The sequence below is a fragment of the Ensifer adhaerens genome (assembly GCF_028993555.1).
GTDB classification, from domain to species: Bacteria; Pseudomonadota; Alphaproteobacteria; order Rhizobiales; family Rhizobiaceae; genus Ensifer; species Ensifer adhaerens_I.
On sequence record NZ_CP118610.1, the window covers coordinates 3,248,210 to 3,304,555 of the forward strand.

General features: G+C 63.1%; 55 protein-coding genes (2 of these 55 only partly in view). 28 read left to right on the forward strand and 27 right to left on the reverse strand.

Annotation, left to right across the window (positions count from 1 at the left end; translation table 11 throughout):
- The 9 genes from PWG15_RS15845 to nudI form a co-directional block, all read left to right on the forward strand.
- Window positions 1–1,126 carry the 3' portion of a glycogen/starch/alpha-glucan phosphorylase gene (locus PWG15_RS15845; protein WP_275024436.1) on the forward strand. 1,337 nt of this gene lie to the left of the window's left edge, so 1,126 of the gene's 2,463 nt are visible here — the last part of the coding sequence; its start codon lies off the left edge, out of view; its stop codon occupies window positions 1,124–1,126.
- Window positions 1,123–3,333 carry a 1,4-alpha-glucan branching protein GlgB gene (glgB, locus tag PWG15_RS15850; RefSeq protein ID WP_275021446.1) on the forward strand — a complete coding sequence of 737 codons (2,211 nt, stop codon included), beginning with the start codon at window positions 1,123–1,125 and terminating at the stop codon, window positions 3,331–3,333. Before PWG15_RS15845 ends, glgB begins: the two co-directional genes overlap by 4 nt.
- A 119-nt stretch (window positions 3,334–3,452) precedes the next feature.
- Window positions 3,453–4,715 carry a glucose-1-phosphate adenylyltransferase gene (gene glgC / locus PWG15_RS15855; protein WP_065778710.1) on the forward strand — a complete coding sequence of 421 codons (1,263 nt, stop codon included), beginning with the start codon at window positions 3,453–3,455 and terminating at the stop codon, window positions 4,713–4,715.
- A 7-nt stretch (window positions 4,716–4,722) separates the two neighbouring features.
- Window positions 4,723–6,165 (forward strand): glycogen synthase GlgA, encoded by a 1,443-nt coding sequence (gene glgA, locus PWG15_RS15860; protein ID WP_275021449.1) that lies wholly within the window; start codon window positions 4,723–4,725, stop codon window positions 6,163–6,165.
- Between the two features lie 6 nt (window positions 6,166–6,171).
- On the forward strand, window positions 6,172–7,800 hold the full coding sequence (locus PWG15_RS15865) for an alpha-D-glucose phosphate-specific phosphoglucomutase (protein WP_275021451.1): 1,629 nt from the start codon (window positions 6,172–6,174) through the stop codon (window positions 7,798–7,800).
- A 107-nt stretch (window positions 7,801–7,907) separates the two neighbouring features.
- Entirely contained in the window at window positions 7,908–9,872 is a 1,965-nt protein-coding gene (gene glgX / locus PWG15_RS15870) for a glycogen debranching protein GlgX (RefSeq protein WP_275021452.1), read from the forward strand.
- Between the two features lie 72 nt (window positions 9,873–9,944).
- Window positions 9,945–10,433, forward strand: coding sequence for a MaoC family dehydratase (locus tag PWG15_RS15875; protein ID WP_275021454.1), 489 nt, complete (start codon window positions 9,945–9,947; stop codon window positions 10,431–10,433).
- 25 nt (window positions 10,434–10,458) lie between these two features.
- The gene (locus PWG15_RS15880) at window positions 10,459–10,998 is read left to right on the forward strand and encodes a GNAT family N-acetyltransferase (RefSeq protein ID WP_275021456.1); all 540 of its coding nucleotides are present in this window, start codon (window positions 10,459–10,461) and stop codon (window positions 10,996–10,998) included.
- A 70-nt stretch (window positions 10,999–11,068) separates the two neighbouring features.
- Window positions 11,069–11,506, forward strand: a complete 438-nt coding sequence (gene nudI, locus PWG15_RS15885) for a nucleoside triphosphatase NudI (protein WP_275021457.1) — start codon at window positions 11,069–11,071, stop codon at window positions 11,504–11,506.
- Between the two features lie 68 nt (window positions 11,507–11,574).
- Here nudI and PWG15_RS15890 read toward each other — a convergent pair whose 3' ends face one another.
- Genes PWG15_RS15890 through PWG15_RS15905 form a run of 4 tightly spaced genes read right to left on the reverse strand, consistent with a single transcriptional unit; the run spans window position 11,575 to window position 16,693 of the window.
- The gene (locus PWG15_RS15890; protein ID WP_275021458.1) at window positions 11,575–12,126 is read right to left on the reverse strand and encodes a sarcosine oxidase subunit gamma family protein; all 552 of its coding nucleotides are present in this window, start codon (window positions 12,124–12,126) and stop codon (window positions 11,575–11,577) included.
- Entirely contained in the window at window positions 12,119–15,112 is a 2,994-nt protein-coding gene (locus PWG15_RS15895; protein ID WP_275021459.1) for a sarcosine oxidase subunit alpha, read from the reverse strand. Before PWG15_RS15895 ends, PWG15_RS15890 begins: the two co-directional genes overlap by 8 nt.
- On the reverse strand, window positions 15,109–15,429 hold the full coding sequence (locus PWG15_RS15900; protein WP_275021460.1) for a sarcosine oxidase subunit delta: 321 nt from the start codon (window positions 15,427–15,429) through the stop codon (window positions 15,109–15,111). The genes PWG15_RS15895 and PWG15_RS15900 overlap by 4 nt, the downstream gene beginning before the upstream one ends.
- Window positions 15,430–15,439: 10 nt before the next feature.
- Window positions 15,440–16,693: a sarcosine oxidase subunit beta family protein gene (locus tag PWG15_RS15905; RefSeq protein WP_275021461.1), complete on the reverse strand. Its 1,254-nt coding sequence runs from the start codon at window positions 16,691–16,693 to the stop codon at window positions 15,440–15,442.
- A gap of 326 nt (window positions 16,694–17,019) precedes the next feature.
- On the opposite strand from PWG15_RS15905, the gene rpsU reads away from it, so the two are divergent.
- The 3 genes from rpsU to PWG15_RS15920 all read left to right on the forward strand — a co-directional run bounded on the left by rpsU (window position 17,020) and on the right by PWG15_RS15920 (window position 19,108).
- On the forward strand, window positions 17,020–17,232 hold the full coding sequence (gene rpsU, locus PWG15_RS15910; protein ID WP_034786884.1) for a 30S ribosomal protein S21: 213 nt from the start codon (window positions 17,020–17,022) through the stop codon (window positions 17,230–17,232).
- A 366-nt stretch (window positions 17,233–17,598) separates the two neighbouring features.
- A complete protein-coding gene (locus PWG15_RS15915; RefSeq protein WP_275021462.1) occupies window positions 17,599–18,486 on the forward strand; it encodes a tetratricopeptide repeat protein in 888 nt (295 codons plus the stop codon).
- A 145-nt stretch (window positions 18,487–18,631) separates the two neighbouring features.
- The gene (locus tag PWG15_RS15920; protein WP_275021463.1) at window positions 18,632–19,108 is read left to right on the forward strand and encodes a DUF992 domain-containing protein; all 477 of its coding nucleotides are present in this window, start codon (window positions 18,632–18,634) and stop codon (window positions 19,106–19,108) included.
- A 117-nt stretch (window positions 19,109–19,225) separates the two neighbouring features.
- On the opposite strand, the gene PWG15_RS15925 is transcribed toward PWG15_RS15920, so the two are convergent.
- From PWG15_RS15925 to PWG15_RS15950, 6 genes are all read right to left on the reverse strand, one after another.
- Window positions 19,226–20,626 carry an NAD(P)(+) transhydrogenase (Re/Si-specific) subunit beta gene (locus PWG15_RS15925; RefSeq protein ID WP_275021464.1) on the reverse strand — a complete coding sequence of 467 codons (1,401 nt, stop codon included), beginning with the start codon at window positions 20,624–20,626 and terminating at the stop codon, window positions 19,226–19,228.
- Window positions 20,627–20,636: 10 nt separating this feature from the next.
- Window positions 20,637–21,047, reverse strand: coding sequence for an NAD(P) transhydrogenase subunit alpha part 2 (locus PWG15_RS15930; protein ID WP_034786897.1), 411 nt, complete (start codon window positions 21,045–21,047; stop codon window positions 20,637–20,639).
- Window positions 21,047–22,192: a Re/Si-specific NAD(P)(+) transhydrogenase subunit alpha gene (locus PWG15_RS15935; RefSeq protein ID WP_275021465.1), complete on the reverse strand. Its 1,146-nt coding sequence runs from the start codon at window positions 22,190–22,192 to the stop codon at window positions 21,047–21,049. Before PWG15_RS15935 ends, PWG15_RS15930 begins: the two co-directional genes overlap by 1 nt.
- Before the next feature lie 371 nt (window positions 22,193–22,563).
- On the reverse strand, window positions 22,564–22,788 hold the full coding sequence (locus PWG15_RS15940; protein WP_275021466.1) for an aa3-type cytochrome c oxidase subunit IV: 225 nt from the start codon (window positions 22,786–22,788) through the stop codon (window positions 22,564–22,566).
- 236 nt (window positions 22,789–23,024) lie between these two features.
- The gene (locus PWG15_RS15945) at window positions 23,025–23,798 is read right to left on the reverse strand and encodes an N-acyl amino acid synthase FeeM domain-containing protein (protein ID WP_275021467.1); all 774 of its coding nucleotides are present in this window, start codon (window positions 23,796–23,798) and stop codon (window positions 23,025–23,027) included.
- Window positions 23,799–24,027: 229 nt separating this feature from the next.
- The gene (locus PWG15_RS15950; RefSeq protein ID WP_275021468.1) at window positions 24,028–26,337 is read right to left on the reverse strand and encodes a putative bifunctional diguanylate cyclase/phosphodiesterase; all 2,310 of its coding nucleotides are present in this window, start codon (window positions 26,335–26,337) and stop codon (window positions 24,028–24,030) included.
- A 429-nt stretch (window positions 26,338–26,766) separates the two neighbouring features.
- Between PWG15_RS15950 and PWG15_RS15955 the strand changes: the two genes are divergently transcribed.
- The gene (locus tag PWG15_RS15955; protein ID WP_275021470.1) at window positions 26,767–27,525 is read left to right on the forward strand and encodes a gamma-glutamyl-gamma-aminobutyrate hydrolase family protein; all 759 of its coding nucleotides are present in this window, start codon (window positions 26,767–26,769) and stop codon (window positions 27,523–27,525) included.
- A gap of 45 nt (window positions 27,526–27,570) precedes the next feature.
- On the opposite strand, the gene PWG15_RS15960 is transcribed toward PWG15_RS15955, so the two are convergent.
- The 3 genes from PWG15_RS15960 to PWG15_RS15970 form a co-directional block, all read right to left on the reverse strand.
- Window positions 27,571–28,533: a 2-hydroxyacid dehydrogenase gene (locus PWG15_RS15960; protein ID WP_275024437.1), complete on the reverse strand. Its 963-nt coding sequence runs from the start codon at window positions 28,531–28,533 to the stop codon at window positions 27,571–27,573.
- Window positions 28,534–28,565: 32 nt separating this feature from the next.
- Window positions 28,566–29,588, reverse strand: coding sequence for a LacI family DNA-binding transcriptional regulator (locus PWG15_RS15965; protein WP_057254582.1), 1,023 nt, complete (start codon window positions 29,586–29,588; stop codon window positions 28,566–28,568).
- A gap of 181 nt (window positions 29,589–29,769) precedes the next feature.
- A complete protein-coding gene (locus PWG15_RS15970; RefSeq protein WP_275021473.1) occupies window positions 29,770–30,267 on the reverse strand; it encodes a MarR family winged helix-turn-helix transcriptional regulator in 498 nt (165 codons plus the stop codon).
- A gap of 114 nt (window positions 30,268–30,381) precedes the next feature.
- Between PWG15_RS15970 and PWG15_RS15975 the strand changes: the two genes are divergently transcribed.
- The 3 genes from PWG15_RS15975 to PWG15_RS15985 all read left to right on the forward strand — a co-directional run bounded on the left by PWG15_RS15975 (window position 30,382) and on the right by PWG15_RS15985 (window position 33,658).
- On the forward strand, window positions 30,382–31,173 hold the full coding sequence (locus PWG15_RS15975) for a creatininase family protein (protein WP_275021475.1): 792 nt from the start codon (window positions 30,382–30,384) through the stop codon (window positions 31,171–31,173).
- Between the two features lie 141 nt (window positions 31,174–31,314).
- A complete protein-coding gene (locus PWG15_RS15980; RefSeq protein WP_275021477.1) occupies window positions 31,315–32,718 on the forward strand; it encodes a lipopolysaccharide biosynthesis protein in 1,404 nt (467 codons plus the stop codon).
- A gap of 61 nt (window positions 32,719–32,779) precedes the next feature.
- The gene (locus PWG15_RS15985; protein ID WP_275021478.1) at window positions 32,780–33,658 is read left to right on the forward strand and encodes a glycosyltransferase family 2 protein; all 879 of its coding nucleotides are present in this window, start codon (window positions 32,780–32,782) and stop codon (window positions 33,656–33,658) included.
- Window positions 33,659–33,680: 22 nt separating this feature from the next.
- Here PWG15_RS15985 and PWG15_RS15990 read toward each other — a convergent pair whose 3' ends face one another.
- Window positions 33,681–34,772 (reverse strand): glycosyltransferase family 4 protein, encoded by a 1,092-nt coding sequence (locus tag PWG15_RS15990; RefSeq protein ID WP_275021480.1) that lies wholly within the window; start codon window positions 34,770–34,772, stop codon window positions 33,681–33,683.
- 189 nt (window positions 34,773–34,961) lie between these two features.
- On the opposite strand from PWG15_RS15990, the gene PWG15_RS15995 reads away from it, so the two are divergent.
- From PWG15_RS15995 to cysE, 3 genes are read left to right on the forward strand one after another with little or no spacing between them, the layout of a single operon-like run.
- On the forward strand, window positions 34,962–36,074 hold the full coding sequence (locus PWG15_RS15995) for a CobW family GTP-binding protein (protein ID WP_275021483.1): 1,113 nt from the start codon (window positions 34,962–34,964) through the stop codon (window positions 36,072–36,074).
- A complete protein-coding gene (locus PWG15_RS16000; protein ID WP_275021485.1) occupies window positions 36,074–37,063 on the forward strand; it encodes a WD40 repeat domain-containing protein in 990 nt (329 codons plus the stop codon). The genes PWG15_RS15995 and PWG15_RS16000 overlap by 1 nt, the downstream gene beginning before the upstream one ends.
- Window positions 37,064–37,073: 10 nt before the next feature.
- Window positions 37,074–37,901, forward strand: coding sequence for a serine O-acetyltransferase (gene cysE, locus PWG15_RS16005; RefSeq protein WP_275021486.1), 828 nt, complete (start codon window positions 37,074–37,076; stop codon window positions 37,899–37,901).
- Window positions 37,902–37,917: 16 nt separating this feature from the next.
- Here the strand turns inward: cysE and PWG15_RS16010 are convergent, their stop codons facing one another.
- The 3 genes from PWG15_RS16010 to PWG15_RS16020 all read right to left on the reverse strand — a co-directional run bounded on the left by PWG15_RS16010 (window position 37,918) and on the right by PWG15_RS16020 (window position 40,968).
- On the reverse strand, window positions 37,918–39,105 hold the full coding sequence (locus PWG15_RS16010) for a ZIP family metal transporter (protein WP_275021488.1): 1,188 nt from the start codon (window positions 39,103–39,105) through the stop codon (window positions 37,918–37,920).
- On the reverse strand, window positions 39,102–40,229 hold the full coding sequence (locus PWG15_RS16015; RefSeq protein ID WP_275021491.1) for a multicopper oxidase domain-containing protein: 1,128 nt from the start codon (window positions 40,227–40,229) through the stop codon (window positions 39,102–39,104). Before PWG15_RS16015 ends, PWG15_RS16010 begins: the two co-directional genes overlap by 4 nt.
- Window positions 40,230–40,521: 292 nt before the next feature.
- A complete protein-coding gene (locus tag PWG15_RS16020; RefSeq protein ID WP_275021493.1) occupies window positions 40,522–40,968 on the reverse strand; it encodes a glyoxalase superfamily protein in 447 nt (148 codons plus the stop codon).
- A gap of 281 nt (window positions 40,969–41,249) precedes the next feature.
- Between PWG15_RS16020 and PWG15_RS16025 the strand changes: the two genes are divergently transcribed.
- From PWG15_RS16025 to PWG15_RS16035, 3 genes are all read left to right on the forward strand, one after another.
- Entirely contained in the window at window positions 41,250–41,885 is a 636-nt protein-coding gene (locus tag PWG15_RS16025) for a LysE family translocator (protein ID WP_275021496.1), read from the forward strand.
- A 1-nt stretch (window position 41,886) separates the two neighbouring features.
- Window positions 41,887–42,468, forward strand: a complete 582-nt coding sequence (locus tag PWG15_RS16030; protein WP_275021498.1) for a hypothetical protein — start codon at window positions 41,887–41,889, stop codon at window positions 42,466–42,468.
- A gap of 86 nt (window positions 42,469–42,554) precedes the next feature.
- Entirely contained in the window at window positions 42,555–42,986 is a 432-nt protein-coding gene (locus PWG15_RS16035; RefSeq protein ID WP_275021499.1) for a VOC family protein, read from the forward strand.
- On the opposite strand, the gene PWG15_RS16040 is transcribed toward PWG15_RS16035, so the two are convergent.
- The 3 genes from PWG15_RS16040 to odc2 form a co-directional block, all read right to left on the reverse strand.
- The gene (locus PWG15_RS16040; protein ID WP_275021500.1) at window positions 42,983–43,609 is read right to left on the reverse strand and encodes a LysE family translocator; all 627 of its coding nucleotides are present in this window, start codon (window positions 43,607–43,609) and stop codon (window positions 42,983–42,985) included. The genes PWG15_RS16035 and PWG15_RS16040 overlap by 4 nt on opposite strands.
- Window positions 43,610–43,806: 197 nt before the next feature.
- Window positions 43,807–44,397, reverse strand: a complete 591-nt coding sequence (locus tag PWG15_RS16045) for a GNAT family N-acetyltransferase (RefSeq protein ID WP_275021501.1) — start codon at window positions 44,395–44,397, stop codon at window positions 43,807–43,809.
- 88 nt (window positions 44,398–44,485) lie between these two features.
- Window positions 44,486–45,625 (reverse strand): ornithine/lysine decarboxylase, encoded by a 1,140-nt coding sequence (gene odc2 / locus PWG15_RS16050; RefSeq protein ID WP_275021503.1) that lies wholly within the window; start codon window positions 45,623–45,625, stop codon window positions 44,486–44,488.
- Between the two features lie 694 nt (window positions 45,626–46,319).
- Between odc2 and PWG15_RS16055 the strand changes: the two genes are divergently transcribed.
- The 3 genes from PWG15_RS16055 (at window position 46,320) to PWG15_RS16065 (ending at window position 49,020) form a co-directional block, all read left to right on the forward strand.
- Window positions 46,320–47,213 (forward strand): LysR family transcriptional regulator, encoded by an 894-nt coding sequence (locus tag PWG15_RS16055; RefSeq protein WP_275021505.1) that lies wholly within the window; start codon window positions 46,320–46,322, stop codon window positions 47,211–47,213.
- A gap of 122 nt (window positions 47,214–47,335) precedes the next feature.
- Window positions 47,336–47,980 (forward strand): DUF1007 family protein, encoded by a 645-nt coding sequence (locus PWG15_RS16060; protein WP_275021507.1) that lies wholly within the window; start codon window positions 47,336–47,338, stop codon window positions 47,978–47,980.
- The gene (locus PWG15_RS16065) at window positions 47,974–49,020 is read left to right on the forward strand and encodes a nickel/cobalt transporter (RefSeq protein ID WP_275021509.1); all 1,047 of its coding nucleotides are present in this window, start codon (window positions 47,974–47,976) and stop codon (window positions 49,018–49,020) included. Before PWG15_RS16060 ends, PWG15_RS16065 begins: the two co-directional genes overlap by 7 nt.
- Before the next feature lie 28 nt (window positions 49,021–49,048).
- On the opposite strand, the gene PWG15_RS16070 is transcribed toward PWG15_RS16065, so the two are convergent.
- The 4 genes from PWG15_RS16070 to PWG15_RS16085 all read right to left on the reverse strand — a co-directional run bounded on the left by PWG15_RS16070 (window position 49,049) and on the right by PWG15_RS16085 (window position 51,679).
- Complete coding sequence (locus PWG15_RS16070) at window positions 49,049–49,255, reverse strand: hypothetical protein (protein WP_093233560.1); 207 nt, start codon at window positions 49,253–49,255, stop codon at window positions 49,049–49,051.
- A gap of 41 nt (window positions 49,256–49,296) precedes the next feature.
- Complete coding sequence (locus PWG15_RS16075; RefSeq protein ID WP_275021512.1) at window positions 49,297–49,992, reverse strand: GNAT family N-acetyltransferase; 696 nt, start codon at window positions 49,990–49,992, stop codon at window positions 49,297–49,299.
- Window positions 49,993–50,114: 122 nt separating this feature from the next.
- Window positions 50,115–50,828 carry a tellurite resistance TerB family protein gene (locus PWG15_RS16080; RefSeq protein WP_275021514.1) on the reverse strand — a complete coding sequence of 238 codons (714 nt, stop codon included), beginning with the start codon at window positions 50,826–50,828 and terminating at the stop codon, window positions 50,115–50,117.
- 212 nt (window positions 50,829–51,040) lie between these two features.
- A complete protein-coding gene (locus PWG15_RS16085; RefSeq protein ID WP_104664632.1) occupies window positions 51,041–51,679 on the reverse strand; it encodes a 2-dehydro-3-deoxy-phosphogluconate aldolase in 639 nt (212 codons plus the stop codon).
- A gap of 201 nt (window positions 51,680–51,880) precedes the next feature.
- Here PWG15_RS16085 and PWG15_RS16090 point away from each other — a divergent pair, with 201 nt between their 5' ends.
- The 3 genes from PWG15_RS16090 (at window position 51,881) to PWG15_RS16100 (ending at window position 54,314) form a co-directional block, all read left to right on the forward strand.
- A complete protein-coding gene (locus PWG15_RS16090; protein ID WP_275024438.1) occupies window positions 51,881–52,354 on the forward strand; it encodes a CYTH domain-containing protein in 474 nt (157 codons plus the stop codon).
- Window positions 52,351–53,259 (forward strand): CHAD domain-containing protein, encoded by a 909-nt coding sequence (locus PWG15_RS16095; protein WP_275021515.1) that lies wholly within the window; start codon window positions 52,351–52,353, stop codon window positions 53,257–53,259. Before PWG15_RS16090 ends, PWG15_RS16095 begins: the two co-directional genes overlap by 4 nt.
- 98 nt (window positions 53,260–53,357) lie before the next feature.
- The gene (locus PWG15_RS16100; protein WP_275021516.1) at window positions 53,358–54,314 is read left to right on the forward strand and encodes an oxygen-dependent tRNA uridine(34) hydroxylase TrhO; all 957 of its coding nucleotides are present in this window, start codon (window positions 53,358–53,360) and stop codon (window positions 54,312–54,314) included.
- A gap of 173 nt (window positions 54,315–54,487) precedes the next feature.
- Here the strand turns inward: PWG15_RS16100 and PWG15_RS16105 are convergent, their stop codons facing one another.
- The 3 genes from PWG15_RS16105 to PWG15_RS16115 form a co-directional block, all read right to left on the reverse strand.
- A complete protein-coding gene (locus tag PWG15_RS16105) occupies window positions 54,488–54,895 on the reverse strand; it encodes a GFA family protein (protein WP_275021517.1) in 408 nt (135 codons plus the stop codon).
- Between the two features lie 109 nt (window positions 54,896–55,004).
- Window positions 55,005–55,781 carry a MetQ/NlpA family ABC transporter substrate-binding protein gene (locus PWG15_RS16110; RefSeq protein ID WP_275021518.1) on the reverse strand — a complete coding sequence of 259 codons (777 nt, stop codon included), beginning with the start codon at window positions 55,779–55,781 and terminating at the stop codon, window positions 55,005–55,007.
- A 38-nt stretch (window positions 55,782–55,819) separates the two neighbouring features.
- Window positions 55,820–56,346, reverse strand: the 3' portion of a protein-coding gene (locus PWG15_RS16115) for a methionine ABC transporter permease (protein WP_275021519.1). 139 nt of this gene lie beyond the right edge of the window; 527 of the gene's 666 nt are visible here — the last part of the coding sequence; its start codon lies beyond the right edge, outside the window — the gene reads right to left on this strand; it ends in the stop codon at window positions 55,820–55,822.

Sequence of the window (56,346 nt, forward strand, 5' to 3'; positions counted from 1 at the left end):
CGTTTCGGCGCTGCACACCGAGCTGATGAAGGAAACGGTGTTTGCCGACCTGCACAAGCTCTACCCCGACCGCATCAACAACAAGACCAACGGCATTACCCCGCGCCGCTGGCTGATGCAGTGCAATCCCGGTCTCTTCGGCCTGATCCGCGACGCGATCGGCGACGAGTTCATGGACAATACCGAGGCGCTGCAGGCACTCGATGCCTTCGCGGACAAGCCGGACTTCCAGGAGCATTTCGCCGCCGTCAAGCGCGCCAACAAGGTGCGCCTCGCCCAGCTCATCCAGAGCCGGCTCGGCATCAGGCTCGATCCGTCGGCGATGTTCGACATCCAGATCAAGCGCATCCACGAATACAAGCGCCAGCTTCTGAACATCATCGAGGCGGTCGCGCTCTACGACCAGATCCGCTCGCATCCGGAACTCGACTGGGTGCCGCGCGTCAAGCTCTTCGCCGGCAAGGCGGCGCCGAGCTACCACAATGCCAAGCTGATCATCAAACTCGCCAACGACGTCGCCCGCGTCGTCAACAACGACCCGGCCGTGCGTGGCCTGCTCAAGATCGTCTTCGTCCCGAACTACAACGTCTCGCTCGCCGAGATCATGGTTCCGGCGGCCGACCTTTCCGAGCAGATCTCGACGGCAGGCATGGAAGCGTCAGGCACCGGCAACATGAAGTTCGCCCTGAACGGTGCGCTGACGATCGGCACGCTTGACGGCGCCAACGTCGAGATGCGCGACTGGATCGGCGAGGAAAACATCAAGATCTTCGGCATGACCGCCGAAGAGGTGACGAAGGCGCGCGCCGAGGGCCACAATCCGCGGGCGATCATCGAAGGTTCGCGCGAACTGTCGCAGGCGCTCCAGGCGATTGCCTCGGGCGTGTTCTCGCCGGACGACCGAAATCGCTTCTCCAGCCTTGTCGACGGTCTCTACAATCACGACTGGTTCATGGTCGCCGCCGATTTCGAGGCCTATGCCAAGGCCCAGCGCGAAATCGACCAGCTCTGGACGACACCGTCCGACTGGTATGCGCAAGCGATTCGCAACACCGCACGGATGGGCTGGTTCTCGTCCGATCGCACCATCCGGCAATATGCCGGGGAAATCTGGAGAGCTGGATGACGCCTTCGGCCGGCAAGGACCCGGAACCCGCAGCTTCAGGTCTGCTGTCAGCGCTGGATATCACGGCCATTCTTTCGGGTACGCACGAGGATCCCTTCGCGGTCCTCGGCGTGCACCCCGCCGGCAAGGCCATCCTTGCCCGCTGCTTCATTCCCGATGCCGAGACCGTGACGGTCGAAACGCTTGTCGGCAAGGAACTCGGCACACTCGAGCGACGTGACGACGCCGGCTTCTTCGAGGGACCGATCGCTCTCAAGAAACCCCAACCGGTGCGCTACCGCGCCCGCAATCAGGGCGGCGAATGGATCGTCGTCGATCCCTACAGCTTCGGTCCGGTGCTCGGCCCGATGGACGACTATTACATCCGTGAAGGTTCGCATCTGCGGCTCTTTGACAAGATGGGGGCGCATCCGATCGAGCACGACGGCGCGCGCGGCTACCACTTTGCCGTCTGGGCACCCAACGCCAGGCGCGTTTCTGTGGTCGGCCAGTTCAACGACTGGGACGGCCGGCGCCATGTCATGCGGCTGCGCGCCGACACCGGCATCTGGGAGATCTTCATTCCGGGAGTCGAGGGCGGCCTTGCCTACAAATACGAGATCCTCGACCGCAACGGCACGCTGCTACCCCTGAAGGCTGATCCCTTTGCGCGGCGCTCCGAGCTTCGCCCCAACACGGCCTCGATGACGACGCCGGAAATTGCCCAGACCTGGGACGACGAGGCGCACCGCAAACATTGGGCCTCGACCGACGCAAGGCGGCAACCGATCTCGATCTACGAGGTCCACGCCGGCTCATGGCAGCGCCGCGACAATGGCGAAATGCTCTCCTGGGACGAGCTCGCTGACCGGCTGATCCCCTACTGCGTCGACATGGGCTTCACCCATATCGAGTTTCTGCCGATCTCGGAATTTCCGTTCGATCCGTCCTGGGGCTACCAGACGACCGGTCTTTACGCGCCGACCGCCCGCTTCGGCGAGCCCGAAGGTTTTGCCCGCTTCGTCAACGGCTGCCACAAGGTCGGCATCGGCGTCATCCTCGACTGGGTGCCGGCGCATTTCCCGACCGACGAGCACGGCTTACGCTGGTTCGACGGCACGGCTCTTTACGAGCACGAGGACCCGCGCCAGGGCTTTCATCCCGACTGGAACACGGCGATCTACAATTTCGGCCGCCAGGAAGTGCTGTCGTTCCTCGTCAACAATGCGCTCTACTGGGCCGAGAAGTTCCATGTCGACGGCCTGCGCGTCGATGCGGTCGCCTCGATGCTTTACCTCGATTATTCGCGCAAGCACGGCGAGTGGGTGCCGAACGAGTATGGCGGCAACGAGAACCTGGAGGCTGTCCGCTTCCTGCAGACGATGAACACCGAGATCTACGGCTCCCACAAGGGCATCCTGACAATCGCCGAGGAATCGACCTCCTGGCCGAAGGTATCCCATCCGGTCCATGCCGGCGGCCTCGGCTTCGGCTTCAAGTGGAACATGGGCTTCATGCACGACACGCTGCAATATCTGTCGCGCGAGCCGGTGCACCGCAAGTTCCACCACAACGACCTGACCTTCGGCCTGCTCTATGCCTTCAGCGAGAACTTCGTGCTGCCGCTCTCCCACGACGAAGTCGTGCACGGCAAGGGTTCGCTGATCGCCAAGATGGCCGGCGACGACTGGCAGAAGTTTGCCAATCTCAGGGCCTACTACGCCTTCATGTGGGGCTATCCCGGCAAGAAGCTGCTGTTCATGGGCCAGGAATTCGCACAATGGCGCGAATGGTCCGAGGACCGCGCGCTCGACTGGAATCTGCTCGAATATCATCTGCACGAGGGCATGCGGCGCCTGGTACGTGACCTCAACGGAACCTACCGCGCCAAGCCGGCGCTGCACGCGCGCGACTGCGAGGGCGACGGTTTCGAGTGGCTGCTTGCCGACGACCGCGACAATTCGGTCTTCGCCTGGCTGCGCAAGGCACCGGGTGAAAAGCTCGTCGCTGTCATCACCAACTTCACCCCCGTCTACCGGGAAAGCTATGCCATTCCGCTGCCGGTCGAAGGTCGCTGGAAGGAGATCCTCAACACCGACGCGGAAATCTATGGAGGAAGCGGCAAAGGCAATGGCGGTGCCGTCCATGCCAAGAAGAACACCATAGGAGCAACGATTGCCAGCATCACACTGCCGCCTCTGGCGACCCTGATGCTGGAGCAGGAGTAAATTCCATCCGGCCCGCCCGCCGGTATCGGCGGCGGAACGAGACTGTAAAATTCGAGGGCCGCAAGGCGTCGCCAAGAGCCGCCGTGACGACCCCGGAAGTCAATGATTGGGGAGGACAAATGGTGGAAAAGCGTACGCAACCTCTGGCACGTGATGCCATGGCCTATGTTCTCGCTGGCGGTCGCGGCAGTCGCCTGAAGGAGCTGACCGACCGGCGCGCGAAGCCGGCGGTCTATTTCGGCGGTAAGGCCCGCATCATCGACTTCGCGCTTTCGAATGCGCTCAACTCCGGTATCCGCCGCATCGGCGTCGCCACCCAGTACAAGGCACACTCGCTGATCCGGCACCTGCAGCGCGGCTGGAATTTCTTCCGCCCGGAACGAAACGAAAGCTTCGACATCCTGCCCGCCAGCCAGCGCGTTTCCGAGACGCAATGGTACGAGGGCACCGCCGACGCGGTCTATCAGAACATCGACATCATCGAGGACCACGGCGTCGAATACATGGTCATCCTCGCCGGCGACCATATCTACAAGATGGACTATGAATTGATGCTGCAGCAGCACGTCGATTCCGGCGCCGACGTCACCATCGGTTGCCTCGAAGTGCCACGCATGGAAGCAACCGGCTTCGGCGTCATGCATGTCGACGACAAGGACCGCATCATCGCCTTCGTCGAGAAACCAGCCGATCCGCCGGGCATTCCCGGCAATCCCGACATGGCGCTTGCCTCCATGGGCATCTATGTCTTCCACACGAAGTTCCTGATGGATCTTCTGCGCCGCGACGCCGCCGATCCGAAATCGAGCCGCGACTTCGGCAAGGACATCATTCCCTACATCGTCGACAACGGCAAAGCCGTCGCCCACCGCTTTGCCCAGTCCTGCGTGCGGTCGGATTTCGAGCGCGAGGCCTATTGGCGCGATGTCGGTACGATTGACGCCTACTGGCAGGCCAATATCGACCTGACGCATGTGACGCCGGAACTCGACATCTACGACAGCACCTGGCCGATCTGGACGTTTGCCGAGATCAAGCCGCCGGCGAAATTCGTGCATGACGACGAGAACCGACGCGGCTCGGCGACGTCGTCGCTCATCTCCGGCGACTGCATCATCTCGGGCGCAGCACTCAACCGCAGCCTGTTGTTCACAGGTGTCCGGGTAAATTCATATTCCCGTCTGGAGAATGCCGTAGTTCTTCCCGATGTGAAGATCGGTCGCCATGCGACGCTACGCAACGTGGTCATCGACAGCCGTGTCGTGATCCCGGAGGGCCTCGTCGTCGGCGACGACCCGGAACTCGATGCCAAGCGTTTCCGGCGTTCGGAAAACGGCGTCTGCCTGATCACGCAAACGATGATCGACAAGCTGGGAATGTAGGCACTCCATGAACGTCCTGTCCGTTGCGTCCGAAGTCTATCCGCTGATCAAGACCGGGGGGCTCGCCGATGTCGTCGGCGCGCTCCCGACAGCGCTTTTGCCGCACGGCGTCAAGACCCGCACCCTGGTGCCCGGCTATCCGGCCGTGCTGCAGAAGCTGAAGAAGAAAAAGAAGGTCGGCACATTCGACAACCTGTTCGGCAATCCGGCGACAATTCTCGCAGCCGTAATCGACGGACTGGATCTTCTGATCCTCGACCAGCCGGCGCTCTACAACCGCGACGGCGGCCCCTATGTCGATGCGACCGGCCTCGATTATGCCGACAACTTCCGGCGTTTCGCGGCACTTTCGCTTGCAGCGGCAGAGATCGCCGGCGGCGACGTCATCCCCGGCTGGAAACCCGACATCGTCCATGCCCATGACTGGCAGACGGCACTGACACCCGTCTACATGCATTTCGGTCCTGCCGCCGCCACACCGACGGTCTTGACCATCCACAACATCGCCTTCCAGGGCCAGTTCGGGGCCGCGGTCTTTCCGGAGCTGGCGCTGCCGCCGGAAGCCTTCTCGATGCAGTTCGTCGAATATTACGGCGACGTCGGCTTCCTGAAGGGTGGCCTGCAGACCGCAGATGCGGTCACCACCGTCAGCCCATCCTACGCCCAGGAAATCCTGACACCAGAATTCGGCATGGGCCTCGAGGGCCTGTTGAAGAGCCGCGTCGCCAACCTTTCGGGCATCGTCAACGGCATTGACGCCGACATCTGGGATCCGCAGACCGACCCGCATATCGCCCAGCATTTCAGCGCGACGACCTTGAAGCAGCGCGCCGGCAACCGGCGGGCGCTCGAAGAACGCTTCGGCCTTGAAAAGGGCAATGGCCCCATTTTCTGTGTCGTCAGCCGGCTGACCTGGCAGAAGGGCATGGACCTCGTCGCGGAAGTGGCGGACGAACTCGTAGCCCTTGGCGGCAAACTGATCGTGCTCGGCTCCGGCGACGCCGCGCTCGAGGGCGCGCTGCTTGCTGCCGCCTCCCGCCATCGCGGCCATATCGGCATGGCTACCGGCTACAACGAGCCGCTGTCGCATCTGATGCAGGCGGGCTCGGACGCAATCCTCATTCCATCACGTTTCGAGCCCTGCGGCCTGACCCAGCTCTATGGCCTGCGCTACGGCTGCGTGCCCGTCGTCGCCCGCACCGGCGGGCTTGCCGACACGATCATCGACGCGAACGAGGCCGGGCTTGCGGCCAAGGTCGCCACCGGCTTCCAGTTCGCGCCTGTCAATGGCGACGGGTTGCGACTTGCGATCCGGCGCGTGCTGCGTGCATACAGCGAGCCCAAGGTCTGGGCGAAAATTCAGACCCAGGGCATGAAATCGGACGTTTCCTGGGCCACAAGTGCCGAGCGTTACGTCTCTCTATATTCCGGTCTTCTCGGGAAAGGTTAAGTCAGCATGATAAGAACGGTTACCACAACCCCCTACGGCGACCAGAAGCCTGGTACGTCAGGGCTGCGCAAGAAGGTCCCGGTCTTCCAGCAGAAGAACTATGCCGAGAACTTCATCCAGTCGATCTTCGATTCGCTTGAGGGCTTTCAGGGTGAAACCCTGGTGATCGGCGGCGACGGCCGCTACTACAACCGCGAGGTCATCCAGATCGCCCTCAAGATGGCTGCAGCCAACGGCTTTGGCCGCGTGCTCGTCGGCCGCGGCGGCATCCTGTCGACGCCGGCTGCCTCCAACGTCATCCGCAAGTACGGGGCATTCGGCGGCATCGTGCTTTCGGCCAGCCACAACCCCGGCGGTCCGACCGAAGATTTCGGCATCAAGTACAATATCGGCAATGGCGGCCCGGCACCGGAAAAGATCACGGACGCGATCTTTGCCCGCAGCAAGGTGATCGATAGCTACAAGATCTCCGACGTCGCCGATATCAACCTCGATGCCGAAGGCACGCAGGAACTCGACGGCATGACGGTCACGGTCATCGATCCGGTCGCCGACTATGCCGAACTGATGGAGAGCCTGTTCGACTTCGATGCCATCCGCAAGCTGATTGCGGGCGGCTTCCGCGTCGTCTTCGATGCGATGAGCGCTGTCACCGGGCCTTACGCCAAGGAGATCATCGAGAAGCGTCTCGGCGCGCCCAAGGGCTCGGTGATGAACTTCATTCCGCTGCCGGATTTCGGCGGCCACCATCCGGACCCGAATCTGGTGCATGCCCGCGCGCTCTACGAGACGATGATGGCGCCCGACGCGCCGGACTTCGGCGCCGCATCGGACGGCGACGGCGACCGCAACCTCGTCATCGGCCGCGGCATCTTCATCACGCCGTCCGATAGTCTCGCAATGCTTGCCGCCAACGCGCATCTGGCGCCCGGCTACGCCAAGGGCCTTGCCGGCATTGCTCGCTCGATGCCGACCAGCGGTGCTGCCGACCGTGTCGCCGAGAAGCTCGGCATCGGCATCTACGAGACTCCGACCGGCTGGAAGTTCTTCGGCAACCTGCTCGACGAGGGCATGGCGACGATCTGTGGCGAGGAAAGTGCCGGTACCGGCTCCAACCATGTGCGCGAGAAGGACGGCCTCTGGGCGGTGCTGCTCTGGCTCAACATCCTTGCCGCCCGCAAGGAAAGCGCGCTTGATATCGTCCAGAAGCACTGGGCGACCTATGGCCGCAACTACTACTCGCGCCACGACTATGAAGAGGTCGATTCCGACGCCGCCAACGGCCTGATGGCCAACTTGCGCGACCAGCTTGCGACGCTTCCGGGCACGTCCTTCGGCGCGCTCAAGGTCGAAACAGCTGACGACTTCGCCTACAACGACCCGGTCGACCACTCCGTCAGCAAGAACCAGGGCATCCGCATCCTGTTTGCAGGCGGCTCGCGCGTCGTTTTCCGCCTCTCCGGAACCGGAACCTCGGGCGCAACGCTGCGCGTCTACATCGAGCGCTTCGAGCCGGACGCCGCACGTCACGGTATCGACACCCAGGAAGCCTTGGCCGACCTCATCGCAGTTGCCGACGAGATCGCCGGCATCAAGACCCGCACCGGCCGCACCGAGCCGAGCGTCATTACCTGAGACACCGCACAAGGGCCGCTTCATGCGGCCCTTCTTCTTTCGACCGCTCCCCCATGTCCGGGCAGAGGGGGTGAGCGGCGTATACGTTGAACAAGAGGGCCGCCTTCATGCCGACAGCCGGAAATCCTCCCCTCGGTGCCACCGTCACGCCTGAGGGCACCACGTTTTCGGTCTGGTCGCGCAACGCCGCCCGCATCGACCTCTGCCTGTTCGACAAGACCGGATCCAGGCAGTTGCGGCAGCTGCCGATGGCGCGCAACGGCGACGTGCATAGCCTGACGGTCGTGGATGCCCCGAAGGGCACGCGCTATGGCTTTCGCGCCGATGGCGTCTATTCGCCCGATCACGGCCTCTGGTTTGACCCTTCCAAGCTGCTGGTCGATCCCTATGCCGTCGAACTCGACCGGCCTTTCCGGCATGATCCGCGCCTGACGATCTTTGGCGAGGACACCGCCGATCTGGTGCCAAAAGCGATCGTATCCGATGTGAAGTCGGTCAAGCCCAAGAAACCGCTGTTTCAGGCCGGCGGCCTTATCTATGAGATTGCCGTCAAGCCCTTCACCATCCTGCATCCCGATGTGCCGGAGGCCAAACGCGGCACGGTGGCGGCCCTTGCCGAGCCCGTGATCATCGAGCACCTCAAGCGCCTCGGCGTCTCGGCGATCGAACTGATGCCGATCGTCGCCTGGATCGATGAACGCCACCTTCCACCGCTCGGACTGAAGAATGGCTGGGGTTACAACCCGATCGCGCCAATGGCACTCGATCCGCGCCTGGTGCCGGGTGGCATCAAGGAATTGAGGAAGACCGTCGAAGCACTGCGCAAGGCCGGCATCGGCGTTATCCTCGATCTCGTCTTCAACCACTCCGGCGAGAGCGACCGCTTCGGCACCACGCTGTCGATGCGCGGCCTCGACAACCTGACCTACTACCGCCACGTCACCGACCGTCCGGGCGAACTGATCAACGACACCGGCTGCGGCAACACGATTGCCTGCGACCACCCGGTGGTCGAGGCACTGATCCTCGCCAGCCTGCGCCACTTCGTGCATGCGGCCGGCGTCGACGGCTTCCGCTTCGACCTCGCCTCGATCCTCGGCCGCGACATGGGCGGTTTCCACCGTGATGCCGGGCTCTTCCAGGCGATCTCAGCCGATCCGCTGCTTGCCAACCGGGTACTGATCGCCGAACCCTGGGACGTCGGTCCCGGCGGCTACCAGCTCGGCAACTTCCCCTCTCCCTTCCTCGAATGGAACGACCGCGCCCGCGACGACATCCGAATCTACTGGCGCGGCGACCGCCACGCGATCGGCGCGCTGGCAACGGCTGTTGCGGGCTCGTCCAACAGCTTTTCCCGCTGGGGCGAGAGCGGGACGCGCACCGTCAACTTCATCGCCGCCCATGACGGCTTCACGCTTGCCGACATCGTTTCCTATGCCGGTAAGCACAACGAGGCCAACGGCGAGGAGAACCGCGACGGCCACAACGAGAACCACTCCTGGAACAACGGCGCGGAAGGCCCGACAACCGATCCAGAAATCAAGATGGCCCGACGCCACGACGTGATGGCGCTGCTCGGCACGCTGTTTTCGTCACGCGGAACGATCATGCTGGCCGCCGGTGACGAAGGCGGCCGAAGCCAGAGCGGCAACAACAACGCCTATTGCCAGGACAACGCCATCACCTGGCTCGACTGGACCGCGATGGATGACGAGATCGTTGCCCATACGGGCGCACTGTTGGCAATGCGCCGACGCTTCGACGTGTTCGACCAAACCGCATTCCTGACCGGGAATGGCGATGTCGAATGGCGGCGCCTCGACGGGCAACCGATGACGACAGGCGACTGGGAGCATCCGGCGACGGACAATCTGATGATGGTACTGACCACCCGTGACCGCACCCAGAAGCGGGCGACGCGGCTTGCCGTTGTCATCAATCGCAGCCATGCGCCGCATCCTGTCCGGTTGCCCGACAGCATCGACGGAAAGTGGCAGGATGCGCTGGCGGCGTCATCCCCTGCCGATCACGTCGCACCGCGCTCGATCGGCTTCCACGTCGAGGTTTTCTAAAGCTTTTCCACCACTTGCAGGTTGCAGCGGGCGAGCCTATAGATCGCTCGGGGCTTGTTTCGAGGCGTTCACATGCTTGAGGACATTTCACTTTCTGAGATCAAGGAACTGGTCGGCAAGGAAGTCGGCGTTTCCGACTGGATCACGGTCACTCAGGAAACGATCGACAAGTTTGCCGAGGCAACCGGCGACTATCAATATATCCACGTCGACCCAATCCGCGCGGCCGCCGAGACGCCCTTTGGCGGCACCATTGCGCACGGCTTCCTGTCGCTCTCGCTGCTTTCGGCGATGAACTACAATTGCCTGCCGAAGATCCGCGAACAGACCATGGGCATCAACTACGGCTTCGAAAAGGTGCGCTTCGTAGCGCCGGTGAAGAGCGGTGCCAAGGTGCGCGGCCACTTCACGATGGCCGATGCGCGATTCCGCGGCGCCAGCATGCTGATGATCACCTATGACGTCAGCGTCGAGATCGAGGGCGAACGCAAGCCGGCGCTGACCGGCACCTGGCAGACGATCATCCAGTTCGATCCCAAGGATCGGCCCGCCGATGCGTAATCCTCCCGCCGCCGAGTGAAATCCAATGAGCGCTACCGTGACTGTCGCGCCGGTCGATGACCGCTTCGTCGCGGACTTTGCCGGCTGTGACTTCTCCTTCGAGGTGATTTCCGAGGCGCTGCCGCCCTTCACAGGTCCCGGTCTCGGTGCCGTCGCTCGCGTCGAAGCCTACACCAAGACCTATGAGGCCGATCCGAAGGAATTGACGGACGCAGCCACGGAACTGGATGCAGCCCTTTTTTGCGCACGCATAAACGGCAGGCTTGCCGGCTACATCGCGCTGTCGAAGGCTTGGAACGGCTTTGCCGAGGTCGACGACATTGCAGTCGACCGAGAAGCTCGCCGCACCGGCGTCGCCAAGGCACTCATGGACCTGGCGGTATCATGGGCGAAGGAACAGGGCCTGCCGGGGATCCGCCTAGAGACCCAATCGAACAATGTCGGGGCCTGCCGCTTCTATGAGCGCTACGGTTTCGAACTCGCCGGCTACGATCGCCATCTCTATTCCGCGCTGACGCCCGGAACCCGCGAGATCGCGCTCTACTGGTATTTCCGTTTCGTCTGAGAAAATCGAACAGAGCGTCGGCAGACCAAACCGGCTGTCGTGGTCGCCAGATCAGTTTAGGGAGAGGCAGTTGCGCCAGCGTATTATCGTGTGTCCGCTCATTCAGAACCAGGGCGCCTATTTGCTCTGCAAGATGCCGCCCGATCGCGGCGTATTTCCCGGGCAATGGGCGCTTTCCGGCGGCGGGCTTGAGCCGGGGGAACGTCTCGAGGAAGGCCTGCGCCGCGAAATACGGGAGGAGCTTGGAGACCGTCTGGCCATCGGTGCGATCCATCCCTGGACCTTTCGCGACGACATCAGGACCAAGGCCTATGCCGATGGCTCGACCGAGCAGCTCCATATGATCTATTTGATCTTTGACTGCGAGGCCGAAAATCGCGACGTCACCCTCAACGACGAGTTCGTCGAACATGCCTGGGTCGAGCCCGAGCACCTCCAGGATTACGACCTCAACGAAGCGACGCGGCGCACGCTCCTGGAAAAAGGCATCCTGCAAGCTCGGCAATGAGAGTGCGCAGACTTTAGACAGTCTTCGAAAGCCGGGAAGCGCCTGAGAGCCCTTCCCGGCTTTTTCATTCAATGGCCGGCGTCTTCGGCACCTTCGGAGAGCAGTCCGAAGACGAAGGGCGAGAACGAGCGCCAGCACTCGACGCGGAACTGGTCTTCAGCCGTGCGGAAGAGGATGATCTCCGCCTTGCCGAGAATGGTGCGCGAGCACGCGCCAACCGGAAAGATCGGTAGCGAGAGATCCTGCGGGCAGCCGCTGTTGATCGCCACGTCCGCGCCCGGACCACTGACGATCACGGCAACGTTGCGGTGCGAGATGTCGGCCGCCGAATGCAGCGTCCCGCTCGAAGCAGCCGCCGCCATCAGGTCGGCTTCGCCTTCATCGATCACCAGCCACTCGTCGGGACCGATCCAAAGCGCATGGCGCTGGCCTGAGGAGGCCGAGGTCTTCGGCCGCGTCGGCAGGGTGACGCCGAGTGCTGCGGAAAGTGCGGGAAGCGCATCGGCGCCAGCGCGCAGCGAGATGCGCGTTGCCGCCGGTGCCGGCGTCAGGATCGCTTCGGCCGAGCCGCCGCGCGCGGTGAGTGCCGCCTTGCGGCTTGCAATTGCCTGGTCAGCCATGGAGGCGGCCCCCTTCCTTGTCAAAGAACACCATGTCGCTCACTTCGACGGCGATGGTGCGATCGGTCATCGGCACGTAGAGCGTCTGTCCCAGGCGCGCGCGGCCACCGGCGACCATGGCGAGCGCAATCGAACGGCCGCAGTTTTCCGACCAGTAGGACGACGTCACATGACCGAGCATGGTCATCGGCTTCGGCTGGTTCGGATCGGCGACGATCTGCGCGCCCTCCTCCAGCACCATCTTCGGATCCTTGGTCAAAAGGCCAACGAGCTGCTTGCGGCCGTCCTTGACGAGATCCGGGCGTTTGAGGCCACGGATGCCGACGAAGTCGGGCTTCTTCTTCGAGACTGCCCACGAGAGGCCGGCATCGTCAGGCGTCAGCGTGCCATCGGTATCCTGGCCGACGATGATGTAGCCCTTTTCGGCGCGCAGCACGTGCATGGTTTCGGTGCCGTAGGCGCAGGCGCCCATCGGTTCGGCCCGTGCCCAGATCGCCTCCCAGACCGCCTGGCCATAGTCGGCCGGAACGTTGACTTCGAAGCCGAGCTCGCCGGTGAACGACATGCGGAAGAGCCGGGTCGGCACGCCGCAGATCTTGCCTTCGGCCACGCTCATGTGCGGGAAGGCCTCATTGGAAAGGTCGATGCCTTCGACGAGCGGCGCGATGATCTCGCGAGCCTTCGGCCCCTGCACGGCGATGACGGCCCACTGTTCCGTCGTCGAGGTCAGCCACACCTTCAGATGCGGAAACTCCGTCTGCAGATAGTCCTCCATGTGGTTCATGACGCGCGGCGCACCGCCGGTTGTCGTTGTCACGTGGAAGCGGTCTTCTGCCAGGCGGCCGACCACGCCGTCGTCGTAGACGAAGCCGTCGTCGCGCAGCATGATGCCGTAGCGGCAGCGGCCGGGCTTCAGGTTGTCCCAGGCGTTGGTGTACATCAGATTGAGGAACTGCGCCGCATCCGGGCCGACGACCTCGATCTTGCCGAGCGTCGAGGCATCGAAGACACCAGCGACGTCACGCACCGTCTTGCATTCGCGCGCGATCGCCTCATGCATGTCCTCGCCGGCCTTCGGATAGAACCAGGCGCGCTTCCAGTTGCCGACATCCTCGAACTCGGCGCCATGCGCCTCCTCCCAGGCATGAATGGGCGTCTTGCGCGCCGGATCGAAGAGGGCACCACGCGAGTGGTTGACGATCGTGCCGAAGGTCACCGGCGTATAGGGCTGGCGGAAGGTGGTGAGACCCACCTGCGGAATGTCCTTGCCGAGCGCTTCGGCGGCGATGGCCAGACCGTGCATGTTGGAAAGCTTGCCCTGGTCGGAGGCCATGCCGTTGGTGGTGAAGCGCTTGATATGCTCGATCGAGTGCATGCCTTCGCGCACCGCCAGGCGGATGTCCTTGGCGCAGACGTCGTGCTGGAAGTCGATGAAGGCCTTGACCGTCGTGTCCGGTCCGGCACCTTCGCCAGCACCGATCATGCCGCCGGTCCAGCCGAAGCGGTTTTCGCCCGCTAGCGTCACCTGCGCCCCGCCTTCGGCACCGGCCGCACGCGCGGTCAGTTCACCGGCGGCCAGCGCCTCGTCGATGGTTGCCTGCAGGTCGTCGGTGCCGTTGCAGGCGCCGATCGACAGGCAATCCTGCAGATAGGTGCCGGGCAGGAAGCGCTGCGTTGCCGCATCGAACTTCACCTTGCCGCGCGACTGCGAGAACAGGTGCACCGAGGGCGTCCAGCCGGCCGAGACCAGCAGCGCGTCAACGGCGAACTTGCGGGCCGAGCCGCCACCGTTGCGGGCAACGCTGATCGAATTGACCCGGAGCTTGCCGCCGGCCTTGATGACAGAATGTCCGGTCAACACTTCGATGCCGAGCTTGCGCGCTTCCGAGAGCACCGCTTCACCCGGATTTTCGCGGCAATCAACGATGACGGGAACCGAGACACCGGCGCGTTTCAGGTCGAAGGCAGCCTCATAGGCCGAGTCATGGGCGGTGTAGACGCCGACCTTCGAGCCGACGGCGACGCCAAAATGGTTGAGATAGGTGCGGCCTGCCGAAGCGAGCATGATGCCCGGCCGGTCGTTGTTGGCAAACACCATGTGCCGCTCGATCTGGCCGTTGGCGAGGATCACCTTCTTGGCCCGCACCTGCCACAGCCGCTCGCGCGGCAGGGACTTGTCGAGTGCTGCAAGGTGATCCGTCACGCGCTCGACCAGGCCGACGAAGTTGTGGTTGTAGTAGCCGAAGCCGGTGGTGCGGGTGAGCAGCGTGACGTTGTCCATCTCGGCCAGCGTCTTGGCGGTCTCCTGCGCCCACTCCCAGCCGTCCTTGCCGTCGATCGTCGTGCCGCTTTCATAGCGAAGCGCACCGCCAACTTCCGGCTGCTCGTCGCAGATGATCACCTTGGCGCCGGCCCTGGCGGCGGCAAGTGCTGCCGAAAGTCCGGCAACGCCCGCACCGATCACCAGTACGTCGCAATGGGCATAGCGGCTGGCATAGTGATCCGGATCGGCTTCCGTCGGGGCGACGCCGAGGCCGGCGGCGCGACGGATGAAGGGTTCATAGATCGCGTGCCAGGCGGCCTTCGGCCACATGAAGGTCTTGTAGTAGAAGCCGGCGGCGAAGAACGGCGACATCAGGTCGTTGATGCCACCGACGTCGAAGGCGAGCGACGGCCAGCGGTTCTGCGATTCCACCTTCATGCCGTCGAAGACTTCCTGCACCGTGGCGCGGACGTTCGGCTGGCGACGGGCGGCATCACGCGACACGTCGAGCAGCGCATTCGGCTCCTCCGCGCCGGCCGAAAGAATGCCGCGCGGGCGGTGATACTTGAACGAGCGGCCGACGAGGTGAATGCCGTTGGCAAGCAGTGCCGAGGCGACCGTATCGCCTTCGAGCGCCGTCAGCGTGCGACCGTCGAAGGTGAAGCGCGCGGTGCGGGCAGGTGTCAGGCGGCCGACGCCCGGAATGCGATTGGCACCCATCATTTCGCGGCTCCCTTATCCTGCTCGCTTTGGAGAATGGCTGATATGTCAGGCTTCGGCTCGCCGGCCTTATACGTGGTGTAGAAACGGTCGCTGACCGTGTCGCGGGCGGCGTTGAAGAAGCGGCCGCAGCCATGGATATGGCGCCAACGCTCGAAGATCAGACCCTTCGGGTTCTGACGCAGGAAGAAATACTCCTCGAACTCCTCGTCGGTGATGTCGGCGATGTTTTCCGGACGTGCGATATGGGCGTCGCCGGCGCCGCGGAATTCGAGCTCGGAGCGCTCTTCCTCGCAATAGGGGCAATAGATCAGAAGCATCTCGAAATCCTCAGTGCGCAACGGCGGCGGCAGCCGCCTCGTCGATGAGCCGGCCAGTGCGGAAGCGCTCCAGCGTCAGCCCTGCGGCGAGACGATGCGGCTCGCCCTTGGCGATCAGATGGGCGAAGAGATTGGCCGAGCCTGGCGTCGCCTTGAAGCCGCCCGTACCCCAGCCGGCATTCAGGAACAGGCCCGGAACCGGGGTCACGCCCTGGATTGGCGAGCGGTCCTGGGTGACGTCGACGATACCGCCCCACTGACGCATCATCTTGACGCGACGGAACATCGGGAAGAGCTCGCAGATCGCATCCAGCGTATGGGTGATGATCTGCAGGCCGCCGGTCTGCGAATAGGAATTGTACTGGTCGGTACCCGCGCCGATGACGAACTCACCCTTGTCGGACTGCGAGATATAGGCATGCACCGAGTTCGACATGACGACGCAGGGGAAGATCGGCTTCAGCGGTTCGGAGACCAGCGCCTGCAGCGGCTGGCTCTGCAGCGGCACGCGAACGTCCGCCATCTGCATCAGCACCGAGGTGTGGCCAGCGGCAGAGATACCGACCTTCTTGGCGCCGATGTAGCCGCGGCTGGTGTCGACGCCGACGACCCGGCCGGTCTCGTCGCGACGGATGCCGGTCACTTCGCAGTTCTGGATGATGTGCACGCCGCGGTCAGAGGCAGCGCGCGCATAACCCCAGGCAACCGCATCATGGCGGGCCGTGCCGCCGCGGCGCTGCAGCGCTGCGCCATTGATCGGGTAGCGCGCGGTCTTGGCGATATCGAGCGGCGGGCAATAGGCCTTGGCCTGCTCCGGCGTCAGCCACTCATTGTCAATGCCATAGAGCCGGTTGGCATTGATATGGCGCTTGAACGACTGCTGGTCGTGAATGTTGTGCGACAGCATCATGACGCCGCGCGGCGAATACATGACGTTGTAGTTCAGATCCTGCGACAGGTTCTCCCAGAGCTTCAGCGAATGCTCATAGATGTCCATGCTCTCTTCATAGAGATAGTTGGACCGGATGATGGTGGTGTTGCGGCCTGTATTGCCGCCGCCGATCCAGCCCTTTTCGAGCACTGCGACATTGGTGATGCCGTGTTCCTTGGCGAGGTAATAGGCTGCACCCAGGCCATGACCGCCGCCACCGATGATGATTACATCATACTCTTTGCGCGGCTCCGGCGAAGCCCAGTGCGGACCCCACCCCTTATGGCCGCGCAACGCCTCGCGCGCCACGGCGAAAACTGAATATTTGCGCATCGGCCTCTACTCCATGAACCCCGTTCTCATTGGCGTTAGAAATCGCAAATCCGAGACCTGCGCAACGTTTCTTTTGCGACGCAATTGCGTGGACTTGCGCGCAGTTGCGACATGGTCGCGGATCGGTTGCTTGCGGTGCCGCAACAGGCGCCGCCCCCGCATCCCAGGATTTTTCAGCGCTTCCTTATGTCGTCGCTGGACTTTTACGTGACGATCTGGTATCCGCTCGTCTAATCGTAAAGCTTCCAGCTTAGCGAATGTCATTCTTTTGCCTCCGGCACCTGACGGAGTCACAAACAACTCGAACCAAAGGAACGGGATTTCACGTGCAGGTACTTGTCCGCGATAACAATGTCGATCAGGCGCTCCGCGCTCTCAAGAAGAAGATGCAGCGCGAAGGCATTTTCCGCGAAATGAAGATGCGCGACTACTATGAAAAGCCGTCCCAGAAGCGCGCCCGCGAAAAGGCTGAAGCCGTTCGCCGCGTCCGCAAGCTGGCACGCAAGCGTGCACAGCGCGAAGGCCTCCTGGCCCGCTGATTTGTCGTTTTTTCGACGTTATCTGATGCAAGTCGTGGCGGGGGCGAAATATCGCCACCGCCTTTTTTTGGTATGGACATCTTTTCCGCCGCCGGGCTAGCGTGATCGACGCTGCCGGTTGACGGATGGCTGGCCGGAGCGTTTGACCGGACGGTTTGCCGAGGCCCGATGAAGCCCGGCTGCGGAGCCCGCGGGGAGTTTTAGCGGCTCTACTGCATAATTCCTTAGATCAGATTCGATTTAGGGGCAGAATTATGCAGAAACTCAACGTGTTACAGCGACCTTGGCGCGTCATGAAAGACACGCGGCGCTGTAGGAACGGAAGCCGACGGCTTTCGAGACCTTGTCGATTTGAGGGATCAACCTTTGACACTTGCTGCCATGACTGCGGACGTCTCCGGTTTTACTGTCCATGAGGCGTCTCGCCGCCACCAGCGCAAGCCGCGGCTTGCCGCCATGCTGCTCCTTGGTTCGGCCCTTCTGATTGCCGGTTGCACCACCGACGGCCCGGAGTCGATGACCAACAAGGTCGAGCGCGAGCAGGGCTCGCAGGAAAACATCGCCTCGCTGTCGAGCGTCATCGCCTCCAATCCGAGCGATCCGGAAGGCTACAACGTCCGCGGCTCGGCTTACGGTCGCGCCGGCGAATACCGCCGCGCCATTGCCGATTTCGACCAGGCGATCCAGCTGAACCCTCGCTTCTACCAGGCCTATGCCAACCGGGCGCTCGTTCACCGCAACATGGGCAACACCCAGGCGGCACTTGCCGATTACAACATGGCGCTGCAGCTCAACGGCAGCTACGACGTCGCCTATATCGGCCGCGGCAATCTCTACCGGCAGGCCGGCCAGCTCGATTCCGCCTTCAACGATTTCAACAAGGCGATCCAGCTCGACACGACCGATCCCCGCGCCTACCACAATCGCGGCCTGATCTATCAGGCACGCAACCAGCACGGCCAGGCGATCGAAGACTTCTCGACCGCGATCTCGCTGTCGCCGAGCTCGCCGGAACCCTATAATGGTCGCGGCATTTCCTATGTCGCTCAAGGGGACGACGACAACGCCTTCTCCGACTTCAACACCGCGATCAACCTCAACGGCAAGGTTGCCGAGTCGTGGGCCAACCAGGCGCTGATCTACGAGCGCAAGGGCGACAAGGCCAAGGCGTCGAAGTCCTATTCGCACGCATTGCAGCTCGACCCGAAATATGAACCGGCGCGCGCCGGTCTTGCCCGGGTCAAGGCGTCCTAAGCCTTCCTCTTCGTGTTTTTCGAAACGCCCGCGACCGCTTCGCGGGCGTTTTCGTTTGTGCAGCGCGTGACCCACCGAAACCGCTGCGGGGAACATTCCTGGCCATCGTCCGTTTGCCTGAGGCAATAGCAACGGAGACCAAGCCATGATCAAACGAAGCCTCGCCACTGCGCTGACCCTGGCCGCGCTTGCCAGCAGTCCGGCAGCCGCGCAGAACTATGTCTCGCTCGGCCGCCTCGTCTGTGGCTCGGAGGGCGGCACCGGCATGATCGTGACCTCGACCAAGAACCTGATGTGCACCTTCACGCCAGCCAACGGCGGACCGAAGGCCGTCTATGCCGGCACGATCCGCAAGATCGGCATCGACATCGGCAAGACGGGCAAGAGCACCATGGTCTGGGACGTCCTTGCCAAGACCGGAACGCCAGTCAGCGAATTCGCGCTTGCCGGCGAATATTATGGTGTCGGGGCTGATGCGAGCGTCGCTGTTGGTGGCGGCGCCAAGGTGATCGGCGGCGGCACCGACAAGGCCTTCATGCTGCAGCCGGTCAATGTTCAGGTCCAGGAAGGACTGAACCTTGCGGTCGGCATCGACGAACTGACGCTGGTGCCTGCCGGTTAGATCTGCAGCGCAGAAACATGCGCTTGCTTCCGGAATGCGTAGCGTACCGAAATGCCTTCCAACGCAAAACGCCCGCCGAAAGGCGGGCGTTTCATTGTCCATCGATGCAAGCAGCGCTTACGCGTGCAGCGCCTTGACGATGTCTTCCGTCACCTTCTTGGCATCGCCGAGCAGCATCATCGTGCCGTCCTTGTAGAACAGCGTGTTGTCGATGCCGGCATAGCCCGAGCCGAGCGAGCGCTTGACGAAGAGGCAGGTCTTGGCCTTGTCGACGTCGAGGATCGGCATGCCGTAAATCGGCGAGGACTTGTCGTCGCGCGCTGCCGGGTTGGTGACGTCGTTGGCGCCGATGACGTAGGCGACATCGGCCTGCGCGAACTCGGAGTTGATGTCCTCGAGTTCGAACACTTCGTCATAGGGCACGTTCGCCTCCGCAAGCAGCACGTTCATGTGGCCGGGCATGCGGCCCGCCACCGGATGGATCGCGTACTTGACCTCGACACCGGCGGCCTTCAGCTGGTCGCCCATTTCGCGCAGCGCATGCTGCGCCTGGGCAACCGCCATGCCGTAACCGGGAACGATGATCACCTTGGAGGCGTTCGCCATCAGGAAGGCCGCATCATCGGCCGACCCCTGCTTGACCGTGCGCTGGACACCGTCGTCGCTGCCGGCCGCCGCCGTCTCGCCGCCGAAGCCGCCGAGGATGACGGAGATGAACGAGCGGTTCATGCCCTTGCACATGATGTAGGAGAGGATCGCGCCGGAGGAGCCGACGAGCGCCCCGGTGATGATCAGCGCCAGGTTGCCGAGCGTGAAGCCGATGCCGGCCGCCGCCCAGCCCGAATAGGAGTTGAGCATCGAGACGACCACCGGCATGTCGGCGCCGCCGATCGGAATGATGATCAGCACGCCGAGCGCCAGCGACAGCACGACGATCAGCCAGAACACCGTAGTGCTCTGCGTCAGGACCAACATGATCACCAGTACGACGAGCGCCGCGGCAAGACCGGCATTGATGGCGTGGCGGCCCGAAAGCATGATCGGCTTGCCCGACATACGTCCGTCGAGCTTCAGGAAGGCGATGACCGAGCCGGTAAAGGTGATGGCGCCGATGGCGACGCCGAGCGACATTTCGACCAGCGCCTGCGCGTGGATGTCGCCGAGAGTGCCGATGCCGAAGCTCTCGGGGGCATACATGGCGGCAGCCGCCACCATGACGGCGGCAAGACCGACCAGCGAGTGGAAGGCGGCGACCAGCTGCGGCATCGAGGTCATGGCGATCCGGCGGGCAATGACGGCACCGACGCCGCCACCGATGGCAAGGCCGAGCACGATCAGCATCAAGCCGCCGAAGCTCGGCTTGGCAAGCAGCAGCGTCGTGACGATGGCAATGCCCATGCCGACCATGCCGTAGGTATTGCCCTTGCGGCTGGTGGTCGGGTGCGAGAGGCCGCGCAACGCCATGATGAACAGGACGCCGGAGACGAGATAGAGGAAGGCTGCGAAGTTCGCGTTCATCGGGCCGGCCTCACTTGTCTTTTTTCTTGTACATGGCGAGCATGCGCTGGGTGACGAGGAAGCCGCCGAAGATGTTCACGGAGGCAAGCACCAGCGCGATGAAGCCGAAGCCCGTCGCAAGACCAGAGGCCGAGATGCCGACGGCAAGCAGTGCGCCGACGACAATGACCGAGGAGATCGCGTTGGTGACCGCCATCAGCGGTGTGTGCAGCGCCGGCGTCACCGACCAGACCACGTAGTAGCCGACGAAGATCGCCAGCACGAAGATCGCCAGGCGGAAGACGAAGGGATCGATCGCACCGCCGGTGGCGCCATGGGCGACAGCGCCGGCCGCGTCCGGCACGTATTCAGCCGCAGTGCGGACCGCTTCCACTGCCCGGTCGAGATCGGCGAGCGCCTTGTCGAGAAGTTCATTCGCCATCACTTGTCCCCCTTGCTGGCGCCGAAGTTCGGATGCACGACCTCACCGCCATGGGTGAGCGCCGTCGCCTTGACGAGTTCGTCCTCCATGTTGAGGGCGAGCGCCTTGGTCTCCTTCGAAACCATCGTTTCCAGGAAGGTGACGAGGTTCTTGGCGTAAAGACCGGACGCCGAAGCCGCGATGCGGCCAGGAACGTTGAGATGGCCGATGACCTTGACGCCCTCGACGTCGGCAACCTTGCCGGCCTCCGCCCCTTCGACATTGCCGCCGCGCTCGACAGCAAGATCGACTGCTATCGAACCGGGCTTCATGCTCTTCAGCATGTCGCGGGTAACGAGCCGCGGCGCGGGACGGCCGGGGATGAGTGCCGTTGTGATGACGATGTCCTGCTTGGCGATATGCTCGGCGACGAGTGCCGCCTGTTTCGCCTGATAGTCCTTGGACATTTCCTTGGCGTAGCCGCCGGCCGTTTCGGCCGCCTTGAACTCCTCGTCCTCGACGGCGATGAACTTGGCGCCGAGCGAGGCAACCTGTTCCTTGGCGGCCGGGCGAACGTCCGTCGCCGATACCACCGCGCCGAGACGGCGCGCGGTCGCGATCGCCTGGAGACCGGCAACGCCGGCACCCATGACAAAGACCTTGGCGGCAGGAACGGTACCTGCCGCCGTCATCATCATCGGCAACGCCCGATCATATTCGCAGGCCGCGTCGATCACGGCCTGGTAGCCGGCGAGATTCGCCTGGCTCGACAGCACGTCCATCGACTGCGCACGGGTGATGCGCGGCATCAGCTCCATCGCGAAGGCCGTAAGACCGGCCTTCGCCATCTCGGCGATTGCCGCCTCGTTGCCATAGGGATCCATGATGGCGATAACGATCGCACCGGATTTGTAACCGGCGATTTCGGCAGTCGTCGGCCGGCGCACCTTGAGTACGACGTCCGCCGCCTTGGCGTCAGCGATCGTCCCAATCCGGGCTCCGACCTTTTCGAACTCAGCGTCCGGAATGCGCGACAAAAAGCCGGCGCCCGCCTCGATAACGACGTCGAAGCCGAGGCTTTTCAGTTTCTTCACTGTATCCGGTGATGCGGCAACGCGACCCTCGTTCGGGTCCGTTTCCTTGGCGACAAAGACGATCTCGCTCACAAATCCCCCTCCTTGGCCGCAATCGAGCCAAAGCCGGAATGCGGGCATTCTCTCCGACTGCAAAGCGTGCGACCGATCGGGCCTCACGCCCCCGTATGCGAGGCACTGGGGTGCCAGGCACATACTTCTGGAAACAGACCGTTCCTGGGTATTCGAACCGCAACCGGCTCGGCATCGCGGATCTGCTTTCCACTCCCCCCTCACGCAGTGAGGAAACACGTCCCGTTGCAGTGAATGCCCGGGGCGTGGAGATCTCTAGGTTCTGGCACGCAGCGTCGACGCCTCCAGTCGACGGCATGCACCTTCGTCCGGGCTCGCGCCCGGTCGCCGAGGATGCGCCAGGCCCCCGGCAATCAGTCCGATGACGCTGATTAGCGCAGGAAGAAGAAGCCTGCGACGTTGAGCAGTATGAAGAGCACGAGCGAGGAGAAGAAGCCCATCGTCGTGAAGAATGCGGCAGCCATGGCAATCAGCAGCGCCACGCAGAACAGCGTGCCGTACTTCGATGCGCTCAGGAACATGAGGTAGGTCTTCTCGTGCTCCGGATAATCCATCGGAGCGCCTACATCGACCGGTCCAGAATGATGCTCAGCCATCGTTCAAATTCTCCCTGAATGCCACGGCGCGACCCTTGGTCGCCGCCGCTCCTAATCGAAGCATGGCTCCCGCGAAAAGTCGCGAAAACCCTTATAGCTGCCCTTACACAATGCTTGGGCCGGGCGCAACGAAAACCCGTCCTTTGGCAGTACTTGATGGGGCGATATGCCGCGGTCGACTGCAAGGGTGGCGCGAATGGGCGCGCCCCGCCTTCTGATGTCGACGCCGAAGACGGCTAGCGGAAGACGGAGGTCCGATAGGAACGTCCATAACCGGTTTGCGCCATGCGCGCGGTCGGCAGGATGGTCAACGGTGCGAACGGCACCTCGCTGCGATCAGCAAACATCATGCGGCGCTCGAAAGGCTCCGAATCGAAGATTGGGTAGCGGTCGAGGATCGAGGGTCGCTGGCCCCGCACCTGTGCCACGAGCAGGGCGCCATCGGCATTGTAGACCCCCAGGTTCTCGCGCTTGGCGACGACGGTCTCCGAGGCGAAAATGCGCTTGTAGAAGGCGGTATGGCGCGGCCGGCAGGCCGTCAGGCAGCGGTCGGCGGAAAAGTACTCGCAGGCCATGGCGACCGGGCGGAGCGTCAGGTAGGGAAGCGCCCGCATCTCGTCGCCGATGACATCAGGGTCGACGGCCAATCGGCCCGGATCGACCAGGACCATGCCGGCATCGAGGAACGCGTCGATCTCGGAGCCGAAGATCAGTCCCGACGTACTGGCGCGATGTTCCGGTGTGACGTGATGTACGCGAACGGTGCTGATGAGGCTCTCATCGAGATAGATGCCGAAGACATAGGCGTGGCTGTCGAAGTCGAGATCGTCGATCAGCGTTGAGCCCGTCAACTCCATAAGATTGACGGACTTGTAGGCCTTGTAGCGCAGTCGCGCGATGTCCTCCATGTCCTCGCCGGTCTCGACCCGCCGATATTCGACACGATCGAGCAATTGCATCAGCTTTTCAGAAAAGCGCCCAGGCTCCGCCTGGTGAACCGTCTCACCCATATTCCAGACCTCATGGTTAACAAATCGTTAACCTATTGACGGAAGATGGGGCGGCAACCGCAAAACGGAACAGTTCACCGTTAACTTTTTGTTAACCCTAAAAATCGGTGAATTTATTCGGTTGATTTAGAGCGATACGCGCCAAGCTGGGATGCATTTGCCGCAACTAATCAATGATTTGCTGTCGAATGAGCAGCATCAAAACGGAACGGAATTTGGGGTCGCGGCGTCAGGCGATGCGCTTGCTGGTGGGCTTTGCGCCTCGTTTTGGCACACCATTCTTGCAAAGCGTCGCAATAGCAGAAGCAGGCATGGGGGCAGCGAACACGAAGCCCTGTATCAAATCGGCACAATTGTGCTCGTTGATCAGCTGCAACTGATCGGTCGTCTCGACGCCTTCGACGACGATGCGCAGGCCGAGGGCGCGGGCAAGATTTGCCGTACCGCGCAGAAGCTTGAAGCGGCGCGAATCCTCACGGATGTTGCGCACAAAGGACCGATCGATCTTGATTATGTCGACCGGCAGGACATCGAGGTAGCTGAGGCTCGAATAGCCGGTGCCGAAATCGTCGATGGCAATGGTGATGCCGAGGCCCCGCAGCTCGCGCAGGATCGCCTGCACCTTGAGCGGCTCGTCCATCAGGCAGCTTTCAGTCACCTCCAGATGCAGCCGCGAAGCGTCGAGACCGGTTGCCTGCAGAGCGTCCGTGACCATCGTGACGATTTCGCTGCTGCGCAGATCCAGCACCGACAGATTGACCGAGACGGACACATCGCTCGGCCAGTCCATGCAATTCCGGCATGCCTGGTCGAGCACGAAACGCGTGATCTCCGTGACCAGCCCCAGTTCCTCGGCGAGCTGAATGAACACGTTCGGCGGCACGGGCCCGCGCTCGGGATGCGTCCAGCGTGCCAGCGCTTCGCAGCACTCGACCCGGCCACCGCTCGGCGCGAACATCGGCTGGTAGGAAAGCGTCAGGCTGCGCGCGTTGATCGCCTCGCGCAGATCGGCTTTCAGCTTCTGGCGGTCGACATAGCGGGCGTCCATCTCGACTTCGAACGCGGTGCAGCCGCCCCGGTTGCGCAGCTTGGTTTCCGATAGCGCAAGATCCGCCTTGATCTGCAGGTCTTCGAGTTTCAGATCCACGTTCGACGCGATGACGAAGCCCGCGCTCATGGTCATGTTGAAGGTGAAGCCGCCGGCAACATAGGTGCCACGCAGTTCCGTGTGGAGCCCGCGCATCCGTTCTTCCAGATCGGTGACGTCGGCCCTGTTCGGGAAGAACACGACAAATTCGTCGCCCATCAGGCGCGCCGCAATCGCATCATCGCAGGCGAGCGCCTTCAACCGGCCGGCGATCGCCTGCAGCAGCTTGTCGCCGACGATGTGGCCGCGCATGTCGTTGACATGCTTGAATTCGGTGACGTCGAGAACCATCAGACCGACGAGCCGGTCCTCCCTCTCGTCGCCACTTGCGGCGGCCACAACCAGCTCTCCGAAGTAGTCGCGGCTCGGCAGTTCGGTCAGCTTGTCGAAGCGCACCATGTGCAGAATCTGCTTGTCCGCCTGCACACGCGCCGTCACATCCTCGAAGATCAGCACGATATCGCCATTGTCGCGGCGGCTGGCCGAAAACTCGAGATGCAGCTCTTCGCTGACCGGGATCAAGACCTGCGGGCGCTTTCCCTTGAGCAGGAGATCGAGCTGGCGCGAGATCGCCTTGGTCTTGTCGGTATCGAGCCGCATGCGCCGCGCACCGCGCCTTATCACGTCATCGAGCAGCCAATCCTTGAGCTCCGTCCTGTCGCCAAGCGCCAGCAACTCGCTGGCACGCTCATTGGCCACCACGACACGGCCATCGCCATCCAGCATGAACAGGCCATGCGTCATGTTGTTGAGCGCGGCGTCGAATTGGCCGGCAATCGTCGCGATCTCGCGCGCCGCCAACACGTTCTCATAAAGAAAGGCGCGCACATTGTTGGCCATCATCCAGGTGGAAAGAATGAACGGCAGGATGAGGCAGGCGAGCGCCAGCATGAACACGTCCTGCAGCGTGATCAGGCCGATCACGATCGGCAGGCATGCCGACGAGGACAGGAGAAGCACGGCCCGCTCCGAGCCGTAGTTGCGCCCGACGAGCGAGATCATCGAGGCCAGCGTCACCGATATGGTGGCGAGCTCGGAAAAGGAATCCTGACTGACGGCAATGGCGTAACCGCAGGCGATGCCGCAGGTGAGCGTGACGCTGACACCGCCGACGATGTAGCGGTTCTCCCATTTGCGGACCATCGCCCGGTCGGCATTGGAGAAATCCTGCCGGTCGAACCGCGCCATATCGACATTGCGCAGCGCCCAGAGCACGAAGATCACGCCGGAGCAGGCGAGATATAGCGGATCACTGGTCTTGAGATAGACGAGCAGAAACGTCACGACATGCGACAACATGCCGATCAGCAACGTCTTGCGATGTTCGTAGAGCGAGCTCACGGATGACAGATACACGTCAGTCGGAAGAGCGCTCTGTCCAAGTCGCATCATGAACCAAGCTCCGGTTTACCGGATTGTTAGGGGTGATGACTTAACGAATGATTTCGTCTAACGCCCCGAAAAAAGTACTGAATCCCAGAAAAACCACAGGGCCGGGCCGGCAACACCCAAGGGTTCAACTCAGTAGTGCGAACCGCGCTGAACAGTACTCGGTTTCTGCAACCAAACATAGTATCCGCGCAATAAAAGGGCCTGGCTGCAACTTCGACAATTCTGCGATGCTGGCGGCCGATCCCAAATTAACGTGAAGGATGGTTACTCGAACCTAAAGAATTACCTGCGATTTCCTGCCGTTTTCAGAGCGTGCTCGCTACCAGTCGACTTTGGATCGGCGCAGCGATCACGCTCACCACCTTCTCAGTTGACTTTCATCCGCATCTGAAGGCAAGGCTTTTCTCAAGCGTGTCACGGAGCCTGATGATGTCGAAACCTGTCGTTGCCATCCCCTGCGATTTCCGCGAATTCGACGGCAATGTCTGGCATGTCGTTGCCCATCAATATGTGCGCGCCGCCGTCGAAGGCGCCGGCGTCATGCCCTTCCTCGTACCGGCGCTCGAAACCGGCAACGACATCGACGAAATCCTCGACCGCGTCGACGGCGTGCTTGCAAGCGGAGCCCGTTCCAACGTGCATCCGTCGCTCTATGGCCGGGAGGCCAAGGACACCGACGGCCCCTTCGATCCCGGCCGCGACGCGACCAGCCTGCCGCTCATCCGTCGGGCGCTGGAGCGCGGCGTGCCGCTGCTCGCCATCTGTCGCGGCATCCAGGAACTGAACGTCGCGCTCGGCGGCACGCTGGCGAGCGAAATCCAGGACCAGCCCGGGATCTGGGATCACCGCAAACCCGACGTGAAGGAACTCGACGTAGCCTATGGCATCCGTCAGGACGTCATCGTCAAGGAGGGAAGCTGCCTCGCTCCAGTGCTTGGCGCCGGCCGCATCCGCGTTAATTCGTTGCACCGCCAAGCGATCGGCTCCGCCGCTCCGCGGCTGGCGGTCGAAGCGGTCGCCGACGACGGCACCATCGAAGCGGTCTCGGTCATCGGCGCCAAGGCTTTCGCGGTTGGCGTGCAGTGGCATCCGGAATACTGGGTACGCACCGACACGCCTTCGGCAAGCCTGTTCAAGGCGTTCGGCGATGCCGTCAGAACCTACGCCGCCGGCCGCCTGGCGGCCTGACCCTTTCCGCCTCCGTATCGCCGCCCGAAGGAACGGCGCCAGGTGTCATCGCGCGCGCCGCGTGAACGGAGTCTCCGGCACCGGCGTCAGCGCTTTTCCGGTCGCAAACCAGGTTTCGATATTGTCGACGACGAGATCGGCCATGGCGTTGCGTGTCACCACCGATGCCGACGCCACATGCGGCAACAGTGACACGTTTGGCAGCGCCATCAGCGCGTCCGGCACCTGCGGTTCGTTCTCGAACACATCGAGACCGGCCCCGGCGATCACGCCGCTCTGAAGCGCCTGGATCAGCGCCCGTTCGTCGACGGTCGAACCGCGACCGACATTGATCAGAACGCCATTGTTGCCGAGTGCGGAAAGCACCTCGGCATTCACCGTTCGCCGCGTCGCCACCGTGCCGGGCACGATGACGATGAGTGTATCGACAGCCGCCGCGAGGCCGACGAGCGTCGGATGGTAGGCATAGGAAAGGCCTTCGCGCGGACTGCGCGTGTGGTAGGCGATCGATACCCCGAAAGCTTCCAGCCGCCTGGCGATCGAAAGGCCGATGCGCCCGAGGCCATAAAGACCGACGCCTCGGCCGCGCAGCGACAGCGGCGACAACGGGAACGCGCCGTCACGGCTCCAGCGCCCCTGGCGCAGCCATTGCTCTGCCTGCGGCAGCTGGCGGAGCGTGTTCAGCAGCAGGCCAATCGCAGTGTCGGCCACCTCTTCGGTCAGGACATCCGGTGTATTGCTGACGGCGATGCCCTTGGCGGCTGCATGCGCGATCTCGACGCCGTCGTAGCCGACGCCGAAATTGGCGATGATCTCAAGCTGCGGCAGGGCATCCATCAGCGCGGCGGGCACGCGTCCGGAAACGGCAATGGCCGTTACATCCTGCATCTGCGTGGTCACCAGCGCCGGATCCGCGTTTTCGATCCTGACGACCTCGAACCGCTCCGCGAGCCGATCGATGACCCGTTGGTTGATCTTTCCGGGCACGAGGACGCGCGTGCGGTTCACAGACATGGGCAGCTCCTGTCGGGAGGGAGATCTCAGGCGATGACGCGCAACGGGCCGGTCGACTGGCGGATGCGCATTTCCGGCTTGATCAGGTGAATGCCGTCAGGCTCATGGCTGCCCGAGAGCTTGTCGAGCAGCGCGCGGGCGGCACTGCGGCCGACATCGGCCTGGCCGTTCCAGACGGTGGTCAGCGCCGGCGTTGCGATCGAGGCCTCTTCCAGATCGTCGTAACCGGTGACCGAGATATCGACGCCTGGGACAAGACCGGCGCGGGCAATGCCGTTCATCATGCCGATCGCCACCAGATCGTTCCAGCAGACGACAGCCGTCGGTTTCTGCGGCAGGGAGAGCAGATGCACCGCCGCCTCGAAGCCGCCCTGCTTCGTGCGCGGGCCGGGAATACGCAGCTCCGGATCGACCTCGATATTGGCCTTGCGCAGCGCGTTGACATAGCCCTGATAGCGGTCGCGCCCGGTCGACGTCTGGTCGGTGCCGCCGACCATGGCGATACAGCGATGACCGAGGCCGATCAGATGGTTGGTCGCAAGCGAGATGCCATAGGCGTCATCGCCGCGGAAGATCGGAACGTCCACGCCCTCGATCGAACGGGCAATCAGGATCGCCGGCATGCCATTGTCCTCGGCAAGCTGGATGTCCTCCAGCGGCGTGCCGATCGCCGGCGACATGATCACGCCATCGCCGCCGAGCTGCAGCAGCGTTTCGATGAAATCGCGCTGCTTGTCGACGGAATCGTAGTGGTTGGAGAGAATGAAGGTCTGCTTGTCGCGGTCGAGCTCGGCCTCGATCGCTTTCAGGATTTCGCCGTAGAACGGGTTCATGATGTCGTGCACGACGACGCCGATGATGCCCGAACGGGATGTTCTGAGACTAGCGGCGCGACGGTTGTAGATGTAGCCGAGCGCGCGCGCCTGTTCCTTGATCTTGTCACGGGTGACGGTCGCCACCAATGGACTGTCGCGCAAAGCCAGGGATACCGTTGCCGTCGAAAGACCGAGTGTTTCCGCGATCGTCGAAAGCTTGACCTTTTGCGCCACGATGCCCCCTGTAAGCCCTGTTTCGCCCCCGGCCGCGCCAGCCCCACTATTCAAGCCGAGTGAGGTTTTTGCAGCAACCCTTGCAGCACCCGTCGCACATCCCAGCGGACATGCGCGTGCCACAAATTTAAATCCCTTTTAAACTGTTTAAATCGCCACGGCAATATGCGGCGAACAAGGCTCAGTCGGCGGCCCGGGCGGCCTGGAGGTTGCTGTCGACGGCGCGCAGCAGTTTCATCAGGGTGCGCACCTGCTTGTCGGTCAGGCCGCGTGTCGCGAGCTTTTCCGAGTGCTGTCCAGCCTCGGCGATGGTCTGCAGACGGTTGCGGCCGGGCTCGGTGAGATAGACCTTGGTGAGTCGGGCATCGTCCTCGTCCGGACGGCGCTCGAGGAAGCCTTGCGCCTCCATCCGCCCGATCGTGCGGGTCATGGTCGGCGCCTTGACCCCAAGCCTGGCGGCAAGCCCACCCGCGGTCATGCCGTCGGTTTCGGCCAGCGCCAGCATCACGCCGTCCTGTCCGGCGTAAAGACCACTTTCAAGCAGATTGCGGGAGAGCACGGTGCGCATGGAACGCGCTGCCTGGACAAGGATAGCGGCAAGATCGTGCGGCTCAATCAGGAGCTCGTCCTTCTTCTTGCCGTTCTTGCCCTTCTTTTCGGCCTTGCTCTTCTTGCCCATTGGACCTCCTGCCGAATCCCCACAACGAACACTTATAACAATACAGCTTGCGATTACGAACTGTATGACTCAAATAACAATTTTACGACAATTGACGTGGAGGTTCGAAGAGAAATGTCGATGCCTGAGCCGCGATGGCAGGACAATCCGACCGACCTTCCGCCCGGTGCCCGCCGCGACTGGATCGCCGTGCTGCCGCTCGGCGCCCATGAACAGCACGGTCCACATCTGCCCTTCGAAACCGACACGCTGATCGCCGAGGGTATCGTCTCGCGCACGATCGCCGCCCTGCCCGCCGACCTTCCGGCAACATTCCTACCGGTGGAGCCGGTCGGCTATTCCGTCGAACACATGGATGTCGCCGGCAGCCAGACCCTCGCCTATGACGAGGCGGTCGAGCGCTGGCTCGGCCTTGCCGGTGATCTTCACAGGCAAGGCATCCGCAAGTTCGTCATGCTGAACGCCCATGGCGGCAACTCGCCGTTGATGACGATCGTCGCCACCGAGGCGCGCGTGCGCTTCAGCATGCTGGCTGTCGCCACGAGCTGGACCCGCTTCGGACAACCGGATGGCTGGATCAGGCCGGAGGACAAGGCGCTCGACATCCACGGCGGCGACATCGAGACATCGGTGATGCTGGCGCTCCATCCGAACAGGGTCGACATGGCCAAGGCCGCACGTTTCCCCTCGCGCCAGGGCGAGTTTGTCGAACGCTTCAAGCACCTGCGCGCCTATGGCCCCCACGCCTTTGGCTGGAAGATGCGCGACCTGAATGACGAAGGCGTCGCCGGCAATGCCGCGGCCGCCACCGCCGCACGCGGCGAGATCCTAATCGCCCATGCCGTCCAGGGCCTTCTTGAGCTACTGGCCGATATCAGGGATTTCGACCCGGCCGATCTCGCCTGACGGTGACAGGCATGCCCATACGGACATCGCCCGGCAAGCGCCATTGGTCGGCCTCGGCATACTCCGTTGTCCGGCAAACACTTTGTTTGCGCTTTTGCGGTATCAGATTTGCGAACGTGAAGGCGTAGGGCAGACACACCCATGGCGAAGATCATCGCGCTCGGCGCCTATTTCTACCAGGCCGTCATCGCCTTCGGCCTGCTGATCATCGTCGCCCACTGGCTGGCGCCGGCCGACTACGCCAGCTACTCGTTGTTCATCTCCATCTGCCAGTTTGCCGCGATCGCCGCCTTCGAATGGGTGCGCTTCGCCTGCACGCGGTTCTACCCGGGAGCAGATGCGGACAGTGAAGCGGCGGAACGACGCGTAATCCTGACTGAAGCCCTTGTCTGCGCCGTCCTGTGCCTGATCGCGGCGAGCGTGTCCCTCTTCTTCGGCGTGCCACCCGTCGTGGCGCTTGTCGGCGGACTGGTCTCGATCGCGCAAGGGGGCAGCGACCTGCATCTGACGATGCTGCGATTCCGCCAGAATTTTCGCGCCTTCTCGGTGCTGCAGGGATCTCGCGCCACCATCCTCGCCGCGGGCACGCTTCTCGGTGCGCTCATCTCGCCAAGCTTCCTGTCGACGGTCACGGGTCTTCTCGCTGGCTACGTTGCCTATGGCCTACTTGCGTTCCTGCTCTCGCGCCGCGCCGTCACGCGCCCTGCAGTCGCGCTCGACAGCGCCCGTATCCGCAAGCATCTCGTCTATGGCAGCGTGTCGGCCGGGGCCGCCACCGCCGCCATGTTCGCGCCCTTGGTACTGAAGGCGATCCTCACCTCCGCACTCGGCGCGACGGGCGCCGCCGGCGCCCTGCTCGCGCTCGACCTGCTGCAACGTCCGTTCGTGCTCATCGTCTCCGCATTGCAGGCAATCCAGTATCCGGAGATCGTCGCCGCCCATGACCGGGCTGAAGATCGCGCAAGTCTTCCCCGCCAACTCGGCCAATACTACGCGCTGCTGACAAGCTTCGCCCTGATGATGGCGGCCGGCATCTTCGCCGTCCTGCTGCCCGCCGCCTGGCTCGTCATCAGTCCGGACCTGCAGCGAGGCTTCCTCGCCACGGCACCTGCCATCATCGTGCTTTCGCTTGTTCGCACGCTGACGCAGATCATGTTGCCGACGCCGCTGCACTTGAGGCAGCGCCTTGCGTTGATCCTGCTGCTCGCCGTGGCCGACTGCGTGCTCTTAAGCCTTGGGGCATTGGCAGCCCTGGCCGTGGCTGGGGCGGATGATGCGGCACTGGCCTGGGGGAGCACCATCGGCGCGGTCCTCGCCGCCCTGGTCGGCCTTCGCCTGATGTCCTCGCTCGCTTTCGACTTCTCCTGGCCGCCCGTGCTCTTGTCCGCCGCCGGACTTGGCGCGGCCGTGCTGGCTTTCTTCCTCTCCGGTGAAACCAGCTACGTCGCGATCGGTACCGGCATTGTCGTTGGAGGTCTTCTCTGCCTGCTCGCGCTCAACCGGTTGCGGCTGATGATGCAGTCGCCGAGACCCGGCGCAGCCTAGGCGCTAAGAGAAACTGCACGAATTTCAGGTTAGATCGCGCCGAAACGAGCGGAGGCGCCCCATGAACATCGTCGTCGGCATTGCGACCGCGGGCCGCCGCGATGTCCTATCCGAAACCCTGTTGCATCTGACGTGGCAGACGCGGCTGCCCGACGGCGTCCTCATCTGCCCGAGCACGGGGGACGACGTCGACGAAGCCGGAATCGGCGCGCTTCCCCTGGAGACCCGTATCGTCGCGGGCAACAAGGGCTCCAGCGCCCAGCGCAATGCCATCCTCGACCAGGCGACAAACGCCGACCTGATCGTCTTTTTCGACGACGACTTCCTGCCGCGCAGCGATTTTCTCGCCGAGGTCGAAAGGCTCTTCCGGCGCGAGGCGGATCTCGTCGTGGCAACCGGCCAGGTTCTGGCCGATGGCATTCACGGCCCGGGCATATCGATTGCCGATGCCAAGGCGATCCTCGACGCGGATCCCGGCGCCGAGCCGCACGATGTCACGCAGCCGGCCTTCAACGCCTATGGCTGCAACATGGTCTTCCGCGTATCGGCGATTGCCGCCGAGCGCACCCGTTTCGACGAACGCCTGCCGCTCTATGGCTGGCAGGAGGATGTCGATTTCTGCCGCCGTCTGGCCTCGCACGGGCGGATCGTGAAATCGCCTGTGCTGCGCGGTGTCCATCTCGGCAACAAGCGCGGCCGTACCTCGGGTCTTCGCTTCGGTTATTCGCAGGTCGCCAACCCGCTTTATCTGCGCAACAAGGGCACGGTCGGACTGAAATGGGCGCTTCGCCTCATGGGCGGCAACATAGCCGCCAACATCCTCGGCAGCCTCAAGCCGCAAGGCCTCGTCGATCGGCGCGGCCGCCTCAAAGGCAACCTCATGGCATTTGGTGATTTTGTCCGGGGTCGACTGGACCCGATGCGGGTTCTCGACCTGTGATAGCCAGGCCGCGCCGAATGGATCAGGCGTGCTGCGCCGCCAGCATGTTGAGCAGCACGGCCGCGCTTCCGTCCCAGGAAAAGCGCTTGGCGTTGTCGAAGCCGCCCCGCCTCAACTGCCGGCGCAGAGCATCGTCGGCGGAGATCGTCCGCATCGCCTCGACCAGGGTCTCCGGCTTCAAGGGATCGAAGTAGCGGACCGCATCGCCGCAGGCCTCGCGGACCGGCGGGATGTCGGCGGCGAGCACGGGACAACCTTGCGACATCGCTTCAAGCGGCGGGATGCCGAAACCCTCGTAGAGGCTGGGAAAGACGAAGGCGACGGCCCGCCGCTGCAGTCCGGCGATCTCTTCATCGGTCAGGCGCCCCGGAAAAATCAGATTGCCCTTCGATGTCGGCGCGATGTCGCGAAACACCGTCGGGTCGGTACCGCCCACGACCACGAGCTTGTGGTTGCGGGCGCCAAGCGCCTCGAAAGCGCGCACCGCGAAGTCGACATTCTTGTTGGGCTTCAGCGTGCCGACCAACAGGAAGAACGGCGTGTCGGCGAGTCCCAGCCGTTCGATGATCCCCTCGTCCGGGCGAAGCGCTGCGAAATGATCCGTCGCATTGTAGATCACGTCGATACCGGCCGCCGGCACGCGGAAGACATCGGCGAGTTCCTGGCGCGAGAAGTTCGAGACCGTGCCGATTTTCGCCCGCCGTGTCAGAAGGTAGCCGAGCGTCCCATGGAACAGCCGGTAGCCGCGGCCGAACGAGGCTGGATGACGAAACAAGGTGACGTCGTGGATCACAACCACCTGGTCACCGTGCAGCACCGGGCCGCTGCCGCCGAAGCCGACGAGCGTGTCGCGCCGTGCGCGCCAATAGAGCGCGCGCTGCTCCCAGACGTGGCCTGGCCCGGAGCCGAATGACTCGACCGAAATCGCCTTGAGACCGAGATCGCCGGCCGCCTTGCCCGGTGCGAGCACCCGCCAGCGCACGCCCTTCAGGGCATGCGGCACTTGGCCGGAGGCGATGCGGGCGTCGAGTGCCCGGGTCATCTCGCGGGCGAAGCGCTGAACGCCGGTGAGCGGCTGGGTCAGGAACCGGCCGTTGATGGAAATCGTCTTCACCTGTGCACCCCTAGGATATGGCGCGCACTCTCGCCGATTTTGATGAAAGGAGAGTTATCGGGTGCTCCGGCGACCACTGTCTCGCGGCCGGCAAAATCGCCGGCGCCATTTGCGCATCGCCGCCGCATCTCCTATATGAAAGCCGACTTGGATGCCTGCCCGCCGCATCCGGAAATCCCAGAGGTTCCCATGACCGAAACATCCCCGCAGAAGCCGATCCCCGTCACCGTGCTCACCGGTTATCTCGGCGCCGGCAAGACGACGCTGTTGAACCGCATTCTCAGCGAGAACCATGGCCGCAAATACGCTGTCATCGTCAACGAGTTCGGCGAGATCGGCATCGACAACGACCTGATCGTGGAATCCGACGAGGAAATCTACGAGATGAACAACGGCTGCGTCTGCTGCACCGTGCGCGGCGACCTGATCCGCGTGGTGGAAGGCCTGATGCGCCGTCCCGGCCGTTTCGATGCGATCATCGTCGAGACCACAGGTCTTGCCGATCCGGTGCCGGTCGCCCAGACCTTCTTCATGGATGATGACGTGCGCGCCAAGACCGAGCTCGACGCCGTGGTGGCGCTGGTCGACGCCAAGCATCTGCCGTTGCGCCTGAAGGACAGCCGCGAGGCCGAAGACCAGATCGCCTTCGCCGACGTCGTGCTGCTCAACAAGACCGACCTCGTCACGCCCGAGGAACTGGAGCGCATCGAGGCGACCGTGCGCGTCATCAACCCGTCGGCCCGCATCTATCGCACGCAGCGTTCCGACATCGATCTCGCCAAGGTCCTCGACCAGGGCGCCTTCAACCTGGAAAGGGCGCTCGAAAACGACCCGCATTTCCTCGACCAGGACGATCATGACCATGATCACGTCTGCGGCCCGGATTGCGGTCACGATCACCACCATCACGATCATGACCACCACCACCATGATCATGACCACGATCACGACCATCATCATCATCACCACCACGACCACGCCCCCTCGCCGATCCATGACGTGACGGTGCAGTCGATCTCGCTGCGCGGCGGCGAGATGAACCCGGACCGCTTCTTCCCCTGGATCCAGAAGATCACCCAGACGGACGGCCCGAACATCCTGCGCCTCAAGGGCATCATCGCCTTTGCCGGCGACGCCGAGCGTTACGTCGTCCAGGGCGTGCACATGATCATCGAGGGCGACCACCAGCGTGCCTGGAAAGATGGCGAGAAGCGCGAAAGCCGCCTCGTCTTCATCGGCCGCGATCTCGACCGCGAGAAGCTCGAGCGCACGTTCAAGGCATGCGAGGCGCAGCCGAACTGATGCCGACTGTCGCTCCCCTCGATCTTGAAGGTCATGTCGTCGGCGTGGCCTTTCTCAAAGGTGTCCCCTTCTTCGCTGAAGCCACCGGTGCCATCCACCGCCTCGACCTCGGTCACAAGACGACGGAGGTCCATGAGGGCCTGCTGTCGCTCGTCGTCGACGAAGCCAACGACACGCTGCTGACCGGCGGCGAAGACGGCAAGATCATGCGCACCGGTGCCGACGGCGCGACGTCGCTGGTCGCCGAGGCGCCGCGCAAGTGGATCGCCCAGGTTGCCGCCGGACCTCAAGGTGCGGTCGGTTACGCCTATGGCAAGACCACCCACGTGCGGCTTGCCGATGGCACGACGAAGGAGTTTGCCGAGGAACGCACCGTGGAGGGCCTCGCCTTTGCGCCGAAAGGCCTGCGCATCGCCGCGGCCCGTTACAATGGCGTGTCCATGCATTGGGTTGGAACCTCCGGCCAGCCGATTGATCTCGAATGGAAGGGCGCCCATACCGGCGTCACCTTCTCGCCCGATGGCCGCTTTCTCGTCACCACCATGCAGGAAAACGCGCTGCACGGCTGGAAGCTAGACGCCAAGCCCGGCGCCGAGGCGCGCCATATGCGCATGACCGGTTATCCCGCCAAGGTGAAGTCGCTCTCCTGGTCGGCCAAGGGCAAGTGGCTCGCCTCCTCGGGCGCACCGGCCGCAATCGTCTGGCCCTTCCAGGGCAAGGACGGGCCGATGGGCAAGGCGCCGCTCGAACTCGGCACCCGCGCAGACATCATGGTGACCGCCGTCTGCTGTCACCCGGCCGAAGACATCGTGGCGATCGGCTATCAGGACGGCATGATCCTCGGCGCACGCTTTGCCGACAGCAAGGAAGTGCTGTTGCGTCGTCCGGGCAAGGGCGCCATCACCGCCATGGCCTGGAACAAGGACGGCAAGCAGCTGGCCTTCGGTTCGGCCGAGGGCGACTGCGGCGTCGTCGACATCGCCGGATAGCGGACAAGCCATGACCGCATTGATTGAGACGCAACAATACGCAGGCTCACTCGCCGCACCGCTCGGTGACGGTGAGGTGTGGGAGCTTGTGCGCGCGGAAGCGCAGGCGCTCGCCACACGCGAGCCGGTCATGGGGCCAGCCCTGACGCTGGTCACCGATGCCGGGTCAAATGCCGAGCTTGTGGCAGGCGTCCTTGCAGCACCCCTAGCCCTCGCACGCACGGACGAACAGTCGCTTGCATCTCTGCTTGCGGCTGTCTTCAACACCAACCCGCAGATCCTGCTTGCAACCGAAGCAGACCTGCAGGCGGTGATGGAGCGTGACCCCGCCTGCCCGGGCTTCCTGCACGTACTTGTCAATCTCAAGGGCTTCCAGGCGCTGCAGACCTATCGGGCTGCCCATCAGCTGTGGTTCGATGGCCGCAAAGAGGTCGCCAGCTGGCTGTCGAACCTCGCCTCGCTCGTCTTCGGGCCCGACATTCACCCGGCCGCCTGCATCGGCAAGGCCGTGATGCTCGACCACGGCTCCGGCATCGTCATCGGCGAGACCTCGGTCATCGAAGACCAGGTCTCGATCCTGCAGAACGTCACGCTTGGCGGCACCGGCAAGGAGACAGGCGACCGCCACCCGAAGATCCGTCGCGGCGTGATGATCGGCGCTGGCGCCAAGATCCTCGGCAACATCGAAGTCGGTGCCTTCAGCAAGGTCGCGGCCGGCAGCGTCGTCTTGAAGTCCGTTCCGCCGCGCACCACGGTCGCGGGCGTGCCGGCAACGGTCGTGCGCATCCATCGCGTCGACGAGGTGCCAGCAGCCGAGATGGACCAGACGATCGTCTGATCCATCGCAACGCGCGTCAGATCTTCACGAGCGCGGCAGTCACGTACATGAAGGCGGCGCCGGCAGCGAGCCCGGCCAAGACGGGCGGCGTCAGGAACACGTCGCGCCCGCGTTCGCTTTGCCGCCTCAAGTAAGCGCCGACTTCGACAATCACCTGCAGGATCGCGCCTGCACCGACCGCGAGCGCCAACGCGGACCACTGCGCCGAGGCTGCAAGACTGCCGAGCCACATGCCGATAACAGCCGGACCGCCGGCAAGCAGCGTCAGCCCGACGAAGGTCCACAAGGATGGCCTTTTTTTCAGGATCGGAGCGGCAATGCCGATGCCCTCGGTGACGTTGTGGAGCGCAAAGCCGAGCACCAGGAAGGTACCGAGCCCGGCGGAGCCCGCCGCAAAGGCTGCACCGATCGCCAGCCCCTCGCCGAGATTGTGCAGGCCGATGCCGAGCGCGATGTAGGTGGATAGCGCCACCCCGGCTGGCGCACCACTTCGCCGCCCGATTGCCATCAAGAGCAGGAAACTGCTTAAGGCCGCCAGCACCACCATGACCGGCCCCTGGAAAATCGCCGCCGTCTCGCTGGCAAGCTCCAATGCCTCGGCGCCGGCGTCTACCAACAGGAAGCCGAGAAGGCCGATCGTCAGCGACAGCAGAAACGCCATGCCCTCCCGGCCGACGTCGCGCAGTACAGGATAGAACATCAAGCCAACGGCCACCGGCACGATACCGACGATGATGCCGACCATCGCCTGCAGTCGCATTTGGCCTGTCGTTGCCTGCGGCGTCGGCACGGCGACGGCAATGTCATGCGCAAATGTGGCGCCGGTGCTGGTTACCACCTTCACCGCATGCGCCTCGCCCAGCATCCATGGGAAAGGCAGTTTCAGCCACGCAGCCCTGCCGCGCGCGATCGGCCCCGGCGGGTCCTGGGTGAATTGCCAATAGGCGTCATCCACCTGAACCTGCGCCACGGTCATCGGCTCCGAACCGCCGGCACGAACCAGCAGGCGAAGACCGCCTTCGTCGAACACGGTTCGCTCGAAGGTCAGGTTTTCGACGGGCGGCGCACCGTTGCGAAAGCCCGAAAGCGGGTCCGTCGACAGGATCCAGGCAACGGCGACACCAAATGCCAGCAGCGGCAGCGCCAGCCATACCAGATTGGTCCTTGCCGCGCGGATCGCGGCCCGCGGAAGCATCTCGTTCATGCCAGCGCCTCCACAACGTCGAACATGCCGACCCAGCCGAGTTCGGTAAACTCGGTCTGGTGCGGATGGAACATGTAGAGCCCGGGCTCATGCTCGGCGAAGGTGAACTCCAGAATGCCGCGCTGCGCCTGGCACTGGGTGATGAGGTCGACCGTCTTCAATGTCGGCGTCAGCGTCGTTCCCTGATCATAGTAGTCGAAGAAATTGGCGTGCAGATGGAAGGAGTTGATCGGATCGAACTCGATGACGTTGATCAGGTAGATGCGCACCGGTTTGCCCTTCACGATCCGGATTGGCCGCTTCATGAAGGCGTGCGCGACCGTGTTGACCGCATAGAACTCGTTCTCCGCATCGAAATTGGTGTCGAAGGCGTTCATCACCATCACCAACTCCTGCCAGCCGGTATTCTCGGGCGTGCCGAGCAGCCGGGAGCGGGCGACATCAGCATGCTCCGGGTGGCGCTCCGGGTCGGGGTCGATGACGAAGGCGCCGTACATGCCCTTGTGGATGTGCCGGCGCAGCGGCATCGCATGGCAGTGATAGAGGTGGCAGCCAAACGGTTTGGCGTCGAACTCGTAGATGAACTCGTCACCGGGATCGACCATGCCGGCGCCCGGCACGCCATCCATGCGCGCGGCGTGAATGCCATGAAAATGGATCGAGTGGGGATGAGACGCGTAGTTGCGAAAGACGATCCGCAGACGCTCGCCCTCCTTGGCCCGCAGTGCCGGTCCCGGAACACGGCCGTTATAGGTCCAGGCGGGAAACTTGATGCCGGGCGCAATCTCGATCTCGCGATCCTCGGCCGTCATTTCGAAGGTGCGCAGCGTCCGACCGTCCGGGAGCGTCGACACCGTTCCCGTATCCCAGTCGGTCAGCATATCCGTCGGGTCGAAGCCGTTGGCTGCGCTGTCGACGTCGCCGACCGTCATCATGGCGCCATGCCCCATGGAAGGCATCGGATCCGCAGCATCCGCGATCGCCTGCGCGCCATGGCCGGCATGGTTTGCCGGTTGCTGCCCCATCGCGACGCTGGTGCAGATCGCGGTTCCGCCCGCCGCTGCCAGCCCGCCCATCAGGAGACTGCGTCGGCGGAGCAGGTCCTGCCTTGTCTGCTTTTCCATCTTGCCCCCTCGATCGATCGGCCACCCTGCGCCGCCGAACTGATTTACGTCTGTTGACGAAGCGCATGGCAGCACTTCTTGCGAATGATTCGCATCTATACCAATAGTGCAAATGCAACTCATTCGCAACTAAATGAGAAACGATACCGGGAGCGGCCTCAACCGGATAAGTCGTTGTCTGCTCCTCAAGCAGAAACGTCCCCGAAGGCGCTTGCTTCGAGGACGTTGTTCGGAGCCGGGCATGTGAGGCGAAAGCGAGCTGCCCGTCTGGCTGTATTCGGCGGCGCCAGCCTCACCATTCGAGTTCGAGTTGGGGAAGCCCGTTCGAGGTCTTCTCGATCGTACGCCCGGTCTCGTCCACCGTGGCAGTCACCCGTTGGCGAAAGGCCGAGAAGCTCTCGAAGGTGACGACGTCGACCGGCTCGTCGAATTTCATCGTCAGGCGATAGCGCCCCGGCTGCGCCGTCAGCGCCTGTACCGACAGGATCTCGCCTTCGAAAGCCTGGCCGAGATAACGCCCCCTCACCCTCGCCCCGAGCATCCAGGGATTGAAGGGCGGTCGGTTGCCGACGGCGGCGTGCAGCGTGTTCCAGTCGCGAAAACCGTATTGCGCGGCGATCAGTTCGAGCGAGCGGGAATGCCCGATGGTTTCGCCTTCGGATGCGAGGCGGGTGCGCAGGCGCTTTGCCTGATCTTTCAGGGCATCGAGTGAGGGAAGCGTGGTTGATCCGCGCGTCATGAGATGGTCTCCTGCAGCGGCATGCCTTCCTTGGAGATGGGTGCCCGCATTGCCACCGGTTCGCATGCCGTTTCGGCTGACCGTGTCTCGAAGAAGGACTTCACCAAAGCATGACGCTCGCGGACGGCAGGGACCTTCACCCTGCCGTTCCCATAGGGGATCCAGGCTACACTGTCAAACTTGGCCCGCAACGGCGGCGGTCCTGCCGGCGTAGAAGATGATTGCACACGCGCAAAAGCTGTGGGACGACTACGGCGCGGAAGACGCAAGGGGAGAACATCATGACCGACATGACGATACTCGCATTCGCGCTGGTTGCCTTCATCGGCATCGCGACACCGGGCCCGACGGTTCTGCTCGCGCTCACCAACGGCTCGCGCTATGGCGTGAAGCGCGCCACGGCCGGCATGATCGGTGCTATGCTCTCCGATTTCGTGCTGATTGGCGCGGTCGCCCTCGGTCTCGGCGCGCTCCTCGCCGCGTCCGAGTTCTGGTTCACCGTCGTCAAATGGCTGGGCGCCGCTTACCTCGCCTTCCTTGGCATCATGCTGTTGCGGTCGAAGGGGACGATCCAGGTCTCAACCGAGGCAAGCGGCTCGGGTCATCCCGTTTCCTCTGTATCCATCTTCTTCAAGAGCTTCCTCGTCGCAGTCACCAACCCCAAGGGCTACCTGTTCTTCACTGCCTTCCTGCCGCAGTTCATCGACGCCGCCGCGCCGCAAGCGCCACAATATGCCATCCTGGCGCTCGTCTTTGCTTCGGTCGATCTTGCGGTGATGTTCGGTTACGCGCTGCTCGGCGCGCAGGCGACGGCCTTCCTCAAGCACTCCGGAGCCGTCTGGCTCGATCGGCTTTGTGGCGGCGCGTTGCTGGCGCTCGCCGGCTCGCTCGCGTTGTACCGCCGCGCAACCGCCTGACATGCTCTTTCGGCAGGCCGTTCTCTCCGGCATCGCCGATGGCAGCGTGACCGTGGCCTTCCGCCGCTGGACGAGGCCGACCGTCAAGACCGGTGGCACGCTGCGCACCGCAATCGGTGTGCTTGCCATCGATGCCGTCGATGAAATCCAGGAACATGCAATCACCGACGACGACGCCCGCCAGGCCGGCTATGCTGATCGCGGCGCTCTCCTGGTGGAGCTCGTTGCACGACCGGACAGCCGTTGCTACCGCATCGCCTTTCATCGCGAGGGCGACGATCCGCGCATCACGCTGCGCCAAACAGTCAGCCTCGGCAACGATGAGCGCTCAGACATCGAGCGCAAGCTTGCGCGCTTCGACCGTAGCGCAGGCATGGCTTGGACGCTCCCCGTGCTGCGGTTGATCGCTGCCCGAGACGGAATGACCGCTGCCGAGCTGAGCGCGGCCGTCGGCATGGAAAAGTTGAAGCTCAAGGCCCGCATCCGCAAGCTGAAGGAACTCGGGCTCACGGAAAGCCTGACCGTCGGTTATCGTCTGTCCGAGCGCGGTCACGCCTATCTCGAGAGCGGACAAGCGGGATAACCGGAACACCGTATGAAAGGCGAATGACGCCGAAGGCACCATCCGTACTTCGCTTGAAGCCGCCAATCAGCACGAGGACGCAGGACATGATCGGCTACACGATGATCGGGACGACGGACCTGAAACGCGCAGAGCGTTTCTACGATCCGCTGATGACGCTGATCGGCCAGGAACGCTGCTATTGCGACGAGCAGGTTTCCTCGTGGGACCGAAAGGACGACGACAAGGCACCGCGTTTCTTCGCCTGCTACCCGTTCGATACGCGTCCCGCCTTGGTCGGCAACGGCGCCATGACGGCCTTCCTGGTGGAAAGCGCCAAACTCATCGACCGCCTGTTCGAAACCGCAATGGAGCGCGGCGGCAGCGAAGAGGGAAAACCCGGCTTCCGCCCTCAATACGGAGACGGCTTCTGCGCCGCCTATGTGCGCGACCCGGACGGCAACAAGCTTGCGTTTGTCTGCTACGACGCCCGTAAGCAGGAGGACGCCGCCTGGTCGGCGCCTTTCCCGGCAAACTAGCGTCGCGTCGACCAGGCGAACCAGATCGCCACGGCCGCGAGCATGAGTGCGAGCACGCGCCGAACCAGGCGTTCGCGTGACGGCGAGTTGAGGACCGGCTGCAATGCGCCCGCCAGAAGCACGATCGCGGCATGCACCGCGGTCGCGACGCCCACATAGAGCGCAGCAAGCGTCAGGTTCTGTGGCAACAGCGGCCGTGAGTCGTCGACGAAGGTCGGCAGCACGGTGACGAAGAACAGCGCCGCCTTCGGATTGAGCAGATTGGTGATCAGGCCACGTCGAAAATAGAAGGATGCGGGCTTGCCGCTCGGACCGGCCTCCTCGCCATCGCCATTCCAGGCTTCAAAGGCAAGATAGAGCAGGAAGGCGACCCCGGCCCAGCGAAGCGCTCCATAGAGCATGTCCGACTGGCCGACGAACTCGGCAACCCCGAAGGAGGCGGCAAAGCCGACCAAGGCCAGCCCGAGCGCCACGCCCGCCACGGTCGCCAAACCTGGCCGGCGCCCTTCCGAAGCGGCCACCATGGCGAGGTAGGCCATGTTCGGCCCGGGCGTCAGTTCGATGATGAAGGATGTCAGTAGAAAGGGCAGCAGGGTCGCTGCCCCGAAAATGAACGGATCCATGCGGGAGATTTCCATGCACGTACGACGAGGCCTTGTCCGCAAGGACAGGTCAGCGACGACGCGTTGTCAAGGAAGATCGGCAAATCATCGGGAGAGGAGCCGGACCCACGGGACGTCTGCCCCCTCACCGATCGCATCGGACCAGCGAGGGAGCAGCGAAAAATCCGCCTCCGCAGGGTTGGAGGCGGAAACGGGTCTCAGGCGGCGCGCCGGACCGGCGGCATCGCCAGCTTCCGACCGCTGGCAACGATCAGGCCGGCAGCACCTTCAAGCCAGTTGTCCCGAAGCTCGAGCGCCAGGAACCGGTTGCGTTCAAACGGGCCGGGCATGACGAGGTGCTGGGTACGGCTGGCAAAGAAGCCGAAGCGCTCGTAGTAGGCGGCGTCGCCGACGAGCAGGATCGCGCCATGGCCGCGGTTCTTGGCCTCTTCGATCGCAGCACGCATCAGCATGGCACCGATGCCCTTGCCCTCATGATCAGGGTCAACGGCGAGCGGACCGAGCAAAAGCGCCGGCACGGCGTGACCCTCGCGGCTGACGCCGGCCTCGACGTTCCAGAGCCGGACGGTACCGATGACATGACCATCGATATCGCGAGCGACAAAGGCAAGGCCTTCGGCAGGCAGCCGACCGCTGCGCAGCTTCTCTGAAGACTTGCGGCGGCGCTCCGGCCCCATGGCACGGTCGAGCAGGTTCTCGCGGGCAACGACGTCACCCGGATTTTCGGCATCGATTACAAATGTGGTGGGCGCGAAGAACGCGCGCAGGGCGTCAACAACAGCGGCCATCGGGGCCTCCCGTCATCAAAACCGCTTCAGGCGGACCGAAAGAAAATTGTGAAATGGCGCTCCCGTCCGAGGACGGGAGCAGGCCGGATCAGATCACATAGGCCTTCAGCGGCTCGAAGCCGTTGAAGGCGACGGCCGAGTAGGTCGTCGTGTAGGCGCCGGTGCCTTCGATCAGAACCTCGTCGCCGATCGAAAGCGTGATCGGCAGCGGATACATGTTCTTCTCATAGAGCACGTCGGCCGAATCGCAGGTCGGGCCGGCGAGCACGCAAGGCTCCATCTCGTCGGCGTCGCGCGCCGTGCGGATCGGGTAGCGGATCGCCTCGTCCATGGTTTCGGCGAGACCACCGAACTTGCCGATGTCGAGAAACACCCAGCGATGGGCGTCGTTGTCCGACTTCTTCGACACGAGCACCACTTCGGCCTTGATCACGCCGGCGTTGCCGACCATGCCGCGACCGGGCTCGATGATGGTCTCCGGAATGTTGTTGCCGAAGTGCTTCTTCAGCGCGCCGAAGATTGCCTGGCCGTACGCTTCCGCCGTGGGCACGTCCTTCAGGTACTTCGTCGGGAAGCCACCACCCATGTTGACCATCTTCAGCTCGATGCCACGCTTGGCAAGCTGCACGAAGACGCGCTTGGCATCCGACAGAGCCGCATCCCAGGCGTCGAGCTTCGTCATCTGCGAGCCGACATGGAACGAGACACCGTAGGAAACAAGGCCGTGCTGATGGGCGTAGACGAGCACGTCGACAGCCATCTGCGGCACGCAACCGAACTTGCGCGACAGCGGCCATTCGGCACCTTCGCCATCGGTCAGCACGCGGCAGAACACGCGTGCACCGGGGGCTGCACGGGCGATCTTCTCGACTTCCTCGTGGCTGTCGACTGCAAACAGGTTGATCCCAAGCGCATGAGCGCGGGCAATGTCGCGCTCCTTCTTGATGGTGTTGCCATAGGAAATGCGGCTCGGGGTCGCACCGGCATCGAGCGCCATTTCGATTTCAGCGACGGACGCGCAATCGAAGGAGGAGCCGAGACCGGCGAGAAGGCGCAGGATTTCCGGCGCCGGGTTGGCCTTGACGGCATAGTAGATCGAGCTGTCGGGCAGCGCGTGACGGAAGGCCTTGAAATTGTTGCGCACGACGTCGAGGTCGACAACGAGGCACGGGCCGTCGGGTCGTCGGGTGTTGATGAAGTCGATGATGCGTGCCGTGGTCATGGCCATATTCCCCTGATCCAAGATGCTCCGCTTTCGCGGAGGACAAAGGGCATACGCGCACATGCTCTGGAACCAGCCGGTGGAGACCCCGGAACCATGCATGCGCTCGATGCGCGAACGGTGAATCAAAGCCCGCCTAGGCTTCAATTCGGCTTTGTCTGCCATGGATTGGAGGGGATAACCCAACCGCACTTCCGGCAATGAAGGTGTGCCTCTTCAGTAACCCCGGCTGTTGGAAAGCCGGCAGACACCAGAAAGGCCCGCACCGTCGTTGCTTCAAGATGTCCTCGCATTTCCCGGTTGGCCGGAATAGCGACTGGAGGGGTTAGTTCCAGGTACCTTACCGATACCCTCACCTAATCGAGGGTCGGCGGACACCCACAGGCACGTGCGACTTTGGGCAAGGGCGTAGGTAAGAAAAAAGCCTGTCGTAATCAAGAGTTTTTTCGCACTGGCGGTTGAATTTTTGTGCAGGCAGGCAAAACTGGCGGTGTTCACAAACATTGAACGATCTACGCCGCATCGATCACTGCCGTAAATGATTGAAAAAGCAGAAATATTTTCAGCATGCGCCGGCATCCGCCGAAACCGGTGCGACAGGCGCAAGCGACGGACAATCTGCCGTCGGCATCATCGGCAAGGAAAGAGGCGTTCGCAGCGAATCGGCTGAGCGCGATCGAGAGCACGAAAGAAGAATGCCATGGACACACTCACCCGCATCCGCGCCTTCATCGACGTCGTGGACGCCGAGGGGTTCTCTGCCGCCGCCAGGCGCGTCGGCAAGTCGAAGGCGCTGCTGTCGAAGTATGTGCGCGAACTCGAAGACGAGCTCGGTGCGCTGCTGCTCAACCGCACCACGCGGCAGTTCTCGCTGACCGAAGCCGGCCATACCTATTATCGCACAGCCTCGGAAATCCTGAAGGAGATCGACAACCTTGCCGATCTCGTGCGCGCCAACAATTCCGACCTGAAAGGACGGCTGCGGATCACGGCGCCGCGCACCTTCGTCGATGCCGAAATCGGCCAGTCGCTCGTGGATTTCGGCAAACAGCACCCGGAGCTCTCGCTCGAGATCGTCTCCGACGACCGCTTCGTCGATCTCGTCGAGGAAGGCTTCGACGTCGCCATCCGCATCACCCGGCTGGAGGATTCGACGCTGATCGCCCGCAAGCTCGACGACTTCCAGGTCCTGATTTGCGCCGCGCCGGAGTTCCTGGAGAAATCCGGTCCGATCGAACACCCGACCGACCTATCCAAGATCCCCTGCATTCTCGACACCAATGGCCGTTCCTATTCCAACTGGCGCTTCGTCGAGCCCGACGGCTCGGCCTTCACCGTTCCCGTCAGCGGCCCGATCGAAGTCAACAGTCCGCTTGCAGCACTCCGGGCTGCCGTCTCCGGCATGGGCGTCGCGGTCATTCCCGATTTCATCGCCCGGCCGAAGATCGCGGCTGGAGAACTCGTGACGATGTTTGACGATTTCCTGCCGCGCGACCGCGGCATCTATGCGATCTATCCGCATCGTCGCTATCTGCCGGCCAAGGTCCGGACCCTTGTCGATTTCCTGCATGCCTGGTTCCGAAAGCCGCGCTGATAACCAGGGAACAGCCGAAGCGAGCCGCGCCGAGGTCGACCAAGTCCCAATTCCGTCCCATTTCCGGTACATTCCCGGAAACGAATCGCGGGAGATCGCCCCGCCGAAAGGATTGCCGCCTCATGAGAATCAAGCGCCTCGTCATGGCCGGCCTTGCCACCCTGCTTGCGCCATCGCTGGCCTTCGCCCATCCGCATATCTTCGCGGAAGCGCGGCTCGAGGTAGTCTCCGACGACAAGGCCGAAATCAGCGAACTCCGCAACGTCTGGCGCTTCGACGAGCTGTTTTCGTCGAGCGTTGTGCTCGATTTCGACAAGAACTCGAACGCGACGCTCGATCCGGACGAACTGGCGGAAGTTGGCCAGACCGTGCTGGAATCGCTCTCGGAGTACAATTACTACACGACGATTCTCGACAATGGTAAAACCATCAAGGTCAACAAGCCGGAGCACATCACCGTCGACTACAAGGACGGGCAGCTCTTGATGATCTTCGCCGTCAAGCCGGCCGAGCCGATGCCACTCAAGGGCAAGCTCTCCTTCGGCGTCTACGATCCGACCATGTACACGGCGATGGATTTCGCCACGGATGACGACCTGACCGTCGTCGGCGACAAGATCAACGCCTGTGAACACAAGGTCGTCCGCCCGGATCCCGACGAGGTTCTCGCCGAGAACAAGGATACACTGACCGATGCCTTCTGGAGCGATCCGACCGGCACGGACATGTCGAAGCTCTTCGCAACCAGGATAGAGATCACATGCTGAACCCCCGCAGGATCGGACGTCTGGTCACGGCGGCGCTCATCGTCACGGCGCTCTCCGCAACCCTTGCCGCGGCCCAGTCACCACTCGGCATCGGCACTGCCGAGCCTGCATTCAAGACGACCGGTTTCCTCGGCGGCTTCTTCGCCTGGGTGAACATGGAGCAGCAGGGCTTCTACCGCCTGATGACCAACGCGCTGAAAGGCATGCGCGACAACCCTTGGCAGCTCTGGTCGCTGGTCGGGCTCTCCTTCACCTACGGTGTCCTTCACGCCGCAGGCCCCGGTCATGGCAAGGCGGTCATCTCTTCCTACATGATCGCCAACGAGACGGAACTGAAACGCGGTGTGATGTTGTCGTTCCTCTCGTCGATCCTGCAGGGGATCGTCGCGATCCTTCTGATCGGCGCCGTCTATCTGCTGCTGCGCGGTTCGTCGATCAACATGACCACTGCGACGCGCTGGCTGGAAATCGCCAGCTACGCGCTCATCGCCGCTTTCGGCGGATGGCTGCTGCTGCGCAAGCTGCGGTCGATGCTGCGCCCCGTCGCCGTCGCCTCAGTCGCGGGTGGCGGTCATGTCCATGTCGCGCACGACCATCATCACGATCTCCATCATCACCACGACCACGGCGCGCACCACGGGCACAGCCATGGTCCGGGCGAAGTCTGCGCGAGCTGCGGGCATGCGCACGCCCCCGATCCGTCGATGTTGAAGGGCGACCGTTTCGCGCTGCGGGAAGCCTGGTCGGCCGTTATCGCCGTCGGCCTGCGGCCCTGCTCCGGCGCGCTCATCGTGCTTTCCTTCGCGCTTCTGAACGGACTCTATCTCGGCGGCGTGCTCTCCGTCTTCGCCATGTCGATCGGCACTGCGATCACAGTCTCGATCCTCGCGACCATGGCCGTCACGGCCAAGGGCGTTGCGCTCCGCTACGCCTCAAGCGGCTCTGCCGCTGCCCGGATCTCGAACGGCATCGAGATCGCCGGTGCAGCCCTGGTTCTGTTGCTCGGACTGGTTCTTCTCGGCGCGGCACTGCAGAGCTGACGCTCGCGGCTCTGGCAACAAGCTATCGTCAAAGCCCGCGCTTGCGCTGGTAGCGGGCTCTCAGCCAGAACAGCAGGAAGAAGGCCAGCACGAAGATCACGCCGAACGCGGCGGCAAGCCAGGGCGAGATGTCGCCAAGTTTCAGCATGATCGACGGCAGCACGAAGAAGCCGAGGCCGGCGACGACGAGAATGATCGCAGCGGCGATCGCCGGTGACTTTTCCTTGTTCTGCATGACTTCCCTGCTGTTGTCTGGTGCGACCGAACGTCAGGCGCTTACTTGGGCGCCTTCCGCTCCAAGTCCGCACGTATATCTTCAAGCCGCCGCTTCTGGCGACCATCCTCATCGAAATTATCAGCTGCGAGCCAGGATTCGAATGCGGCATTGAGCAGCGGCCATTCGCTGTCGATCATCGAGAACCAGGCCGTGTCGCGGTTTTCGCCCTTGGAGATCATATGCTGGCGGAAAATGCCCTCGAAGGTAAAGCCGAGGCGCGCCGCGGTGTTGCGGCTTGCCATGTTCTCGCTGTGGCATTTCCATTCGTAGCGGCGATAGCCGAGATCCTCGAAGACGTGTTTCGCCATCAGGTAATGGACTTCGGTCGAGAGCGGCGAGCGCGCCATGGCGGCGCCGTGAGCAACAGCCCCAACCTCGACGACGCCGTTGGCCGGATCGGCGCGCATATAGTTGGCCATGCCGACGACGATACCCGTCGCCTTGTCGCGGAAGACCTCGGTGACCCAGCCGGATTTCTCCTGCGCCGCCGTCAGCCAGGTATCAAAACCTTCAATGTCTCCGAAATCCGGCTGTGTGAAATACTTGAGCAGCGGATTGATCGCCATGCCGCCGAGACCGTCCCAGAGGTCCTGCAGATGCCGGTCCCGCTCATAGGGCTCAAGCTTGACGAAGCGCCCTTCGAGCGCGACGCCCTTCGGCGCCGGGCATCCTTTCCAGTTCTTCAGATCACGCATCGGCCGCTCCTCCTTTACCCCTTGCCCTTCGCAATAGGCCAGAGCGGCGGCCGACACAAATTCAAACTGGTTATGAACTCAGTTCAAACCGGTGATGCACCCATGAGCGTCAGCCCCAGATGCTAGGCCGAAGCCGGCATCTTGGCGGAAGAGACCGTCGCTTCGATGTGATCGACCAGCGCATCCGGAAGGCCGAGGCGGCCGGCCAGCAGGTCGAGATAGCCCCGCTCCGCACGCGTCTCCGGCTCGATCGTCAGGCGCGATGCGGTATAGACCTCGACGCGCTCCTCTTCCGTCCTTGCAGCACCAACGATCGCGTCGATATCGACAGGGTTCGCAAGCTCGCTTTCGAGGAAGGCGGTAGCATCGGCCGAGAGGCCGGCGACCGACAGCTTCTCCATGATGTGCTGACGCTCGGTTTCATCGATATGGCCATCGGCCCGCGAGGCTGCGATCATCGCCCGCACCAGCGTCAGCGCAAAATCGTGGCTGACGGCCTCCGGCGCAGATGCGAAGCCGGAGTCGGCCGGCGGCGGCAGCAGTTCCGGTTCGCCCTTGGCGACCGTCGCGCCGCCGGGCGTGTTTCCAGCCTGATAGTTCTTGTAGGCCTGGTAGCCGAGGCCCGCGATGGCCGCGAGGCCGCCGAGCACGGCGGCATTGCCGGCCAGCTGGCGGCCGGACTTGGTGCCGAGCAGGACCGCGGCGATGGCGCCGGTTGCCAGCGGATTGTCCTTGGCAAGCTGCGTCGCCTGGGTCGCGCGATCGCGCACCGTGCCGCCGGCACCGGGCACCTGCGATCCCAGAAACTGATCCAGCAATTTCTTCGCGTCGAACATCGGGTTTCGCTCCTTGTCGGTTCCAGGCGGTTGAGGTCAAACGAAACGGAGCGCCGCCCGCGCTCGCGCCGTCGATTGGATTGAGACATAGGAACGTTGCAGGGGAAATACAAATTCGCGCCAGAGGCGTGTCGCCAACAAGGAGCGGCGTGACCGACGAAAAAGGCCGGGCTTTCGCCCGGCCTTCAAATGCAGAAAGCGATGCGCCCTGCTCAGCCTTTGAGCGTGAAGGCTTCGGCTGCAAGCTTGGTGATGCCGGCCCAATCACCCTTGGCAACCAGTTCCTTCGGTGCGACCCAGGAGCCGCCGACGCAAACGACGTTGGGCAGCGTCAGATAGTCGCGCGCATTGGAAAGCGAAATGCCGCCGGTCGGGCAGAAAAGTGTGCCGGCAAGCGGCGAGGACAGCGACTTCAGATAGGCGGCACCGCCGGCCTGTTCCGCCGGGAAGAACTTCATGACGTCGTAGCCCTCTTCGCGCAGGCCCATGACTTCGCTGGCCGTCGCGGCACCCGGCAGAAGCGGAACGTCGTGGTCGTTGGCAACGTCGATCAGTTCCTGTGTCGTGCCGGGGCTGACGATGAACTTCGAGCCCGCCTCGACGGCCGCCTCGAACTGCGCGGCATTGAGGATGGTGCCTGCACCGGCGACAGCGCCTTCGACTTCGTTGGCAACGGCGCGGATCGCTTCGAGCGCTGCCGGCGTGCGCAGGGTGATCTCGATCGCCTTCAACCCGCCGGCAACGAGCGCGCGCGCCAGTGGTACGGCGGTTGCCACGTCGTCGATCACCAGCACCGGAACGACCGGCGCCAGTTTGAGGGTGGAAAGAAGCCTGTCGGATTTCGCGCTCATGCCGATCGTCCTTTTTAAAACGATTGAATATGCCCTCCGCATACTCCGCCGGCCACCGGTTGTCGAGACCCACGGGCGCAAGTGTGCGGCATTCTCATGTAAGCGAACGGTAAAATACCACCTGCAACAAAGAGATGCCTTGAGCCTTCGCGCGAAAGAGATAGTTTGATGAAGGCGAGCCTCTCGAATGGCGGATTATCCATGGCGAAGGAAATAGAACGCAAGTTTCTGGTCGCTTCCGACGGGTGGCAAGAGCATGCGGACAAGGGCATTGACCTCAGGCAAGCCTATGTCGTGACCATGGACGACCGCTCGCTGCGCGTGCGTATCCACGGCAACAAGTGGGCGCGCCTCACCATCAAGATCGGCAAGTCAGCGCTCGTCAGAAACGAGTATGAATACGACCTGCCGCTCGATGACGCGCGCGAGATGCTGACGCAGGCGGTCGGGATCGTCATCGAAAAACGGCGTTACCGGGTGCCGCACAAGGGCTTCGTCTGGGAAGTGGATGTCTACCAAGGCGCGCTCAAGGGCCTGATTGTCGCCGAAGTGGAGATGAAACGAGAGTCGGACATGCCGGCACTGCCCGGTTGGATCGGCCGCGAAGTCACCGGCGACCGGCGCTACTCCAACCAGGCGCTTGCCACAGAGGGGCTGATGGAACCCCAATCATGACTTACGCCTTCCGGCCCGGACGGCCGTTCACCGACGACTTCCGCGCCATTGCCGCCGAACAGCTCACGCAGGCGGTCATGACCCTCGAAGACCGCCCTCAGGGCCTCCACGAGGCCATCCATGAGGCGCGCAAGAACTTCAAGCGCCTGCGTTCGCTCTATCGGCTCGTCGCCGCCGACGCGCCGCAATTCCAGAAGCACGAAAATGCGCGCATTCGCGACATGGCCCGCAATCTTTCGATCGTCCGCGATGCCGCCGCTCTCGTTGAAAACGCCCATTACCTCAAGGCGGCGGCTTGCAACGAGGAGGAAGAACGAGCCCTCACCCATGTCTGCGAACGGCTGACGACCCGCCGCGACCGCATCGCCGCCGTCGAGACCGATATCGAGGATCGCGTCGCCGGCACCATCGTCAATTGCGAGCAGGCGCTGCAGGCACTGGCCCACATATCTTTCGACGATCGACGCAGCAAGACGGTGGCCCGGCTGACGAAAGGCTGGCGACGGACACTCAGGCGCGCCGCCCGCGCCAGGGAGGCCTGCGGATCGAGCACGGAGGCGTATCCCTTCCACGAATTGCGCAAGCGCGCGCAGGACTACCGCATGCATCTCGGGCTTATGCGCGAGCTCTGGCCGTCCGCCATGCAGGCCAAGCGAAACGAGACCAAGATGCTGGTCGACGCGCTCGGTCACCTCAACGACCTCGCCGTCTTGACCCAGTTGATCAACGAGGAGCCGGGCCTCGCCGGCAACAGCCAGGACCAGGCCCACCTCATCGCCGCAGTTATCGCCCGGCAGCAAACCCTGCGCGAGGACGTCTTGAGCCTCGCAGCAACCGTCTTCCAGGAGCAGCCGGACGACGAGAGCCGGACGATCCGGCTGCTCTGGCTCAAGGCCGTGCACTAGCACGGCCACCCCGACCGATCCGCCCAAAGCGCGACAGAGTGCCCTCTCGCGCCTGCTGTGATTGCGCTTGCGGCGCGAAACCTGTATTTGCACCGGCCATGACCGACATTTCCACGACCCCGCGCCCTGAGACCCATGGTGAGACCCACGGCCAGTTTCTGGTCGCCGCGCTCTATCATTTCGCAAGCTTCCCGCGCTTCGCCGGATTCCGCGAACTGCTGCAGGCTGTCTGCGACGAAAACGGTGTCAAGGGCACGCTGCTGCTCGCCCATGAGGGCATCAACGGCACGATCGCCGGCACCGATGCCGGCATCGCTACGGTGCTTGCCTTCCTGCGAGCGCAACCGGAGCTTGGAGCCTTGGAGCACAAGGAAAGCCGGGCGTCCTCGATGCCGTTCCTGCGCATGAAAGTGCGGCTGAAAAAGGAAATCGTCACCATGGGCGTCGAGAACATCGACCCCAACAAGATCGTCGGCACCTATGTCGAGCCGAGGAATTGGAACGCGCTGATCTCCGATCCCGATACGATCGTCATCGATACGCGCAACGATTACGAGACGGCGATCGGCATCTTCAAGGGCGCGGTCGATCCGCAGACCAAAACCTTCCGCGAGTTCCCGGATTGGGTGCGCAACAATACCGGCCTGCACAACAAGCCGAAGATCGCCATGTACTGCACCGGCGGCATCCGCTGCGAGAAGGCGACCGCCTTCATGAAGGAGCAGGGCTTCGACGAGGTCTATCACCTCAAGGGCGGCATCCTGAAGTATCTCGAGGACGTGCCGCAGGAAGAAAGCCTGTGGGAGGGCGCCTGCTTCGTCTTCGACGACCGCGTCTCCGTCACCCATGGCCTTGCGGAAGGCGAGCACACGCTCTGCCATGCCTGCCGCCAGCCGCTGACCAAGGCCGACCTCGCCTCACCGCACCACGAGGACGGCGTCTCCTGCATCCACTGCTACGAGGTCCGCACCGACGAGGACCGCGAGCGCTACCGCCAGCGCCAGAAGCAGATCGATCTCGCCAGGAAGCGCGGCGAACGCCACCTCGGCAGCTGACCTTCTCGCGGAAAGGCCCCTCGTCCGCGTGGTGAGGCCCCCGCATCCGCCTGCCGGCACCTTCTCCCCGCACTCGGGGCGAAGGGGATCTGCCGGACCGCCCCCATCTACAGATCAAGCTCCGACGTTTGGACCGCCGCTTTCAAGCAGGCCCGCTCACGATCGCAACCCGCCTAGCCCGGCAACGCCTCGCACTCCTCTAGCGCCAATGCGCTGCGGTCCCATTCGTGCCGGCTGCGGGTGAAGATCGCGTCGGTGGGCTCAAACACCGAGGGATCGTCGAGCGTGCCGGCATAGATCGACAGGCGTGGATCGTCCGGCGGGCCGGAGCCGTAGACCTGGCTGCCGCAGGTTTCGCAAAAATAGCGGATCGAGGAATTGCCGTTTTCGGCGCGCGTCTCGTAGCCGCGGCATGTGCCTGACATCGTTACATCGGCCCGGTCAAGGATCATGTAGCAGCAATGGCCGGTTCCAGTTGCACGCTGACAATCGCGGCAATGGCAAAAACCGGAATAAAGCGGCTGCCCTTTTGCCTCGTAGCGGATCGCGCCGCAGAGACATCCGCCCTTCATGACACTCATGGTCCGTTCTCCTCGAAGCTTCAGGAGGATAACCAAGCGTGCTTTGCGGTCAAAGAAAAACCGCGCGCCGCAATTGCAGCGCGCGGTCCGTCTTCCCTTTCAGAAAAGCTTACCAGCTCGGGATCAGCGCACCCTTGAAGGTGTCGTTGATGAAGGCCTTCACCTTTTCGTCGTGGTAGGATTCGACCAGCGTCTTCACCCACGGCGCATCCTTGTCGGCCTCGCGCACGGCAATGACGTTGGCATAGGGCGACTTCTCGCCTTCGATCGCGATCGCGTCCTTCTTCGGGTGCAGGCCGGCTTCCATCGCATAATTGGTGTTGATGACAGCGGCATCGACGTCCTGCAGCGAGCGCGGCAGCTGGGCGGCATCGAGCTCGGCAAAGGTGATGTTCTTCGGGTTCTCGGTGATGTCTGCCGGGGTAACCTTGAGACCAGCCTCTTCCTTGACCTTGATCAGGCCCTTGGAGGCGAGAACGAGCAATGCGCGACCGCCGTTGGTCGGGTCGTTCGGGATGGCGATCGTCGCGCCGTCCTGAAGTTCGTCGAGGCTCTTCACCTTTTGCGAATAGACGCCCATCGGCGTCGTGATGGTGGTGCCGACGCTGACGATCTCGAAGCCGCGATCGGCGATCTGGTTGTCGAGATAGGGCTGGTGCTGGAACGAGTTGGCGTTGAGGTCACCATCGGCCAGAGCCTGGTTCGGAACAACGTAGTCGGAGAATTCGAGGATCTCGATGTCGAGACCCTTGGGGGCTGCGACTTCCTTCACCTTCTCCATGATCTGGGCGTGTTCGCCCGGGGTGACGCCGACCTTGATGGTTTCGGCAAGCGCCGTGCCGGCGGTAAGAGCGGCAATCGCCGCCGCGATGATGAGCTTCTTCATGGATGTCTCCTTGTTCACGTTCAAGTCTTGGGAGGAAATCAGGTCTTGCGGTTCTTCTTGTCGAAGCGTCGCGCCAGGCCGTCGCCGGCGCTCTGGACGAGTTGCACCAGCACGATCAGCACGACGACGACGACGAGCATCACGTCGGGCATGAAACGCTGGTAGCCGTAGCGGATGCCGAGGTCGCCAAGCCCGCCGCCGCCGACGGCACCGACCATCGCCGAATAGCCGATGAGGCTGACGGCGGTCATGGTGAGCGCCAAAGTCAGCGCCGGCCGCGCTTCGGCGAGCAGCACCTTGAAGACGATTTGCATCGGGGTCGCGCCCATGGCGCGCGCCGCCTCGATCAGGCCCTTGTCGATCTCGCGGATCGCCGCTTCCACCAGACGGGCGACAAAGGGAATGGTCGCGATCGTCAAAGGCACGATCGCCGCCTTGGTGCCGATCGACGTGCCGGTCAAAAGTCGGGTGAAAGGAATGATGGCGACGACGAGGATGATGAACGGCGTCGAGCGCGTGGCGTTGACGATCAGCCCGACGATGCGGTTGATCGTCGGCGCCGGGA

Coding starts and splice junctions, on each gene's coding strand:
- glgB (WP_275021446.1), top strand. CDS start 1,123: ATGACGCCTTCGGCCGGCAAGGACCCGGAACCCGCAGCTTCAGGTCTG.
- glgC (WP_065778710.1), top strand. CDS start 3,453: ATGGTGGAAAAGCGTACGCAACCTCTGGCACGTGATGCCATGGCCTAT.
- glgA (WP_275021449.1), top strand. CDS start 4,723: ATGAACGTCCTGTCCGTTGCGTCCGAAGTCTATCCGCTGATCAAGACC.
- PWG15_RS15865 (WP_275021451.1), top strand. CDS start 6,172: ATGATAAGAACGGTTACCACAACCCCCTACGGCGACCAGAAGCCTGGT.
- glgX (WP_275021452.1), top strand. CDS start 7,908: ATGCCGACAGCCGGAAATCCTCCCCTCGGTGCCACCGTCACGCCTGAG.
- PWG15_RS15875 (WP_275021454.1), top strand. CDS start 9,945: ATGCTTGAGGACATTTCACTTTCTGAGATCAAGGAACTGGTCGGCAAG.
- PWG15_RS15880 (WP_275021456.1), top strand. CDS start 10,459: ATGAGCGCTACCGTGACTGTCGCGCCGGTCGATGACCGCTTCGTCGCG.
- PWG15_RS15890 (WP_275021458.1), bottom strand. CDS start 12,126: ATGGCTGACCAGGCAATTGCAAGCCGCAAGGCGGCACTCACCGCGCGC.
- PWG15_RS15895 (WP_275021459.1), bottom strand. CDS start 15,112: ATGATGGGTGCCAATCGCATTCCGGGCGTCGGCCGCCTGACACCTGCC.
- PWG15_RS15900 (WP_275021460.1), bottom strand. CDS start 15,429: ATGCTTCTGATCTATTGCCCCTATTGCGAGGAAGAGCGCTCCGAGCTC.
- PWG15_RS15905 (WP_275021461.1), bottom strand. CDS start 16,693: ATGCGCAAATATTCAGTTTTCGCCGTGGCGCGCGAGGCGTTGCGCGGC.
- PWG15_RS15920 (WP_275021463.1), top strand. CDS start 18,632: ATGATCAAACGAAGCCTCGCCACTGCGCTGACCCTGGCCGCGCTTGCC.
- PWG15_RS15925 (WP_275021464.1), bottom strand. CDS start 20,626: ATGAACGCGAACTTCGCAGCCTTCCTCTATCTCGTCTCCGGCGTCCTG.
- PWG15_RS15930 (WP_034786897.1), bottom strand. CDS start 21,047: ATGGCGAATGAACTTCTCGACAAGGCGCTCGCCGATCTCGACCGGGCA.
- PWG15_RS15940 (WP_275021466.1), bottom strand. CDS start 22,788: ATGGCTGAGCATCATTCTGGACCGGTCGATGTAGGCGCTCCGATGGAT.
- PWG15_RS15945 (WP_275021467.1), bottom strand. CDS start 23,798: ATGGGTGAGACGGTTCACCAGGCGGAGCCTGGGCGCTTTTCTGAAAAG.
- PWG15_RS15950 (WP_275021468.1), bottom strand. CDS start 26,337: ATGATGCGACTTGGACAGAGCGCTCTTCCGACTGACGTGTATCTGTCA.
- PWG15_RS15955 (WP_275021470.1), top strand. CDS start 26,767: ATGTCGAAACCTGTCGTTGCCATCCCCTGCGATTTCCGCGAATTCGAC.
- PWG15_RS15970 (WP_275021473.1), bottom strand. CDS start 30,267: ATGGGCAAGAAGAGCAAGGCCGAAAAGAAGGGCAAGAACGGCAAGAAG.
- PWG15_RS15975 (WP_275021475.1), top strand. CDS start 30,382: ATGTCGATGCCTGAGCCGCGATGGCAGGACAATCCGACCGACCTTCCG.
- PWG15_RS15980 (WP_275021477.1), top strand. CDS start 31,315: ATGGCGAAGATCATCGCGCTCGGCGCCTATTTCTACCAGGCCGTCATC.
- PWG15_RS15985 (WP_275021478.1), top strand. CDS start 32,780: ATGAACATCGTCGTCGGCATTGCGACCGCGGGCCGCCGCGATGTCCTA.
- PWG15_RS15995 (WP_275021483.1), top strand. CDS start 34,962: ATGACCGAAACATCCCCGCAGAAGCCGATCCCCGTCACCGTGCTCACC.
- PWG15_RS16000 (WP_275021485.1), top strand. CDS start 36,074: ATGCCGACTGTCGCTCCCCTCGATCTTGAAGGTCATGTCGTCGGCGTG.
- cysE (WP_275021486.1), top strand. CDS start 37,074: ATGACCGCATTGATTGAGACGCAACAATACGCAGGCTCACTCGCCGCA.
- PWG15_RS16010 (WP_275021488.1), bottom strand. CDS start 39,105: ATGAACGAGATGCTTCCGCGGGCCGCGATCCGCGCGGCAAGGACCAAT.
- PWG15_RS16015 (WP_275021491.1), bottom strand. CDS start 40,229: ATGGAAAAGCAGACAAGGCAGGACCTGCTCCGCCGACGCAGTCTCCTG.
- PWG15_RS16020 (WP_275021493.1), bottom strand. CDS start 40,968: ATGACGCGCGGATCAACCACGCTTCCCTCACTCGATGCCCTGAAAGAT.
- PWG15_RS16025 (WP_275021496.1), top strand. CDS start 41,250: ATGACCGACATGACGATACTCGCATTCGCGCTGGTTGCCTTCATCGGC.
- PWG15_RS16030 (WP_275021498.1), top strand. CDS start 41,887: ATGCTCTTTCGGCAGGCCGTTCTCTCCGGCATCGCCGATGGCAGCGTG.
- PWG15_RS16035 (WP_275021499.1), top strand. CDS start 42,555: ATGATCGGCTACACGATGATCGGGACGACGGACCTGAAACGCGCAGAG.
- PWG15_RS16040 (WP_275021500.1), bottom strand. CDS start 43,609: ATGGATCCGTTCATTTTCGGGGCAGCGACCCTGCTGCCCTTTCTACTG.
- PWG15_RS16045 (WP_275021501.1), bottom strand. CDS start 44,397: ATGGCCGCTGTTGTTGACGCCCTGCGCGCGTTCTTCGCGCCCACCACA.
- odc2 (WP_275021503.1), bottom strand. CDS start 45,625: ATGGCCATGACCACGGCACGCATCATCGACTTCATCAACACCCGACGA.
- PWG15_RS16055 (WP_275021505.1), top strand. CDS start 46,320: ATGGACACACTCACCCGCATCCGCGCCTTCATCGACGTCGTGGACGCC.
- PWG15_RS16060 (WP_275021507.1), top strand. CDS start 47,336: ATGAGAATCAAGCGCCTCGTCATGGCCGGCCTTGCCACCCTGCTTGCG.
- PWG15_RS16065 (WP_275021509.1), top strand. CDS start 47,974: ATGCTGAACCCCCGCAGGATCGGACGTCTGGTCACGGCGGCGCTCATC.
- PWG15_RS16070 (WP_093233560.1), bottom strand. CDS start 49,255: ATGCAGAACAAGGAAAAGTCACCGGCGATCGCCGCTGCGATCATTCTC.
- PWG15_RS16075 (WP_275021512.1), bottom strand. CDS start 49,992: ATGCGTGATCTGAAGAACTGGAAAGGATGCCCGGCGCCGAAGGGCGTC.
- PWG15_RS16080 (WP_275021514.1), bottom strand. CDS start 50,828: ATGTTCGACGCGAAGAAATTGCTGGATCAGTTTCTGGGATCGCAGGTG.
- PWG15_RS16085 (WP_104664632.1), bottom strand. CDS start 51,679: ATGAGCGCGAAATCCGACAGGCTTCTTTCCACCCTCAAACTGGCGCCG.
- PWG15_RS16090 (WP_275024438.1), top strand. CDS start 51,881: ATGGCGAAGGAAATAGAACGCAAGTTTCTGGTCGCTTCCGACGGGTGG.
- PWG15_RS16095 (WP_275021515.1), top strand. CDS start 52,351: ATGACTTACGCCTTCCGGCCCGGACGGCCGTTCACCGACGACTTCCGC.
- PWG15_RS16100 (WP_275021516.1), top strand. CDS start 53,358: ATGACCGACATTTCCACGACCCCGCGCCCTGAGACCCATGGTGAGACC.
- PWG15_RS16105 (WP_275021517.1), bottom strand. CDS start 54,895: ATGAGTGTCATGAAGGGCGGATGTCTCTGCGGCGCGATCCGCTACGAG.
- PWG15_RS16110 (WP_275021518.1), bottom strand. CDS start 55,781: ATGAAGAAGCTCATCATCGCGGCGGCGATTGCCGCTCTTACCGCCGGC.